The organism is Streptomyces sp. NPDC016562 (assembly GCF_043076955.1).
Lineage (GTDB): Bacteria > Actinomycetota > Actinomycetes > Streptomycetales > Streptomycetaceae > Streptomyces.
Window position 1 is genome coordinate 1,225,758 of record NZ_JBIBRZ010000002.1, and the last position, 56,506, is coordinate 1,282,263.

Sequence of the window (56,506 nt, forward strand, 5' to 3'; positions counted from 1 at the left end):
ACCGGGAGCCTCGCCTCGGAACTCGACAAGCGGGCCGACGGCCTCGACGCGGCGGTGGCCAAGGTGATGCAGCACCTCATCGACTGGGCCGCAGAACAGTTCCGGGCCATGGGCCGCGAGGACGCGGGCGAGCTCGCGGTCGCCCTGGTCGCGGCGTACCAAGGGATCTCCCTGCTCACGAACACGTTCCGCGACCCCGACCTGATGGCGGCCGAAGGGCGCCGCCTGGAACGGTGGATCGACTCGCTCACCTGACGCGGCGCCGCCGGACCGGCCGGAGGGCGCGGGTCAGCGGCCCTGGGCACCTGCGCGCGCGGGCATCGCCGTAGGCGTGGCCGTGGCCGTGGCCGGCGGCGCGAACGGCCGAACCGGCGCCCGGCGCGTTGTGGATCGGACCCCGGGCGAAGACGAAGGCGATAGCGCTGGTCGGGGGAGGGGCGGTGGCGATGGCGGAGGGCCGGCGAGCGGGCACCCGGACGCTCTCCGTCCTCACCGCGGCCCGGCAGACGCCAGCCAGCCTCCTGGCGATCAAGAGCCTAAGACCGACTCCGACTGGCCCTAGCGTTCACGCAGCCGGCGCCGACCCCAGGTAAGGGGCGAAGTGCTCGGCCACCTCGGCCGCCACCTCCGTCGCGCTGAGCGTGCCGTCGACTTCGATGACGCGGATGCCAAGACGGCGGGCGTTCTGTGCCGCATCCTCGGCGATCAGCCGGTCGCGCGCGATGCGGTTGGCTTGGGCGCGGGCTGGGTGCGTGACAAGGGCGTTGAGGGCTCCCGCGCGCGGAAGGGTACGGAGCTGGTGGCGGCGGAAGGCTTCGGTGGGGACGAGGACGATCATGCGCCGGAGCGAGTCGAGCAGGGGCGCCACAAGCTCTGGTCTCAGCCCCCACCCCTCTGCGATCGTCGGCCGAGCGGTGAACCATGCGCGCAGGTCGTCCAACACCCACTCGAAGCGGATCGGGAAGCCGGCCAGCGCTTCGGAGGCCATCTCCTCCGGGCTCTGTTCCACCCAGACATGGTCGGGGCTGGGATCTCCCAGGGGCTCGCCCAGGGCGACCCTGCGCGCGATCCGGCGATCCTGGTGACCGCGGGCGTCGTGATAGTCGTAGTGATACACCGTCAGGCCATGCCGCATGGCGACGATCTCTGCCACGGTGGTCTTGCCGGACCACTGCGCGCCGCCGATCCACAACGTGCGCCGCAGGCTGCCGTGCGGGTCCCAGATCTCTGCCATGAGCGTCCTCCCGTTGGAGACGGCGCAGACCTCCGCCCGGTAATGAGTGTCCGGGGTGGAGAGCAAAAAGTGCAGTCTTGTCTTCACCGGGTGGTTGGCAGAGAGTGGTAGGGAGGGCGGGGGGCGATCTCGTGGATGCCGAGTGGGACCTCTCGGTCGACTCCGCGTCCGCGCGCGCACCACCACCACGCCGCCGACGCCTGGTAAGTTCCGCCGCCCGCGCTCATAACCAAGATCCACCTGATCGCGGACGGCCGTGCCGGGGGCTCGCCGGCATTACACCCGGGGGCTGCACCCCCAAGTGCGGCTACATCCATCTCGGCCCGTCGACCGCAGCCATACGCCTCATGCGGCTCCGTCCGCGATCGCCAGGACACTGGATCAAGTGTGTGGTGATCTCTTCGCGTGGCTCGGGGAGAGCTGACGGATGTCCAGTGGGCGGCGCTTGCTGGTAGGCATCAAGACCGGTCGGCCGCCGGTTCACACGAAGCGGTAGCGGAGCCCCGGTACGGGCCGCCCGCGTACCCGCCCGGTCAGGCCTGCGGCTCCGCGGCCCATCGTGCATACCTGCCCCGACGCGGCATCCGCTTGCACGATCCCGGAGAAGGCTCGACCAGATCGCGAACCGCAGGAAGCGAGGCTCGTACGGTGGCCGGGCATCTAAGCTCGACGAGGAGGATTGCAAGGTCACGCCACGCCGTGCAGGGCGGCACCCATCGCCTCAGGCAGCACCGTACCGTCGTCACGCGCCACGACAAGCTCGCCGTCCGCTACGAGGCCACCGTAGTGGTGGCGGCATGGACGAATGGCTCTGACCTGGGCCTCTCGCGGAGACTAGAGAAGGGTGATGGTGTCCCCGGTCTGCACCAGCCCTGGAACCGTGACGACCGCCAAGGCGTCCAGGCGTGTCTCGTGGGCGTTGGCGATGGCTCGCAACACCAGCGACGAATGAGGCAGGTCCTGCTGGGCCTCATTGATCATCACGCATCGCTCGCTGGATCGCACGAACTCGACGCACAGGCCGTCACCGATCCGCGCCTTGCTCCCGAACCACTCGTCCTCGACGAAGGGAGGGGTGCCGGGCGGAGTTCGAACCAGGAGATTCGGCCGGAAGCGTCGTTCGTCGACAGGTACCCCGGGAACGACCGAGCGCACCCAATCGAGCGTGGCCGTGGTCAACACACTCAGCGGGAGTTGGTCGAAGTGGGAGACGGTGCCTTCGCGTGCTACTTCGACGTCATCACGGCCCAGATAGCCCCGAAGGTACATAGTGGGGTCGGGGACAACGACGCCTTGCGAGTCCAACAGTTCGACGTTGTCGATGTCGATGTGGACGTCGTCGGCGTATCGGGAACGCAGGTGCAGCAGGCCGGGCATCCTGCGGAAGCGACGCGTGTTCTTCCCCGAGCCGAACTTGCCCGCGCTGTCTCGCACCGCGAAGAGACGATCCCCGAGCAGCCCCCTCGCATCGGCGCCCACACGCTGGAGCAACTCACCGCCAGTCGACTTGATCGGATATCGCCAGACTCGTTCAACTACGCCGAGGACGCCCGTCATCCGGCAGAGGCTACACCAGCCCAGTAGCACCCACTCGTCCAGCTTGGGTGGGCGTCCGGTGGCGGCCCGTCGCCCCAGCGCCGAAGCACCACCCTGTTCCACACTCGCCTCAACGCCGCATGTCTCGGCACGTCCCCCACCGCGCGACCTGGGGTCCGCTCAGATGGCCATCTGCTCAAGGACGGACGCGTTCGGTAGGTGGTAGTTCGCCTGCTCGGTACGCACTTCGGCCAGCTGCTCGCGGTCAGCTGTTTTTTGAGTTCGTCCAGCTCCGCACGGCTCTGGTCCAGCAGTTTCATGCGCCGGCCGGCAGCGGACTGTGCCCGCTACCCCAGTGCACGGGCCAGAGCGCCGCCGAGGACTGACACGGATCTCGGTTTCGGAGACAATCCCGATCTCTGCGCCCATGAGTGGCGTAACCACCGCGCGAGCCGGTCAGACAACGCGGGGCCGGTGACAGCCAAGCGGATGGGCTGGATCGACCGTCGGTCGCTCGGGCAGCAGCGTCGAGAGTCGGTTGCACAACGGACCGGTCAGTCACGAGCGAGTACGGGCACAGGGCCCCCACTGATCACAGCATGCCGCAACCGTGATCATGAATACCTGTGCCGGGTTCGCTGCCGGGGCACTCCACGCCGCCTATCCGCGCAGGCGCTGCGGCGTGTTATCGAAAGTGCGTGTGGCAAGGGGTGTGGAGTAGTACTCCTAGAGCCTCAGGACGTGTCTCTTCACTTGGAGTTGTTGATGGCCATTCGCCGCGTCGTACCCAATGTCCAGTCGGAGGTTGTGCAGGAGAGCCGGGAGTTCTACGGCCTGCTCGGGTTCGAGGAGGTCATGAATCACGGCTGGATCATGACGCTCGGCTCCCCGTCCAGCCCGGCGGCGCAGGTCAGTTTCATGGCCAGCGACAAGACCGCCCCAGTCACGCCCGACATGAGTATCGAGGTGGACGATGTGGACGCGGCCTACGAGGTCATGCAGGCGAGCGGCGCGGAGATCGTGCACCCCTTGCAGGACGAAGAGTGGGGAGTGCGCCGGTTCTTCGTCCGTGACCCCAACGGCCGGGTGGTCAACGTGCTGGGCCACCGCTGACACTCCGTCCTGGCGAACGGCCGCCGGGGGAGCCGTGTTTCTTGTGGAAGGCGTACGTCTTGTCGGCGCGCATCCGGTCGGGCCGGGTGTGTGGCCTGGCAGGGCCGATGTGACGCATCCGGATCTTCTTCAGCACGGGCTCGAACTGAGGGGAGCCACCATCCTGTCCGCCCCGGTTTCGGCTGTGATCATGATGGAGATGGGCTTCGGGCCTTGCCTGACGGCCAGGGTGCGGCTTGGCGGTCAGGCCGCCGTGCGAGCCGACCGAGTCCGTGGTCGTCCGGCTCGACAGCGACCCCACCGGGGGGTCTCTTGCCGCCCCTTCGATACTCAGGCCCGCCGGGGCGTCGCCCCAAGGGCTCGGTCATCGACAGTTCTCATGGCGGGCTCACCCCAGGCACTTACGGCGCGGTCCGCGATGGATGCTGGCGCGGCTCCGTCTCGGGGCGGTGGCAGCTGATCTGCTGTTGCTGCGACGGTTGTTGACCAGCCCGGATTGTTGTTGCGGGCGGTGTTCGGTCGGGATATTCGCTGGTCGTCGCTCGTTGATGGTGGTCATACTGCCGCGATGGAGCCAGCGACTCTTGAGACCGATCGCCTGGTGCTGCGGGCTTTCACACCTGCCGACGTGGATGCGGTGTACGAAGCGTGTCAGGACGAGGACATCCAGTTCTATACACCGGTGCCGGTGCCGTACCGGCATGAGGACGCGGAGAAGCTCGTCGGAGAGGAACTGCCCGCTCAGTGGGCCGAGGACAAGGACTACACCCTCGGCGCGTTCCGCAAGGACACCGGCGCCCTGGTCGGCTCGTACTGCCTGACCCTCATCAGCCGCGGCGTCTGGGAGCTCGGTTACTGGGCGGTCAAGGAGCAGCGCGGACGCGGGTATTCGCTGGAGGCCGCTCGGGCCCTGTGCGACTGGGGCTGGGCCACGCTCGACGTGCACCGCATCGAGTGGTGGGCCATGGTGGGGAACACCGGCTCGCGTGCCGTCGCCGAGAAACTCGGCTTCACAGTCGAAGGGATGCTGCACCATCGCAGCATCGCCAACGACGGCAAGCCGCACGACTGGTGGGTGGGCGGACTACTGAGGCCCTGATGCTCCGGCAGCGGGGACGAGAAGTGGCCCGTGCGACCTTGATCCATCCTGCCTTCTACGGCGTCTCTCGTGCACGTCTCGGCGAGTTACCGGGGCCTGGTCAACCCCGTTCCCTCGGTGAGCGGTACACCTGGCGGGAGATGCGCCGACGGCAGTCCGCGGAGCGGATCGGCGTCGAGCGCGCCAACGCCGAATTGCAGCAGTGCCGCCCGCATGCCCAGGCCTCAGTCGCGGACCCAGTCGTGACCGGCTGGACGCCCGAGTTGGCGTAGTCGCGAGGCAGGGACGGCGAGCAGGGAGGCTGAAAACGGGGCGTGAGGCGTGCGACTCAGGACCGGCGATCCGTCCTCGGCGCGACCGGGGCGTCGTCAGCATTGAGTGCTGAACGGGTCCATTGGGCGTCGGGGGCCGCCGCCCTTCGTCGGGTACCTGTCCGGCTCCTGCCCGTGAAGTCACCGGCTGGTGCGGTGTCGATCAGCACCATGCGCTGCCGTCGTGGCTGGCTGTCAGTTCGATGGTGTACTCGCTCGGTTTCGCCTGGGGTTCGCCCGGGATGTTGTAGGCGTCGGGAAAGGACATCGAAAGGTGGATGGTGAGGTCGCCCTTCTGGCGAGTGAAGCAGTGCGCACCGCCCATGGATTCGCTCGGATCGGGCTGCCAGCCGTGCTGGGCTGCTGTGACCCGGTAGTGGGCGATGAGGTCATCGCGACTTCCGGGGTGGTCAAAGGTCCGACCGGCGTACGCGAAGCCGTCGTCTTCGTCGCACCCGCTGTAGGGATCAGAGACCTGGGTGGACCCGGGCCACGCGGCAGTCAGAATCGGGTCCTCTTGCAGTTCGCCGGCAAGGTGCGCATCGCGCTGCGAGCAGCCGATCAGGGCAGACGCCGCTACCCACGCCCCCGCGCAGCAAGCTGAGGGCACGGCGAGTGCCAGGAGGACTACGGCAGCACGCTTGTGTATTTGCATAGCCGAGGAGCCTAACCAGCCAGACCATGGCTGCAACACTCTTTCGACCTCCGAGTGTGGCCGGGCCTGCGTACATCGCGCGACGGACTTTGCATCGCCGCTGTACAGACAGCCCTCGGGCCAGCTTCGACGGCGATCAATCCGGCTTTGCTGTTACAGGTCACCTAGTAAGTGGCCACCTCCGTACCGATGCGGCGCAGCGCCGACAAACGTGCAGAGCCGACTCGCCGAAGGCGACGCCGACGTGCAGCGGCTGAAGGCGAAAACGACAACTGCAGCTGGCCTGCTGCCCGTCCGGGACGTGATCGACCGCGCACCCGGGCGCGGAGACCTCGACTCCGGGCCCGCGCGGGAGGTGAGCGGTCTGCCCAGGTCCGGGTGAGCGAGCCATTCGACCGGGAGGAACCTGGCGCCTCGGCCCTTCTCGGCCTCACCGCCGCCATCTGCTGCTACAAGCGACTCGTCCGCCGGACCACATAGGACCCGGTCTTTCCCCAGACCGAAGGGCTCATCCATTAGGAGAAACGCCCGGGGACTGCCTGTAGGTGCCAATTGTTTCGGGCGGCCGAGGGCGTCAAGGAACGCGTGGCACCAAGTCGGTGGTTGGAACTGCCCATCAGGTGGCGAGGGAGAACGCTGCAAAACCTCGTCACCTGCTGTGGCAAATAACACCAGAAGGTGAACGGTCACCGAACGAGTCAGTCTGGAATGCGAATCTCACTGATGAGCCGCTGATGTATCGAGTTCATCAACTTCTCATTCTGTGCATCGCTAAGAGTCTGAGCCATGATGAAGTGGGAGTCGTCGGCGATGTACCGGGAGGCGCTGATCGCGCTGTCAGGGTCGCCCTCCTTGGTGGAAAGACGGAGGTCTAGGGTTGGGTGACCCTTAAATTTTGTCTCTTGCATGCTGGACTTGACGACCGCGCTGCCAGATTCTTTACGGAAACCACTGATTGCCCCCTCGGCCGCGACGCGAAGGTCACTCATCTTTGGGGCCTGGGCATCGCAGACGGTAAAGAGAACAGTCACAGGCTCCGTCGTTACGGCCGAGTAATCCCGGCAGGGCGATTCGCCGAATTCAACGGCCTCTACCTCGCCGGGAAGTCGGGCGGTGATGCCACTCGGGGTGTCGGTGACCTGCGCCCAATCCACGGCGGGAAGGTTGATTGCGACTGGCATCACGGGCGCTGCGGCGCGGCGCGGCGTCACTGCGGTCGCTGATGCGTCGGTGGGTATCAGTACGCCTCCTGCAGCCAGGGCTACCGAGGAGCCGTACATCAGCAGGTGCTGCGACATGGCGCGAATTTGCCAGCGGATGGATACCACAAATCCAGGATTCACCCGAGCGGCTTCACTGGCAAGCTGAAGATGCGTGGCCTCGCGGCAGGCAAAGGAGTTCATGGTCCCCTCGAGTCGGGCTGTCGGGCGCGGTTTACGTGTGTCACCGTCCGACCGATCACGGCCGCATTGCGCAGAGCCTCCCGACCTGCGAACAAGCCGGTGGTCATGCCCATTGATCAGCGGTCGGTCGATGCCCCGGAGCCAGTGACACCACCTCCGCTGCCAACTGGTGGACCGCAGGAGACTAGGCCTTCGCGTGGTGGCTTCACCAGCAAGATCTACGTGAGGCCGACGGTCGCTTCCGCCCGTCGTTCCTACTCGGCACGGCCGGCGCCGCGGACCGGCCCTCAGCAAGCCGGCCGTGCCAGGAGAACCCGCGGCGCCGGGGCAGCCGGCACACGATCCCGGAGAAGTCCGCCAGCCGGGCCACCCGCCTGCGAAAGGGCGCTCGCGGCGCCTGTCACCGGGTGTCGACGAGAACCACAAACAAGAAGCGCAGCACACGGGCAGTCAACCGGCTGAAGGAGAGTCGTGCCGTCGCCACTCCCTACGACGAGCGCTGGTACGGATTCGTCGGAACCGCGACAGCACCTTTCTGATCATCTGGCTCGAACTTGATCAGCAGGAACAGGGCCCGGCCGCCTCGTACGGCCCCCTCCGAGCTGCGGCTCGTACCGAGACCACCGGATGCTGGGCGGGGCCTTGATGCGCCCGTGGGTGACCGAGGAGGCACATTGACATCTCTGGCCCGGATCCCGCTGGAGGGCGGGGGATCCGTACTGGTGGAAACGGCAGCCGGCATCGAGGGGCCGGTGAAAGCCGGTCGCATCGGGGACGCCATTCGCGAGGTACCGCAGACCTTGCAGGAAGCCTTGGAGTCGGTCACCCAGGTCGCGCAGGCAGCCCTCGAACAGCTGCGCAAGGCTCGGCCCGACCAGATCACCGTCGAGTTCGGCGTGGAACTGGCCGTCGAGGCGGGCGCGGTGATCACCAAGAGCAAGGCGAACTGCCATCTGCAGGTCTCCGTGTCCTGGCAGGGCGACGATGGCTAGCACCGGGAACGGGGCGGAGGGCGGTACGCCGTCGGATCTGCCCACAGCGGTGGCGCAGATCCTCGGGCCGGACGGAGAGGTGGCGGGTGCGGGCTTCCTGGTGACCCAGGATGTCCTGGTCACGTGTGCGCACGTGGTCCGGACGGCCGGAGCCGGGCCGGGCCAGCTGCTGCGGGTGACCTTCACTCATGTGGCCGGTGCGGACGGGCTGGAGGGGCGCGTAGAGGAGTGGCGTGCACCCGAGGCCGAGGACGTCGCCTTCATCCGGATGCGCAAAACACCACCGGGTACGCGGGTGCTGTCACTGGGTTCTGCCGAGGGATGTGGCGGCCACCGTGTCCGGTCGTTCGGCTTTCCGGCCCAGGCACAGCGGGACGGCCACCTCGGTTTCGGCAAGGTGGGTGATCTGCTGCCCGCCTCCCAGAATACGAAATCGCTCCTTCAGCTGACCGAAGCCAACGATCTCACGACCGGTTTCAGCGGCGGGCCCGTCTTGGACGAGATGACCGGCCTGGTCGTCGGCATGGTCACCGAGATCACGGTTCCCGACGGTTTCGCGCGGGGGCAGAACATCGCGTACGTCACCCCGACCGAGGTCTTGCGTGAGGTACGCCCGGGGCTGGCGGCACAGGAAGTCTGCCCCTACCGGGGTCTGGAGCCCTTCACGGCGGAGCATGCCCAGTGGTTCCGGGGGCGTGGCGAGGCGGTACGGCAAGTGCTGGCGGAGCTGGCCTCGGGCCGGCGGCTGACGTTGCTGCTGGGGCCGTCCGGTTCAGGCAAGTCGTCGTTGGTCCAGGCCGGCGTGCTGCAGGCGTTGAGTGAGGGGGAGGTGCCGGGGGGCGACCGGTGGCTGCCGGTGCTGGCGCGGCCCCGGCAGGACCTGCCGGCGGAGATCGAGCGAGCCGGACTGCCGGGGGCAGCGAGTGACGGGATCTGCGCTGCGGTTGCCGACAGGCTGGCGAATGAGCCCGATCACCAGCGCGTCCTGGTGGTCATCGACCAGTTCGAAGAGCTCCTCGTTCAGGGCGCCGGCGGCCGGCCCCGGGACTTCCTGGCCGTGATCGACGACCTCACGGCGGCGGTCGGCGAGCACGGCCCGCTCAGCGTGCTTCTGGTCATGCGCGACGACTTCTACCACCAGCTGGCCGCTCTCGCTCCGCAGCTGCTGGCAGCAGCGACACCCGGTCTCCTCAATGTGCCCGGCGAGCTGGGCGCGGACGACCTCCACGAGATCATCGTGGAGCCCGCGCGGGCCGTAGGACTTCACTTCCAGCCCGGTCTGCCGGAGCAGATCATCAGCGACATCCTGGCGAGCAGCCCCGAAGGGACGCCGTTCCGCCGGGCTCCGGTCACCGTGCTGCCGCTGCTGGAGTTGACGCTCGACCAGCTGTGGCGCAGGCGGAAGGACGGTTTCCTCACCCACGAGGGATACCGACGCATCGGTGGGGTCACAGGAAGCCTGACCACGTGGTGCGACAGCGCACTTGGGCAGCTGTCTTCCGGTCAACAGGACATCGCGAGGCACATCCTCACCTCCCTGGTGCGCCCGGCAGACCGCAGTCGTCGTATTCCCCCCGTCCGCGCTCAGGTGCCCCTCGACGAGCTGCGCAACCTGGCGGTCGGCCCGGACAGGTCACCGGACGGTGACGTCGATGCCGTCATCGCCACTCTCGCCCGCCATCGCATCATCACCACGCAGAGGCCTCGCGATCCCCAACGCCCCGACGCGCCTCCGGGCGAGCCGGTGGCGGAGCTGATCCACGACGCGCTCATCCGGGACTGGGGTGTACTGAGGGAGTGGGTGCGCGAGGATCACGAGTTCCATGAGTGGCTCGACCGAACCCGCGCACGACAGGTGCGCTGGGCCGAGATGCGCGATCCGGGCGACCTCCTGGCGGGGACGGCGCTGGCGGAAGGCATGGACTGGTCCCGGTCCCAGCAGTGGCGCCTGCCGGACGACATCGCGTCGTTCCTTTCCGCCAGCCGGCAGCGCCAAGAGGCGACTGCTCAGCGGCGCAAACGCCTCATCACCGTGCTGGCCACGTTGCTGGTGCTCGCGCTGCTGGCCGGCGCTGGAGCGTTGTGGCAGTGGCAGACGGCTGCCGCGCAAAGACAGGCCGCGTTGTCCCGTCAGCTGGCCGCCCAGTCGGACACGATCAGCAAGACGAACCCCGAACTCGCATCACTTCTGGCTGTCCAGGCGTACCGGACGAGCTCCACTGCCGAAGCCCTCCACAGCCTTCGAACTGCCTCCTCCCTCCCCCTGCAGCGCCGATTGACCGGGCATGCCCAAGCGGTGGATGCCGTTGCCTTCAGTCCCGACGGCAAAACCCTCGCCACCGGGAGTCTCGACAACACCGCACGGCTGTGGGACGTGCACACCGGCAAGACCCGCCACACCCTGAAGGGACACACCGATCAGCTGTTTGCCGTGGCCTTCAGTCCCGACGGCAGTCTTCTCGCGACCGCCGGCCGGGAGGCAGAGGTGCGGCTGTGGAAGGTGGCCACCGGCGAGCATCTCGCCAGCCTGACAGGCCACCAAAGCGGGGTGACCTCGGTGGCGTTCAGCCCCGACGGGAAGACCCTTGCCGCCGCCAGCTACGACACCGTGCAGCTGTGGGACCTGAAGGACCAAAAGGCGGGTGCCGTCCTCAGGGGACACACGCGCCTCGTGACGTCGGTGGCGTTCAGCCCGAACGGGAAGACCCTCGCCACCGGAAGCGGCGACAACACTGTTCGGCTGTGGGACATGGACACCGGCAAGACCCCCCGCATCCTGAAGCAACACACCGCACCGGTGAACGCGGTGGCGTTCAGCCCGGACGGCAAGGCCCTCGCCAGCGCCTTCAACGACGCCGTCGTTCTGGTATGGGACGTGGACTCCGGCAGGCCTGGCCCCGAAATCGGCACCGTCACCGAATCGGTGGCGTTCAGCCCCGACGGCCGAACTCTGGTCACCGGCGGCAGCGGCTACCAAGGGGACTACTCCGTAACCCTGTGGAATCCGAAGACCGCCGCGCCGATCTCCTCCCTGACCGGGCACAGCGACCAGGTGCTTCGGACAGCGTTCAGCCCGGACGGCAAAACCCTCGCCAGTGTCGGCCGCGACCACACCGTGCGTCTGTGGGACGTGAACCCCAAGCTGACGGGCACTGCACTGACAGGGCACACGGATCTGGTGTCGTCAGTGGCGTTCAGCCCGGACGGCAAAACCGTGGCCACCGGCAGCGCCGACAACACCGCACGGCTATGGACCGTGGCCACCGGTACGTCCCGCCCGCCGTTGGTGGGACACTCCAACCAGATCAGCTCGGTAGCGTTCAGCCCCGACGGCGCAACCCTGGCCACGGCCAGCTTCGACACCACGGCGCGGCTTTGGGACGTGAAGACGGGCAAGATCCGCCACATCCTGGCGGGACACGAGAACACTGTGAACGCGGTGGCGTTCAGCCCCGACGGCAAGACCGTGGCCACCGCCGCCTCCGACCGGACGGTTCGGCTGTGGGACACGGAAAGCGGCAAGATCCGCCACATCCTGAAGGGACACACCGATTACGTGCTCGCGGTCGCCTACAGCCCGGACGGCAAGACCCTCGCCACCGGCGGCTATGACTACACGGCCCGAATCTGGGACGTGGACACACGCCGCACCCTCCACATTCTGCGGGGACACAACGGCCGCGTCAGGTCGGTGGCATTCAGTCCGGACGGGAAAACCCTCGCGACCGGCAGCGGCGACCAGACAGCCCGGCTGTGGGACACGGACCGGGGCAAGACCCGCACCACCTTGCTCGGACACACTCAGGAGGTCTATTCCGTGGCCTTCCACCCCCACGACAGGGTCCTCGCCACAGCCAGCAGCGACCACACGGCACGGCTGTGGGACAGCCGCTCCGGCAAAGCCACCTTCACACTTACCGGACACAGCTTTCCCGTGGCCGGTGCGGCCTTCAGCCCGGACGGCCACGTGCTCGCCACGGCCAGCCTGGACTACACCGCGCGCCTGTGGGCCGTTGATCTCCCCCACCCCGCCGCAGCGATCCAGAAGATCTGCCGTGCCGTCAACCGCGACTTGACCTCGCAAGAACGGGCCGCCTATCTGCCAGGGCAATCGGCAGGCTCCGTCTGCCCACTCCGTCACTGATCTTCGCTGCGCTCCCGACCGTGATCGAGTCATCAGAGCGGCTCGGCCGCCGTCGGTGGGTGATCGAGCGGACCACGTCATGGCTGACCGGCTACCGTCGGCTCAACCACCGCTACGAGCGTCATCCCCGCAACTACCTGGCCTTTCTCGGCCTTGCCACCGCCGTCTGCTGCTACAAGCGACTCGTCCGCCGGACACATAGGACACGATGTCTTAGTGTCGTGGTGACCCGCCGAGCTTCCCGCCTGTCGTCCCGCTTGGGAGCAAAGGGCCTGGGCAGGCGCTGCACGAATCGGGAGGCACGTCCCCGGGCTGCGTGCCTGCGGCCGTGGGGTGAGCGAGATGGATCGGTCAGGCCATGCGGCCGAGCTGGTCGAACCGGCCGGCCGGTCCCGGGGGTCAGCGGGGAGGAGCTGGTTGCGCAGCGCGCTGTAGGGGGAGTCCTGTGGGGCGAGGCTTCGCACGGCACCGCTGAGTCCTGCCGGTGGCGCGCGGTGCTGACCCGCAGGCTGGTCGAGGAGAAGGGCCACCGTCCCAATGACAGCCTGTACCCCACCGCCGGGTCGGGTTTTGCGACCTCGATGTCTACTCCCTAAGGGCGCGTACCTCCTGCCTGCCCCGGCAGCCTGGGGCCGCCTCCACCGGGTCTTGTCCATCGCCGCGGCGACTGGCGCCGCGAAGCGCTCGACCACCCGGCGATCAGGGTGGTGTACTGGCCCGGGCAAGCGCGGTGGCATCACCGAGGCCCGATACCGGGCGGGCCGCGCATTCGGACTCGACCACTTCGTCGAATTCGTCCTCCGTCAACAGGCCGACGCCTTGCCCGTCCCGGAAACGCTGCGACGCCTCGTCCGAACCGTCCTCAGGCACCACGACGGTCGGCTCGGCGACGACGCGCTCCCTGATCCCTGATGCGGTGCCCCCGGCGGCGATATTTGCCGGTTGTCCGTCTATCGGACGGGCATTGCGTCGTGTCCTTGGGGCGCCCAGACTGGGCGGATCGCCACCCGACAGAACAGCAGGTACCGGCATGGATCAACACATACACGTCCGCGTGAAGGACGGCATGAACGTGTCTGCTGTCGGGGAACTGGTCGAGACCTACCGCTGCAAGTGCGGCAGTACCTGGACGAAGACTTACCAGGTCGAGGGCCGCGAGCCGGACGCGCTGCCGGGCGCCTGAGGGTTCCTGACCGCGGATTCCTCCGCGATCCGCCAGGCCCTCTGCGCCCGGTTTTCTCGCGCGGCGGTTTCCTTACGCCATGTCCCCCGTAAGACCCAGACCCGTCGAACCCTGTTCTCCTTCAGTGGTGCGGGTTCCCGACGGGCGGCCGGGCTCCTGGAATCCCTGGGTGCCCCGCATGCTCTGAGGGGTCTCGGTCGCCGTGTGCATGCCTTGAGCGCTCTCGCTTCCCTGGGCCTGCCGGCTTCCCTGGGCTCCCTGGCTCTCCTGGGATGCCTGCATTCCCTGCGTTCCCTCGATGCTCTTGGAGCCCTTGCTCTTGAGCTCGATCTTGTGCCGCCTGCCTTCGGACGCCTTCGGAACACGAACCGTGAGCAGTCCCTCGGTGAGGTCAGCGTCGCACTCGTCGGCGTTGACCGTGCCCGGCAGGCTGGTGCGGTAGGAGAACTTGCCGGTCCTGCGGGAGAGGACCTTGCCCCGGTGCTCCTCGGAGACCTCGCCGCTGATACTCAGTTCGTTGTCGTCTACTTCGATGTTCACGTTCTCGCCGGGTACGCCGGGCAGCTCCATCCGCACGACGTACGCGTCGTCCGTCTCTTCTTCCTCGGCCATCGGCAGCCACTGGCCGCCGCCGACGGTGGCTGCCGGGGCAGCCGCCTGTTCCAGCAGCCGGCCCATCTCACCCCACATGTTCTCGAAATCCCGGAACGGGTCCCACGACGGCCGCAGCCGCTCGGAAAGACCGCCTCCGCGCCGGATGGGCAGCGCCATTGTCGACACCTCCATGTCATGCGACCGGGAGGTCGAACGAGAAGCCGCCACCAGGACCGCTTCCTGCTCCCGGTATTCGGCCCCTGTCCGCACTGTCGTCGGCTAAACCGGGGCCACCGGAGCAATCGGTTGCCGGTTCCGACGGCCGCTGGAACCCTTGGGTGGTGGCAGCGCGTACGGGGCCTGGAGGGAGCCGGAGCAGGACAGCCCGGGTAGGTGCGCTGCTCCGGCAAGGTGACAACGCCGTCTGCCCGTCCGGGGTCACGGCCGTGGCCGGAAGAGCCCCGGCGAAAGGAGTCCCCCCATGGCACGGATAGTGGTGCGGGGCGCCGAGATCGTCGTGTGCCTGTCGTGGTGGGAGAAGGTCCTCACGCGCTCCCGCGAGGTGCGGGTCCCCCTCTCCGCGCTGCGCCGTGTGTACGTTCAGCCCGACTGGTGGCGTGCGCTGCGGGGCACCTGCGGCAGGGGAACCTGGATACCGGCGCGGCGATGTACCGGCGTGCGGCACGTCGGACAGCTGAAGGACTTCGTGGTCGTCCGTCCCGGCGGGCCGGTCCTGTGCGTCGAGCTCGGCGCTTCGGCTCCCTTCAGCCGCCTGGCCGTCTCGGACCCCGATCCCCACGAGGCGCTGAGCGCCCTGGAACCCCACCTCCCGGACAGTCTCCTTTCGGGCTGATGCGGCTACCGCAGGGGCAGTGGGGGCAGTGGGGGCAGCGGGGGCAGCGGGGGAGTCTTCGCGCGGTCGGCCGCCGTCCGCTGGTGCTCGGTCCGTTGCTGGATCATGCGGCGGAAACCGACGAGGGCGCTGTGCCGGACGGCGTACGGTCCGTCGCCGTCTGCGGGGAGACCGGCGACGCGGCTCATGAGGCGTTGCGGCTGTGGCTGCCACCCCACCACCAGGACGCGCAGGCCGCCGAGCTCCAGGCGCCGGTGCAGGTCGAGGAGGAGCAACAGGCCGGCCGAGTCCATGAACGGCACCCCGTGCACGTCGATCAAGGCGACGGTCGTCCCCGTCGGCACGGCGTGGGGCACACGGCGGAGGGACGGTTCGGCGGCCGCGTCCAGGTCCCCGATGGCGGCGACCATGACCGTGTGTGCGGTGTGCTGGATCGCCGTCTCGAAGGCGGTCTTCATGGTGGTGTCCTCCGGCTGCCAGTTGCCCTGCGCCGGGCCGTGCGTCTGGCGGGGTCATCCTGCCGGTGCGGGAGGCGGCCTCAAGACGAGGCGCGCCACGGAGGAGACGGACCTGTCGCCTGGAGGGCAGCAGCTCAGGGCGCCATTCGGGTGCCGGAGGGGCGAGCTGCCCGGCAAACCTGCCGAAGGTCGATTTCCCTCTGTTGGCCTACGTCCGTTGGCCTCATTGGAGCAGGGGCGCTCTCATGGTCAGGGACGGCCGGTTGATCCGGCCGCCACGGCAGAAAGGGAACGGCCCATGTACGAAATGCGCGCCGAGTTCACCCCCGAACGATCGGAAACGCTGTGGCACGTCCTCGCCAAGCGGCAGACCACGACCACGCTCTGCGGCTACGTGCTGCCGCAGGCGTCGACGGTCACCGCGCTCATCTCGGAAGGAACAGCGGAACGCTACTGCGCCCGCTGCATGGCCGCCTTCCGCAGCACGGTTGGGCAGGGCGCCGATCCTGCGGCTGAGGCCGGAAGGGAGTCGGCGGCGGCGGTCTGACCGCGGCTCATCGTGCGGATCCCCAGGGCGGCGAGCACGTCCCACCCCCTCCAGATCACCAGCCGGTGAGCCTGGGCCCGGTACCCCGGGACGCGGAGGCGGCTCGGTCGGCCCGGTGACCGCGCTCAGGCCTCGAATGTGATCAGGTGTTCTGCGCCCGTCTGGTGCAGGCCCTGCGGACCTGCTTGCCGGCCCCGCGGACGTGCACGACGTCCGACGAGGACGTCATCGGCAGGGGCCTGACGAGCGCGAACGCGCACACCGCGGCGCCCCTCGACGGCGACGATGCGGACGTGCTGCCTCTCGGACCGGCCTTGCTCATGAGCGGCCATGGCGATCTCCAGCCACGGGATCAGGACTGCGTGCCGGGCGCGGCCGGGAAGAAGGTGATCAAGGTGGCCGTGTCCTCCTGGTCCAGGACCTGGACGGCCGCCTCGGGGACGCCGACCGTCGCGACGTCGATCGCCTTGGGCCGCCGCACCATGTGCCGCAGCGACACGGGGTAGCGCGAGGACTGCCCGCCCACGGCGACGATCACCACGTCGTCCTTCGGGTCATAGCTGAGATACGAGAAGGGCAGCCGCTCCGCCTCGTACTGGTGCCCCATCTCCGGGTCCAGCACTTCGATGGTGACGAGCTCCCCGGCATGGGATTCGGTTACCTCATCGAGCGCTGTCGTCCAGCGGCTTCGATCGAGCAAGGACGTGGCGGCCATGGCGACGGGCCTCCTTCCGCGCTGCCCGCATGTGATCCGGAAGTCCCTCGGAACCCGGCTCCCTCCCTCCTCTTCATCATCTCCCGCCACAGAAGTTGTATGCCTGCGGCCGCCTCGGGGAGAGTCATGGCGCCGGGGCGATGGCGCGGGTCGCTGTCGCCAGTGCCGCCTCGGCTTCCCGCAGCGTCCGGCGGACGACCTCGCCTGCGGGCAGGATGTCGTGCACGAGGGCGGTCGACTGGCCGGTGAAGGGGAGGTACTCCTCGCCGCCGCCGGCAAGGATCGCGGCCATGACGCGGGGGACGGTCTGCGCGGGGTCGACCTGTTCGGGGTGCTCGCGCAGGGCGTCGACCAGGGGGGTACGAAGGCAGCGCGGCACGCCGGCGCTGCCGGGGAGGTTGAACGGCGGCAGGATCCGCTCGCTGCCCACGGCCTTGACCGCGTCCGAGGCGGCGGACTCCACGATGCGGCTCTTCCACGCCTGCGACACGCTCATCTCCTCCGACGCGAGGAAGCGGGTCCCCATCAGTACGCCCTGCGCGCCCAGGGCCAGCGCCGCGGCCAGGCCACGGCCGTCGGCGATCCCGCCGGCCGCGAGGACGGGTACCTCGCCGGCCATGTCGACGACGTCGGGGACCATCACCATCGTGGAGACCTCCCCGCCCTGTCCGCCGGCTTCGCCGCCCTGGGCGACGATCACGTCGGCTCCGGCGCGCAGGGCCTCTTCGGCCTGACCGCGGCTGGAGACCTGCTGGATCCAGAGGATGCCGGCGTCGTGGGCGCGGGCGATCAGGCCGGGCGGCACCGCCAGGTGGAAGGAGATCGCTGCCGGCCGCTCCTCGATCGTGGCCTGGAAGGCCTCCTCGTCGAGGGGGCGGCTGGTGTGGTTGATCGCGAACGGCCGGTCCGTCAGGCGCCGCAGCCGGGCCCACTGCTCCCGCAGTTCCGGAAGGGGCCGTACCGCGGTGCCGAGGCTGCCGAGCCCACCGGCCCGGCACACCGCGGCCGCGAGGTCGACCTCGTCCCAGGGGCCGAAGGCCGCGCAGACGATCGGGGCGTCGACACCGAGCAGGCGGCATACGGGGGTGGTCAGCATCAGTACCTCCAGCGGGCTCGCGATCGTCCTGCGGCGCGCGCGGTTATGGCACATGCTCCTCGGTTCCATCATTCCCTACGCCGCCGCCCCGGGCCTCGTGAAGGAGCCCGGACCCGGTTCTGGGAGGGCGGCGGCCAAGGCCGCTGTGAGGTCTCCCATGACCTGACGGCAGAGGGGGCAAGCCCGAAGTCTGCTGCTCAGCCCAGGTCTTCGCCGGCCAGCCGCAGCGCCAGTTCCTGGAGGATCCCCTCGGTCTGCGGCTCGGCGCCCGTCTCGTCGTAGGCGTCCGCGACCGCCTCGAAGGCGGTGATGAACCCGCTGACCAGGGCGCTCAGCGGCTCGGACAGCTGACTCAGCACGGCGAAGCCGACCTCCTCGGGGCCCGCTCCGGCCGGAACCGTGAACTGGTCCGGGATGACCTCGCCCAGCAGATCCGAGACGAGGCCCTCGTCGACGTCGGCGCGCAGAGCCGTCAGGGCGGCAATGGCCTTGAGCTTGATCTCGTTCTCGGTCATGTTCCGAGGATGCCTTGGAGGTGGCGCAGGAGAGTGGAAATGGGTGCCCGGGTTCCGGAGATTGTGCGGTCCAGGGGCGAAGACTCACGGAGGCCGGAATCTGTCCTAGATGGTCTCTACTGTCCTCACGTCACGTCATCACGACATCACGCAGACCACCGGAAGGATGAGACCGATGAGTCACACCGCGCCCGAGGGCTACACCAGCGTTGCGCCGTGGGTGGTCACCGACGATACGGGGGCACTGCTGGACTTCCTCACCGCCGCGTTCGGCGGTGAGGAGATCGCACGGGTGGCGGTCGAGGACGGCACCATCGGCCACGGCGAGCTCCGCATCGGCGACACGGTCGTGCTGGCTTTCGACCGACGGCCCGACTGGCCGGTCATGCCCTCGCTTCTGCGGGTCTACGTCCCGGACGCGGACGCCGCCATGACGGCTGCTGTCGCCCATGGGGCACGGGTGATCACTGAGATCGCCGACAGCGCTTGGGGGGACCGTGGCGGCCGAGTGCAGGACCCGTTCGGCAACATCTGGTGGGTCATGAGTCGCGTGGAGAACGTCCCACCGGACCTCGCCTGGAAGCGCATGTCCGAGCCGAAGTACGCCGACGCGATGCGCACCGCGCAGGAAACCCTGGACGCCACGCTCAGCGGCCGGGGAACGGGTGTGGCCAGCGCCCCGCAGCGCCCGACCGGCTGAGCGAGCTCGCGGCGACCCCCAGCAGGCGAAGGCCGTAGGGCCCCGTAGCGACGTACGGGGCCCTACGGTCAGTGAACTGAGTGGTCATCGTGTGGAGAGGGGCCGCCGTGGCGCCGCGGCCGAACGGAGTCGGCTCAGAGGCTGCACACGACCATGCCGGCGGTTGCTCCCCCCAGCATGCCGAGGACGCCGCCGGGGATGGCGCCGACGCCTGTCAGGCCGCCCCCCAAGGCTCCGACGATCGCTGTGCCCAACGCCATCTTGCCCACGCAGGCGTCCCACTCGGCGGCCTTCTTCAGCTTCTCCTCGTACGCCTTCTTCTCGGCGTCGGAGCACCGGTGACCCTCGGCCCGGGCACAGGCGTCACCGACGTCATCCATGGCGTCCATGGCATCCATGGCCTGCGTGAGCCGCAGGGTCTTCTGGGCGGTGCGCGCCCCGGCCTTGAGCGACTGGTCGGGGACGGACCCCGGGCCTACGGTGACCGAGGAGGGGTACTCGGTCCCCTCCACGGTCTCACCGGGGGCGCCTTCGATGGTCTGCGTCAGGGTGTCCCCCTGGATGGTCAGCTTGTAGGCGCGCGTGACGCCCTTGGTGTCGGTCACGGTGCCGGGCCGCATCCGCATGATGGAGTTGCCCTGACCGTCGGACAGGTCGGCGCCGTCCGCGGTGGACGTCAGACGCGTGCCGGCGGGCAGGTCGAGCTTCGTGCGGGTGGTGGTCGCGAACGTCTGGGTGGGGAGCGCCTGCGCCGGGCTGGTGTCGCCGACGGGGGCCGTCAGGCCGGTGTGGGCGACGTACATCGTGGAGCCCGCCGTCGAGTTCACGACGGGCACGGTCACCGTCGCCTCGGTGGTCCAGGGCTGGTTGTCGGTGTTGAAGGTCCAGGTGCCGGTGACCTTCTTGGCGACGGCGGCGAAGTCGACCCACCCGTAGTTCTTGGCGGGGACGGTGACGATGACGCCGTTCACGGTGGTGGAGTCGGAGGTGTAGGTGACGCCTGCGGTCAGCTGGGCGGACACCATGGCCTGCACGGGAACGGAGACGCCGAAGGAGGTGCCGACGGAGGAGGAGAAGGACTGCGTCCAGCCGGAGTGGTAGATGGTCGTGAAGACCTGGCTGACCTTGTCGGAGGTGTCGTTGAACCAGACCGACGAGGCCTTCACGCGGGGCAGGGCCTCAGGAGGCCCCTCGGACCGCTGGGTCCACGAGCAGGTGGAGGTCCGCCTCGCGCAGAGGTCCGCGTAGTAGTCGAGGGCGAGGCTCCTGGCTTCGGCCGCCTTGGACGCGGGAATCGTCCACTGCTGGCTCGCGCTGCCGTTGCAGACGTTGGGCTGGGCCAGGATGCCCCACAGGTGCAGGCCGCCCCGGTTGTCCATGCAGTACTCGGTGCCGGTGCTGTCGTCGCGGCGGGTGATCCCGAAGGTGTTCGGCTTGCCGTCGACGGGGCGGAAATGCCACTGCTGGCCGTCTTGGCCGCAGGACTTCTGGGTGGCGGGTTGTGTGGCGTAGATGCACTTTCCCGAGGCGGTGCTGGCGATGTTGAACTGGCCCGGCGCGCTGAGTTTGATCAGGCGCCATTCCTTGTAATTGGTGCCGTCGGGGGTGACGGATATCTGATTACCGTCGCTGTTTCCCGTGGCGTTGAGCGTGCCGTCCGTATTGGTGAACGTGTACGGGTCGGACGTGGCGGCTTCGGCCGTCGCGGCGCCGGCCGTGGCCGCACCGGCCGGCGCGGCGGCGAGGACGGGCGATAAGAGGCCCAGTGCCAGGGCTGGTGCGATGAGGAACCTCGCGGTCGTCCTCAGGGGTCGATACATGATCGCTTCCTCGCTGTGTCGGTGTCGTTCAGCGGGCCCTGGACGCGGTGAGCCGTCCGGGCGGACACCTGGAAGTTAGGGCGCCCCGGGATTCCCGGACCAGGCCAGGCGACCGGCCATCCCTGGCCGGTCACCCCAAGAACCCCCGGTCAGGGGCCGCGAGCGTCTCGGGGCGGGTCTCCAAGGCGGGGGGTCCTGCTTGGGGTTCGTCGAGCGGCGGGTAACGTCCGTGGCGGTTGGCCTTGAGCCGGGGGTGCCCGGTGGGCCAGGGGCAACGGCTTTGATCGTCGAGTCTGCTGTTGTGGAACCGAAGGGTTGTGGCGGATGAGGGTTCTGTTCTTTCCCGATGAAGGCTTGGACGTCTCGGGCAGTGCGGCGGAACTCGTCGCCCTGGCCCTTGCCCTCGCCGCGGGGAAGGGCAGCGTGGCAACCACCGCCTCGGCTGAACCGAGCTTCGGCGGTACGGAACTGGCTTCGGTCGAGGTGGTGAGCACCAGTGGACCGGGTGTCCACATCGGAGTGGAGCTGGAGCGCGGCGCTCTGCGCATCGAGGGTGACCGGCCGGGTTTGACGGCTCTCGCCGAGGAACTTCAGTCGATCGCGGAGATGGACGACGGCGGACACCAGCACATCGAGTACTTCCCGGATCACTATTACCTTGCCGCTGGGTCACTGGCCATGGTCGTAAAAAGTCCTCACGGCGGCATGCCGACTCGATGAACGACTCGATCTCTTAGTCGCCTACCGTCGGTGCAAGGGCGCGGCGTGCTGTCCGGCTTCGGTAAGGTGCTGCCCCCTCACGGAGGTACGACCATGACCGAAGAACCCCTCGAACGCTGGGCCGCCCGCCGCCAGGGGCGGCTGCGCAAGCCGGGCGAGCTGAAGGCCGTCACCCTGGGCACGGGCCCGCAGCGCGCCGCCCACGTCGACCCCGACGCCCCGCGCCTGATCTTGGAGTGGGACGGTTTCGCCTGGCAGCCGGTCATGCCCGTGGACGACTACGCGGCGGCCCGCCGGGTGCTCAACCCGCCGCCGGGAAACGAGGCCGCCGGCCAGGACGAGGTGACCGGCCGCGTCAGGGGACCCAACCCCCTGGCCCCCGGTACGGGACGCCACCGCAAGCCCGGGCCCTGAGGCAGGACCTCAACGCTGCCGCTGCCGGACCCGCCCGAAACCCCGGCAGGGGTCGGCGCGCGGGTGGGCCGGATCGTGGCTAGGCTTCGGGCCGGGGGGTATAGATCATGAACGCGTCACCGTCGCTCGTGAAGCGGCTCCGGGACCATGTACGGCTCGCCGCGGCCTGTGCGTTCAGCGCCGTCGCGGTGATGTACGCCGTCCTGTGCCTGAAGTTGAGCTTCGTGGACATGTCGCCCAACGTCGTGTGCGGTTCCGGCGGTTGCCCGCGCGGGCTGGGATGGCTGGTGCTGTGGACGATGGTCGCCGGGCTCGCCGCGGGCGGCCTGTGGTGGTCGGCCGTGCAGGGGCGCGGGTACCGCTCCGCCGTCGGCTGGGTCGCGGCGGTCGCCGTCGCGCTCGTCGCGCTGTGGCCGGGCTGGCTCGGTTTCTCGTGGCTGAGGGGCCCGCACATGGACCTCTTCTCGTACCAGGTACCGGACGGCCCGGGCGCGGACAGGCCGATCGGCTCCTGGCAGGGGACCCCGGCGACGGGATTCGTGATCCGGGGCCGCGCGGACGCCGTGACCGGTTACAACGGCGAGGGCCGCCGCGGCTGGAGGTTCCCCGCCCCGCCCGGCGGCGCGGTGTGCGCGATGAGCAGCGGCGCCCCCTCCGGCACCGGCCTGCTCACCGTGACCACCGCGGAGAGCACCTGCGGCAACCGGCTGATGGCGGTGGACGTCACGTCCGGCGAGCAGCGCTGGACCAAGGACATCCCGAAACTCGTGGGCCGGCCGTCCGCGAGCGGCTCCCTGGCCGTGACGGCGACCGCGGACGCCGTGCTCGCCCACGACCTGGTCACCGGTGCCGAGTCGTGGCGCTCCCCGCTGCCCGCGGGCGCCGTCGCGTCGGAGGTCGTCGCCGGCCCCGACCGGGTCCTGCTCCTGGCCCGGACCGACCAGGGCGTCGAGCTGTTCGCGCTCGACGCCCGCAGTGGCGCCCTCGCCTGGCGGTTCCCGATGCCGGTCGGGCCCGAGCCCCCGCGCATCGTGTCGGCCTCCCCGGCCGCCGCCGTCGGCGACGGGCGCCTGCTGGTCTTCGACGGGTCCGGCCGCCAGAGCGCGCGGTCGGAGGGGGCGTACCTCCCGACCAAGGACGTCACCGAGTGGCTGGTCGTCGGCGAGGTGCTGTACGCGCCGGTCTGGGAGAGGGAGAAGCGGGAGGTCCTGGCGGCCTTCTCCCTGAAGGACGGCCGCCGCCTGTGGACCCGTGCCTTCGACCACGACTGGCGGGTCCGCACTCTGGCCGCCGACCGGAGCGGCCGGATCGCCGTGGTCACGGAGGGCGCGTACGTCCACCTCTGGCACCTCGACCCGGGCACCGGGCAGCCGCGTGGCGAGTCGACGGTCCTACGGGGCCTGCGGCTGGGCACGTCGTTCGCCCTCTACGGCAGGACCTTCGTCAACCTCGACGACGACGGCCGCCTCCCGCCGATCCTCGACGTGGCGCCGACGGTCGGCTGGTGAGCCAGGCCGGGCTGAAGCGGGCCGGGCTGAAGCGGGCCCGGCTGAAGCGGGCCCGGCCGAAGGGGCCCCGGCCGGTCACCTGGGGCCGGGCCCCCTTCGCCCCGTGGGTCAGGCCTTCCTGCGCGCCGTCTTGTAGAGCTCGGCGGCCAGCGCGGCGACCTCCTCCTGCGAGGCGCCCTTTCCGCCGGTCATCGACTGCGTCAACTCGAAGACGTTGACACCCGCGAGAGTGGAGTGGTCGGACCAGGCGCAGACCGGGAACTGGAACTCCGCAGCACCGTCCTTCGGCGCGCCGGCCTCCTTGTCACGGGTGACCTTCACGTCCTGGCACTTCATGAGCGCGCCCTCGAAACCGGCGGGCTTGACGGCCAGGGGGCTTCCGATGCGCTCCATCGTGAGCCCCCGCGCCTTCCCGTCGCCCTTGAAGCCCTTCTTGGTGACGTGGGCGAAGTAGTGGTCGAGCGCCGTGGCGGGGTCGGCGATGTCGCCGTAGAGGCCGTCGAAGCTCAGCCGCCTGCCGCCCATCTGCGCGGGGTCGGTGCCCGGCGCGTTGTACCGGCCGGACACCGCACGGGCGTTGTTCACGCCGGCGTCCGCGGCCTCCTTCTTCTGCTCGGCGTTCAACTCGGCCGGCGCGCTGCCCGTACCCGTCTTCTTGTACGCGTCGACCGACTCCGGCGCGACGAGCTGGTAGCCCTTGCTGTCCGCGCTGACCTCGCTGTCGTCCGCCCCGTCGCTGCCGCCCGCGCGCAGGAGGTACGCGCCGCCCGCGATCACCGCGAGGCCGGCGAACACCGCGGCGACGATCAGGCCGGTCTTCCTCCTCGGGGCCGGCCGCGGGGGCGGGAAGTCGCCCGGGAAGTCACCGGGGAGGCGACCCGGTGCGCCGCCGTACGGGCCCTGGCCGAACGGGTGGGGCTGCTGGGGCGGGCCCCAGCCCTGCCGGCCGTACGGCGGGCCGGAGGGCTCGGGCGGCGGCCCGAAGACTCCGGGCGCGTGGTGGGGCGGCTGCTGGCCGTACGGGCCGGGCTCGTGCCGGGGCGGCTGCTGGTCGTACGGTTCGGGCTGGTCGTGGCTCATGTGCGCTCAGCCCGCCGCGGCGAAGGCGGCTTCGAGGCGCGGGACGTAGTCCGCGAACGCCGGGGCCCAGCAGCCGTAGTGGTGGCCGCCGTCACAGGTCGGGGCCAGCGACGTGCCGTCGCCGTAGTCGACGAGCCGGCTGGGAACGCCCAGCTCGTCCAGGCGGGCCTTGACGGTGTGGGAGGCCTTGGCGGTCTGGGCATCGACGATGTCGTTGTCGCCCGTGTACAGCGTGACGCCGGTTCCGGAGAGCTTGGCGAGGTTGACCGGCGCGGCCGGATCGACCGCCTTCCACACCCGGTCGGCGTCGAAGAACGGGTACGGGGAGCCGAAGATGGCGTCGCTGTCGACGTAGGGGCCGTGGCCCGCGCAGTTACCGGAGCCGGAGCCGGAGCCGGAGCCGGATCCGGACGAGCTGCGCACCGCGCACCACGCGCCCGCGAGGTTCAGCTCGGTGGCCAGGACGGCGCCGCGGACCTCCCACATGCCGAAGTCGACGCCCCCCGACAGGGCGGCCACGTGGCCGAACAGATCGGGCCGGGCCTGGGCGTAGTGCAGGGAGCCGTAGCCGCCCATGGACAGGCCGACGACGGCGCGGTGGGCGCGGTCGGCGCGCGTACGGAGATGGGCGTCGATGAACGGGACGACCTGGGTGAGGTGGAAGGTCTCCCAGTTCGCCTTCCCCTCGGCGGTGTTCTGCATCAGCCAGTCGGCGTACCAGCCCTTCATCCCGCCGTCGGGCACCACGGTGATCATCGAGTCCGAGTGCAGCGCCGGAGCCGCCCCGACGTCGTTCACGTTGCCGCCACCGCCGTGCAGGAAGTACGTGACCGGCCAGCGGCGTTCGGGCTCGGAGTCGTAGGCGGCGGGCAGGAGGATGCGGATCGGGTGCTTCCCCGAGAGCTGCGGGGTGGTGACGGTGAGGGTGAAGTCGGCGGGGCCGTTCACCTGCGTGTCCTCGCGGACCAGGGACAGACCGAAGCCGTCGCTGAAGTCGGGGAGAGCGGCGGAGGCCGAGGGGCCGGTGATCACCGGCGTGGAGGCGGATGCGGCCGGGGTTGTGGCTGTTGCTGCGGCCGGGGCTGCGGCCGGCGTCGCGGCGTGCGCGGCGCCGACGCCCGTCAGGGCGGTGAGCGCGAGTGCCGCGCCCAGTGAGGTGAGGCGCAGGAACGTCATGGGGAAAGTCCTTCGTCGAGGAGGCTCCGGCGCGGTGAGCTGGCGCGAGCCGGACGTCCCGATGGTGATGTCCCGGCCCGCCCGGCCGACAGGCCACGCCACCGGCCATTGGTGACCGGCGGTCGCAGGACCCGCGCCCGCGCCCTTAACCGCGGCGCCCGACGCTCCGTTCCCGCGGTCAGGGCGTGCTGTCCGAAGGGGGCGCGAACGACGCCGGTTCGAAGTCCCGGTGCCGGCTGCGGAACGCGCGTCCGAGGTGGTGCTGGAGCCGGACGTGGCGGAACTGGTACACCGCCCCGGTCTGGCGCAGCACCCCCCGGTCGTAGGCGTCGTCCAGGAACGCGGCGGGGTTCCAGGGAAGCCGCCCGGCCAAGGGCAGCCAGCCGCGCGCCAGTACGATCCAGCGCCCCCACGCCGTGAAGACGAGCACGTAGGAGGCCGCGCCGCCCAGGCCGCTGACCGCGCCGATGAACAGGCTGTCCTGGATACCCCAGTTGAGCGGGCCCAGGAACGATTCCTGGAGCAGCTGGACGATCAGGTACCCGCAGACGGCGATGGCCAGGGTGAAGGCCAGGGCCAGGATGAGGAACTGCCGGCCGGCCGTCGCACGGTTCGAGGACAGCAGACTGATCGGGGTGGCCGCCGCGGTGACGTCCACGCGCACTTCGAGCGTGGCCATGAGCCCGAAGACGAGACCGGCGGCCACGCCGAAGACCAGCCCGAAGACCAGCATGTTGATCAGGGTGCCTTCGACGACGCGCCCGTCGGTGACGGAGGTCCCCGCGGCCAGCGCGCGTCCGAGGGTCAGGGCGAGCCCGCATCCGACGCCCATCACCGTGCCGCCGACGAGGCCTTGCGCGAAGGGGGCGGTGACCGTGCGCAGGGGCCGGCGGCCCAGACCCTCGTGCGGGGCGCGCAGCGTCAGCCGGATGCGGGCCGGTTCCAGAGCCGCTCCGCCGCCGGACCTGTCCGCCATCGCGTAGACGGCCCCGAAGGCGAGGCCGGCGGCGGGGCCCATGAGGCTGCCCTGCAAGAGGAGTTCGCCGAGGGAGAGCGGGGCGAGGAGCAGGCCGACCAGCCAGTCGGCCAAGGTGACGCACACGACGGTGGCCAGCACGAACGCCGTGGTGCGCGCCGGAAGCGACAGCGAATCGCCGAGCTGCCACCACGCGAGGTCCTGGCGCTCGCGGTCGAGGCGCACCAGATGGTGGGCGAGGTGGCCGAGCCACCGCTCGGCCCGGGCGGGGTCCGCGTACGGGGTCCTGGGCCGTCGGCCGGCCGCGTCCCGTTCCGGTGCGCGGCGCCGGTAGACCGCGGGCACGAAACCGGCCAGCAGGTGTTCGTCCAGGCTCTTCACCGTGGGGAAGCGGGTGGTGTCGAGGAGCTCGGCGGGATCCCGGTCGGGGGTCTCGCTGTACAGGGTGCGGGCGAGGATGACCATGAGAGGGGTGGTGAGCACCGCGGCGAGGTGCGCGTGTGCGGGGCTCCGGCCCGTGCGGAGTTCCGTGAGGACCGCGTCCCACGGCGAGCCGGTGCCGGGCGGGGTGTCCGCGTCGGCCGGGACGGTGCGCGTGGTGCGGGGGAGGTAGTCGGCGAGGTCGTCGAGGGTGAGGTCGGTGAGCTCGATGCCCCCCGCCCAGACGAGCGGCGCGTGCGCTGCCCGGACCGCTTCGGCGTACTCGTCGCGCCGGCTGGTGAGGACGAGGGGGGAGGAGGTGGCGTTGAGCGCCTCCAAGGCCTCGCGCCGCAGCCCTTCGGCGATCTCGTCGAACCCGTCCAGGACCGGCAGGATGAGGTCGGCGTCGACTAGTACGGAGGCCAGCGTCGCCCCGCCGGAGCTGCGGCGGGCCAGGTGCGGGTGGTCGCGCAGCAGCCGGCCGATCAGCCAGTCCCGCAGGGCCGTGGTGGTCGGGTCCCAGGAGCCGATGCTGAAGATGACCGGTACGCGGCGGTGGGGGGCGGGGGTGTCCATGAGGTCCAGGACGAGCCTGATGGTGAGGATGGACTTGCCCGAGCCGGCCCGGCCGAGGATCACCAGTCGCCCGGAAGGGATCTTGAGGTAGACCTCGGCCAAGCTCCGCAGGTCCCCGCACAGATCCACCTCACGCGCGGTCTCACCCGGTCCGAGGCGCCGGATGTTCTCCGCCCGGTCGGTCAGCGCGGCGGGCGCCGGCTTCCACCGTACGGGCAGGGGGAACGGGTCGTGGACGCGGCGCTGCGCCTCCTCGCGGCGCCAGCGGCGCCGGACCTCCGTCGCCAGCTCCTGCGCGGCGTCGGCGAGGGCGGGGTGGACGGGCGGCCGGGCGGTGGGCGTGGGTTCGGGTGCGGGCTTCGGTATGGACACACCGTCGCGGTCGCCGGGACCGGGGTCGGCCCCGGCCTCCTCGGGTCCCGTGGGCGAGCTGGTGAGCGCGGCCGCCAGCAGCGGACGGTCCCGGTCCTCCAGGCCGAGCGCGTCCGCGAGCAGGTTCACCGTCCCCATCCGGTGGTTGGTGGAGCCGCCGCTCTCCAGCCGGCGAATGGTGCGCACGCTGACCCCGGACCGCTCGGCCACCTGCTCCTGCGTCAGGTTCGCCTGGTCGCGCAGCTTGCGCAGTAACGTGCCGAGGTCCTCGGTCATCGATCACCCCCCTTGATCGCCCAGTGTGAACGGCGGCGAGCCTACCCGTGGCCGCCGGTCACCAATGGCCGGGTGGTTGACCTGTACAAGAACCTTGGCCGAGAACATCGTGGGGCCCGTGCCCTGATGGACGTCACCGCGAGGAGGCGATGTGGCCAACCGCTTCTGGTGCGGAGAGTGCACCTACAAGACGCCCTGGGTCGATCGTTCCGAGGGGCTGCGCCGGCAGGTGGAGCACTACGCCCGCAAGCACCCCGGAGTGTGTCCGGCCGGTCAGATCGAGACCCGGCGGCGCGGCCCGGGCGCGCACAAGGGGTGTCTGCTCCTCACGGCGGGCGCCCTCGTCCTGCTCACCTTGGTGGCCACGTGGCGCCCTTGAGGGCCTGCGGCCCCGTCATCTTCAGGAGGTCGGTTCATGTCACACCACCCCGTTCCCGCGCGCCGTGGCGCTCGTTCCGGTCCCCGTGCGCGGCGTCGCCCCGCCACCGCCACGGCGGCGGGGAGTCTCGGCATCGCGTGCGGGCTGGTAGTGGGGTGCGCCGGAGTGGCCGGAATGCTGTGGGGCCTGAGCTCCTTCGGTGAGGTGGGGTGGCTGGTCTTCCTCTGTGCCTTCGTCATCCCGTTCGGCGTCGCCCTGGTGCGCAACGGAGCAAGACTGCTGTCGGGTGAGCCGGAGGCGGGCCCCCGACTGAGCCAGCTGCTGGTGGTGCCGGGCAGCCTGTCCTGCATCGCGATCGGTTCCATGGTGGTTCAAGCGGACCTGGCCACCAGCCAGGCGCAGAACCAACTGACCGGCTTCGTCGTAGCCTTCGTCCTCTCGGGCGCGGGGCTCATCCTGACGGAGGCACGCGCCACGAAGGCGTACCTCGGCTCGTTCTGACGCCCCCTGGATACCGCCGCTCGCCGAGGGGGTCACCGAGGCCAGGGGTACGGTCTCAGCGCGCCGGGGTGAAGCCGCCCCACACCGAGAGCGCGCCGCGGCCGCCGTTGGCGTCGACGCGGTAGCGGTCGTGGCCGGCCTCCCGCTCGCCGGCGGCGTGGTTGTACTGCCCGGCGAAGACGTGCTGTCCGGCCGGGACGGTGCGGCCCGGCTTGAGGACCCAGCGGTAGACCACGGCCGCGGCCTCCTGCTGCACGGTGACGGTGAAGTCCTCGGCGGGCAGCGTCCGCCAGCTGCCGGTGCTCTGCACCCCGCCGGTCTGCGCGACGCGCAGTTCCACGGTGAGCGCGGTGAGCGGCTGGGTGGTCTTGAGGGTGATGTCGCTCTGCGCCCAGTACGCGTTTCCGCCCGGGTTCAGTGAGCCGGCCGACGACAGGGGTCCGTCCTGGAGGCGCGCGCCGTCGGGCCGGGCCGAGCCCGCGCCGCCCGACGCCGAGGGGCCCGGGCTCGTAGGGGAGGAGCGGTCCGGCGCGGTCGGGCCGCCGGTCGCGGGCGCCGACGGCGTGGAGCGGGGACTCCCGGACGCGGACGCGGGCGGGCCGGAGGGCGTGGCCGGCGCGGCGGGGGTGGCCGGGACGTCCGGCCGGGCCGGCGGGGACTGGACGATGGCGGCGACGGCGAAACCACCGACCGCCAGGACGCTGACCGCGGCGAGGGAGGCGAGCGCCACCCTGGGCCAGGGCCTCGCGCCGGACGACTCGCGATGGCGGTCGGGGGCGCCGGACATACCGCGTTCCACGCGGGCCAGGATGCGCGCGCGGTCGGGCTGGTGGGCCTCGGCGGCTGCGCGCAGCCGCCCGGTGAGCTCGTCGTTCACCGGCTCCTCCTTCCCGCCAACAGTTCCCCGGCCGCGCCCGTGCTGCCCAGCATCCGTTCCAGTTCGGCCATCCCCTTCGAGGTCTGGCTCTTCACCGTACCGACCGATATTCCCAGGGCCAGCGCGGTGTCCTTCTCCGACAGGTCGAAGGCGTGCCGCAGGACCACGCACGTCCGCTTGCGGAACGGCAACCGGGCCAGAGCCGTACGCACGTCCACCGCGGCGGCCACGTCGGGTCCCTCCGACGGCTCCTGACCGCGGGACCAGAACAGGGCGATCCGGCGGCGCTCGCGCACCGCGCTGCGGATCCGTGACCGTACCAGGTTGGCCACCACGCCGCGGGCGTACGCGAGCGGGTGCTCGGCCTGGCGCATCCGGTCCCAGCGCTGCCACAGCGCGATCAGGGCGTCCGCCGCCAGGTCGTCGGCGCCGTCCGCCTCGCCCGTCAGGAGATGGGCGAAGCGGGCGAGTTCGGCGTAGTGGCGTTCGAAGAAGTCGTGGAACTCCGCGGACGCGTCATCGAGGACCATGTCCGTCGATCGCCCCCTCCGGCAAAATGTGTGCGCTAACATCCGGGCGGCAGCGTACCAGCGCCCGGCCGCGGCGCGGTGTGCGTGCCTGCCAGTACGGTGTCAGTGCGGTCTCAGTGCGGCGCGAACTGGACGCGGGTCGGTTGGATGACGTCCGGCAGCAACGCCATACCCTCGACCGCCAGTTGCTCCCCGTAGATGTCGGTGATCCTCATCGCGCCGCCGCACCCGCTGCCGTCGGCGGCGAGGAAGTAGTTGTACGCGGTGCGGGGCAGAGCGCGCCAGCCCTTGGCGGTGCGTACCTCCAGCCGCGCGACCGGGTTGCGGTGGCCGATCACCTGGATGGCGCACCAGTGGGGGCTGGAGCCGGACTTGTACCGGACGGAGAGCGGGGCGGACGTGGGGGAGCTCAGCAGGCTCCAGGTGATCGGGATGCGGCCGAGCCGGGGATCGGCCAGCTTCGCGAAGGCCTGCTGGCTGAGGTCCAGTTGGCCCGGTGCGCAGGGCAGCGGGCATTCGTTGGTGATCCGGACCGTGATCGAGGCGCCGTTCGCGGCGCGGACGCGTACGTAGGCGCCGCACGCCCTGGACGACTCGTAGTCGGTGGTGTTCATCGCCGCGACCATGAGGTCGTCGCTCGGGCCGAACAGGCAGGCGCCGTTGCCGTCGCCGGCGGCGTACGCGGTGGCGACGCCCTTGTAGGTGGTCCCGGGCCGGATGCGTCCCGGCGAAGGCGCCGTGCCGGAGGCCGCCTGCGGGCTCGCCTCCGCCGAAGGCCGCGGTGCCTCGGTGGCCGTACCGGCGGCCGCGGTCGGGGTCGCGGTCGGGGTCGCCGCGGCAGGCGGGCTGTCCGTCGGCGGCGCGGGGGCCGACGGGGCCGAGGGCGTGGCGTCCGGCTGGACGAGGACGGTCGCGGCCGTGCCGGCCCCGGTCCTGGTCCCGGCCTGTCGGCCGGGGAGCATGGCCGTCACGAGGCAGACGAGGACGCCCGCGGCGGTCACCACCACCGCCGTACCCGTGATCAGCCTGTGTCTGCGCCTGCGCTGCCGCGCGGCCTGCCGTGCAGTGTGCATGTCGGTCCGTTCGAAGGTCGAGTCGAGTGCACTGCCTGGTCGCCGCAGGACGCGAAAAGGTTGCCGAGCGATTGCCGCCGGGGCGCAGACCCACGCGACGGCTCCGCCCGGGCGCCGGGAGAGGTGCCGGTGGGCGGAGCACCCGTAGGCGGGCCTCGTGCGGTAGGGGGTGAGGTCAGCCTCCGGCCTTGCGCTTGTTGTAGACGTCGAAGCCGACGGCCGCCAGCAGCACCAGGCCCTTGATCACCTGCTGGTAGTCGGTGCCCACGCCGACCAGCGACATGCCGTTGTTCAGTACGCCGAGCACCAGACCGCCGATGAGGGCGCCGAGTACCGTTCCCACACCGCCGCTCGCCGAGGCGCCCCCGATGAAGGCGGCGGCGATCGCCTCCAGCTCGAAGTTGATGCCGGCCTGCGGCGTACCGGCGTTGAGGCGCGCCGCGAAGACCAGCCCGGCGAGGGCCGCGAGGACGCCCATGTTCACGAAGGCCAGGAAGACGACCCGCTTGCTCTTCACCCCGGACAGCCGCGCCGCGGCTTCGTTGCCGCCGATGGCGTAGGTGTGCCGGCCGAGGATGGAGTTGCGCATCACGTAGCCGAAGCCGACCAGCAGGACGCCGAGGATCAGCAGCACGACCGGTACGCCGTGGTAGCTGGCCAGCAGCAGCGTGAAGGCCACCACGGCCGCCGTGATCGCGCCGAGCTTCATCAGGAACAGTCCGGCCGGGAGCGGCTCCAGCCCGTACGAGGCGGCCCGGCGCCGTCCGCGCACCTCCTGCAGGATCGCGACGGCCCACACCACGAGGCCCAGCAGCAGGGTGAGGTTGTGGTAGTCGGTGTGCGGGCCGACCTCGGGGAGGAAGCCGCTGCTGATGTTCTGGAAGGACTTGGGGAACGGCGCCACCGACTGGCCCTGGAGGAGGATCTGGGTCCCGCCGCGGAACAGCAGCATGCCGGCCAGCGTGACGATGAACGAGGGGATCCCGAGGTAGGCGATCCAGAACCCCTGCCAGGCTCCGGCCAGAGCACCGATCAGCAGCGCGGCCACCAGCGCCACGGGCCACGGCACGTGGTGCTTGACCATCATCACCGCCGCGGCCGCCCCGACGAACGCGGCGAGCGACCCCACCGACAGGTCGATGTGCCCGGCGATGATGACGATCATCATGCCGATGGCCAGGATGAGGATGTAGCCGTTCTGCTGGATCAGGTTGGTGATGTTGAGCGGCTGGAGCAGGATGCCGTCCGTCCAGAACTGGAACAGCAGCACGATCAGCGCCAGCGCGACCAGCATCCCGTACTGGCGCAGATTGCCGCGCAGCGCTCCGGCGAGTACGGCACCGGCCGACGAGCGTGGTCCGGTGGGCCGTGTGCCGGGCTTGATGTCGGGGGTGGTCTGGGTCTGGGCCATGCCTCACACCTGCTTGTCGGGGTATGCGGGGCTCATGGTCATGAGCCGCATGAGGGATTCCTGGGTGGCGTCGGCACGGGGCACCTCACCGGTGATCCGGCCTTCGGCCATGGTGTAGATCCGGTCGCACAGGCCCAGGAGTTCGGGGAGTTCCGAGGAGATGACCAGGACCGTCTTGCCCTGGGCGGCGAGGTCCGCGATGACGGCGTAGATCTCCGCCTTGGCGCCGATGTCGATGCCCCGGGTGGGTTCGTCGAGGATCAGCACCTCCGGGTCGGCGAAGATCCACTTGCTGAGGACGACCTTCTGCTGGTTGCCGCCGCTGAGCTTGCCCGTCTGCGCGAACACCGAGGGGGCCTTGATGTTCATGGTCCGCCGGAACGATTCGGCGACCCGCGCCTCCTCGTGCCGGTTGACCCAGCCCCGCCGGGCGACCTTGCCGAGGGAGCTCAGCGAGATGTTCCGGCTGATGTCGTCGTTGAGGTCGAGGCCGAGCTGCTTGCGGTCCTCGGTCACGTACGCGATGCCGTGCCCGATCGCCTCCGGTACCGTCCGGGTGCGGATCTCCCGGCCGTGCAGCCGCACCTGCCCGCCGGTCCACCGTCCGTAGGAACGGCCGAAGACGCTCATGGCCAATTCGGTGCGGCCGGCGCCCATGAGGCCGGCGATGCCGACGATCTCGCCGCGGCGCGCGTGCAGCGAAGCGCCGTCGACCACCTTGCGCCGATGGTCGATCGGGTGCCGGACGCTCCAGTCCTCGATCTCGAAGGCGACTGCGCCGATCTTCGGGGTGCGCTCGGGGTAGCGGTGTTCCAGGTCGCGGCCGACCATGCCGCGGATGATCCGCTCCTCGGAGATGCCCCCGGAGCCGATCGCGAGGGTCTCGATGGTCCGCCCGTCGCGCAGGATGGTGACGGAGTCGGCGACGCGCGCGATCTCGTTCAGCTTGTGCGAGATCAGGATGCAGGAGATCCCCTGCGCCTTGAGTTCGACGATCAGGTCGAGCAGGTTGCGGCTGTCCTCGTCGTTCAGGGCGGCCGTCGGCTCGTCCAGGATCAGCAGCTTGACCTTCTTGGCGAGTGCCTTGGCGATCTCGACCAACTGCTGTTTGCCGACGCCGAGATCGGCGATCCGCGTGTGCGGGCTCTCGTCGAGTCCGACCTGCCGCATCAGTGCGGCCGCGTGGGTCAGCGTACGGTGCCAGCTGATGACGCCGCGGGTGGCGTGCTCGTTGCCGAGGAAGATGTTCTCGGCGATGGACAGGTAGGGCACCAGCGCCAGTTCCTGGTGGATGATCACGATGCCGCGCTGCTCGCTGGCGCGGATGTCCCGGAACCGGCAGGGCTCACCCTCGAAGTAGATGTCGCCCTCGTAGCTGCCGTGGGGGTGCACCCCGCTGAGCACCTTCATCAGGGTGGACTTGCCGGCGCCGTTCTCACCGCAGACGGCGTGCACCTCACCTGCGGCGACGGTCAGGTTGACCTCGGAGAGGGCCTTGACGCCGGGAAACGTCTTGCTGATCGACCGCATCTCGAGAACGGGTCGGGCCATGGTTGTGCATCCGTATCGTCGGGGCGGTGCGGTGCCGGGCGCTCTCCCGGGCATCGCACCGCCGGTTCGGCCGGGCATCGCGCCGCCGGTGCGGCGTCGCCGGACCCCTCGGTGGGCCGGCCGCACGGGCTACTTGAGCTGGTCCGCGGTGTACTGGCCGCTGTCCACCAGGACCTTCTGGTAGTTCTCCTTGTCGACGCTGACCGGCTGGAGCAGCTGCGCCGGGACGGTCTTGACACCGTTGTCGTACTGGCTGGTGTCGTTGACCTCGGGCTTGCCGCCGGTCAGCAGCGCGTCGCCCATCTGGACGGCGGCCTTGGCCAGTTGGCGGGTGTCCTTGTAGACGGTCTGGGTCTGCTCACCCGCGATGATCGACTTCACCGAGGCCAGCTCGGCGTCCTGGCCGGTGACGACGGGCAGGGGCTGGCCGGCGCCGTAGCCGACGCCCTTGAGCGAGGAGATGATGCCGATGGAGATGCCGTCGTACGGGGAGAGCACGGCGTCGACGCGGGCGGCGGTGTACGACTTGCTCAGCAGGTTGTCCATCCGGGACTGGGCGAGACCTCCGTCCCAGCGCAGTGTGGCGCTCTGGTTGAAGGAGGTCTGGCCGCTCTGCACGACCAGCTTCTTGTCGTCGACGTACGGCTTGAGGACGCTCATCGCACCGTTGAAGAAGAAGGTGGCGTTGTTGTCGTCCGGTGAGCCGGCGAACAGCTCGATGTTGAACGGGCCCTTGCCGTCCTTGAGGCCGAGCTTGTCGACGATGTAACTGCCCTGGAGGACACCGACCTTGTAGTTGTCGAAGGTCGCGTAGTAGTCGACGTTACCCGTGCCGCGGATCAGCCGGTCGTAGGAGATGACGGGGATGTGGGCGTCGGCGGCCTTCTGGAGCACGTTGGTGAGGGAGGAGCCGTCGATGGCGGCGATCACCAGGAGCTTGGCCCCCTTGGTGATCATGTTCTCCACCTGGGAGACCTGGTTCTCCACGACGTTGTTGCCGTACTGGAGGTCGGTCTTGTACCCCTTGGCCTGGAACTCCTTGACCATGTTGTTGCCGTCGTTGATCCAGCGCTCCGACGACTTGGTCGGCATCGCGATGCCGACGAGGCCGCCCTTGGCGTCCCCGCCGCCCCCGCCGTCGCCCGCTCCGTTGGCGCTCTGGCCGCAGGCTGTCAGCGACAGCGTGAGACCCACGGTGACAAGACCCGCTGCAAGCTTCCGCACAGTTCCTCCAGTGATGTTCCGCGACCGGCACGGTGCGACCCGGTGGATGACCGGAAGCGGTCGAGCGGGGCCGGCCGGGAGTCGTTTCCTCGCGCGGGGCGAAGTCGCGGGGGAGCGGCTCCGGCCTGGCGATACCTGAGTGTTAACGCTCACAAGAGTGTCGTCAAGGGTCTGTTCGGATCGCCGTCGACCAAGACCGGGACGGGCCCTCAATACGCTCGGCGGCGGCCTGTCTTCAGATCGGCCCCGGGCGGCCCTGTGTGACCCCGCCCCTACGCCTGAAGGTGGCGAGGGGGCGGTGTGCCGTGCGGGGACTCCCGGTGGCGTACAAGAATCCGGTGCCGAGGCGGCGACCAGGCACTTGATCGCTCCCGCCGCCTCGCCGCGCGCTGCCGGGCGGGCTCCGTCGGCCGCTCTCAGGCCGACGTCTTCGGGCCCGTCGCCGACCGTCACGTCGGCCCGGGCGGCGCGCCGCGCTGGTCGCCCTCCTGCGAGGCTCGGCAGGCTCCTTGTCGGAAGGATTGTGAGCGCTAACATCAGGCCGGGTCTCCGCCTGGGCGGTCGGCCTCGAACTGCGGGTGCTGCGGGTGGTGCGGGTGCACGCCTTCGCCGACGGCGCCGAACTGCCCTACCCCGCCTGACGGAGGACTGAGCCGGGCCGTGGGACCGTCACGGCCCGGCTCACGTGCCCACCGGCTCACGTGCCCATCCGCTCAGCGGGCGCCGAGGAGGTGCTCCAGGGCGAGCTGGTCCAGCTGTTCGAAGGCCATGCCGCGCTGGGCGGCGGCCTCGACGTCGAACGTGTCGAACGCGGACCGGTCGGCCAGGAGCCCGGCCAGGCCGTCCTCGGCGGTGGGCAGGGCGAGCTCGGGCAGCCGGGAGGCGGCGAGCGCGGCCTGCACCTCCGGATCGGCCCGGAACGCCCGCGAACGCTCCGCCAGGAGCAGGTAGTTGCGCATGCAGGCGGCCGCCGAGGCCCACACCCCGGCGGAGTCCTCCGTGCGCGGCGGCTTGAAGTCGAAGTGGCGGGGGCCGTCGTAGCCCGCCGACTCCAGCAGGTCGACCAGCCAGAAGGCCTGGCGCAGGTCGCCCGCGCCGAAGCGCAGGTCCTGGTCGTACTTGATGCCGGTCTGGCCGTTGAGGTCGATGTGGAACAGCTTGCCGTGCCACAGGGCCTGCGCGATGCCGTGCGGGAAGTTCAGCCCGGCCATCTGCTCGTGGCCGACCTCCGGGTTCAGGCCGACCCGCTCGGGCCGCTCCAGCTCGTTGATGAACGCCAGGGCGTGGCCGATGGTGGGCAGCAGGATGTCACCGCGCGGCTCGTTGGGCTTGGGCTCGATCGCGAAGCGCAGGTCGTAGCCCTGGTTCTCGACGTACTCGCCCAGGAGGTCGAAGGCCTCCTTCAGCCGGTCCAGGGCGGCGCGCACGTCCTTGGCCGCGCCCGACTCCGCACCCTCGCGGCCGCCCCAGGCGACGTAGACCGAGGCGCCGAGTTCCACGGCCAGGTCGATGTTGCGGATGGTCTTGCGCAGCGCGTACCGGCGCACGTCCCGGTCGTTGGCGGTGAAGGCGCCGTCCTTGAACACCGGGTGGGTGAAGAGGTTGGTGGTGGCCATCGGCACCTTCAGCCCGGCCGTGTCGAGGGCGCTGCGAAAGCGCTTGACCGCCTGCTCGCGGGCGGCGTCGCCGGCGCCGAAGGGGATCAGGTCGTCGTCGTGGAACGTGACGCCGTAGGCGCCGAGCCCGGCCAGCCGCTCCACCGTCTCGACCGGGTCGAGGGCGGGGCGGGTGGCGTCGCCGAAGGGGTCGCGCCCCTGCCAGCCGACGGTCCACAGGCCGAAGGTGAACCTGTGCGCGGGGGTGGGGACGAGCGGGTCGCTGGTCATGAGGCGCTCCGGATCAGGCCGAGGTCTATTTGTAATGACGAAAAACAAATTAGTATGCCGAGACGCCAGACGGAACCCCGCCGGAGGAACGCATGTCTGCTCAGCGTGTCGTGATCGGTGTCGACAGCTCGACCCAGTCCACCAAGGCCCTCGCCGTGGACGCGGACACCGGCGCCGTCCTGGGCGAGGGCCGCGCCGCGCACGCCGTCAGCGCGGGCGCCGGACGCGAGAGCGACCCCGAACAGTGGTGGACGGCGCTCGGCGAGGCCATGGCGGCCACCGGCTGGGCCGATCGAGCCGCCGCCTGCTCGATCGCCGGCCAGCAGCACGGCCTGGTCACCCTCGACACGGCCGGGCGGCCGGTGCGCCCGGCCCTGCTGTGGAACGACGTGCGCTCCGCCCCCCAGGCCGCCGAACTGACGGCCGCCTTCGGCCCGGCCGAGCTCGCCCGCCGCACCGGCAGCGTCCCGACGGCCGCCTTCACCTCCGCCAAGTGGGCCTGGCTCCAGGCGAACGAGCCGGCCGCCGCCGAGCGCGTCGCGGCCGTCCGCCTTCCCCACGACTTCCTGACGGAGCGGCTGACCGGCGAGGCGGTGACGGACCGCGGGGACGCGTCGGGAACCGGCTGGTGGGGCCCCGACGGCTACGACCGCGAGGTCCTCGACCGGATCGGACTCGACCCGGCGCTGTTGCCCGAGGTTCTCCCGCCGGGCGCCCGGGCGGGCCTCGTGCGCGCCGGGACGCCCCTGCGCGAAGGCACGCTGGTGGCCACCGGGACCGGGGACAACATGGCCGCCGCCCTCGGGCTGGGCCTGACCCCCGGGCGCCCGGTGCTGAGCCTCGGCACCTCCGGCACGGTCTACGCCGTCGGCCGGACCCGGCCCGCCGATCCCGGCGGAACCGTCGCCGGTTTCGCCGACGCCCTCGGCGGCTGGCTGCCGCTCGCCTGCACCCTCAACTGCACCCTCGCCGTCGACCGCCTCGCCGCCCTCGTCGGACGCGACCGCGAGGACGTCGAGGCGGGCGGTACGGTGGTGGTGCTTCCCTACCTGGACGGCGAACGCACTCCGGACCTCCCCGGTGCCTCCGGCCTGGTCCACGGCCTGCGCCACGACACCACACCGGGCCAGCTGCTCCAGGCCGCCTACGACGGCGCCGCCCACGCCCTGCTCGTGGCCCTGGACGAGGTGCTGCGCGCCGGGGGCGAGAGCCCCGCCCCCGACGCACCCCTGCTCCTGATCGGCGGTGGCGCCCGCGGCAGGGCCTGGCAGCGGACCGTCCTGCGGCTGTCCGGCCGAGCGGTCCAGGTGCCCGAGGCCCGGGAGCTCGTCGCACTCGGCGCCGCCGCCCAGGCCGCCGCGCTGCTCACCGGCGAGCCCGCCGACGCCGTCGCCGGCCGCTGGGGGACCGCCGAGGGCCGGGTGCTGGACCCCCTGCCCCGCGACGACGACACGCTCGAACGGATCACCAGTACGCTGCGGCGGGCGCGGGCCTTGCAGGAGGCCGCGCCGGAACAGGGATAGGGGGACCGGCTCCATGACCGGGATGGGCAGGGCGAGCGGGGGCGGGGGCGCGGAGGCCGCGCCCGCCTCGCAGCAGGGGATGCGGCGACAGAACCTCGCCGTGGTGACCGGCGCGGTCGCCGCGCACGGCCCGCTCTCCCGGGCGGACGTCGCCGGGCACACGGGCCTGACCCGGCCCGCCGTCTCCTCCCTGGTCGACGAGCTCATCGGGCGCGGAGCGCTCACCGAGACGGAGACCGCTCCCAGCGGACGGGTCGGGCGCCCCGGACGGGCCCTGGCCCTCAACGACCGCGGTCCCGCGGGCCTCGGCCTGGAGATCGGCGTCACCCACCTCGCCGCCTGCGTCGTGGACCTGCGCGGTGAACCCCGCGTGTGGCGCCGGGTCGAGCGGGCCAACGCGGGCCGGCCGGCCGGGCAGGTGCTGGCGGAGGCCGCCGCGCTGGGCGCCGAGGCGCAGGCGCAGGCCGCCGCCCTCGGCCTGCGCGTCGCGGGCCGCGTCCTGGCCGTGCCGGGCGTGGTGCCGAACGAGCCGGGCGGGCTGATCGGGCACGCCCCCAACCTGGGCTGGCAGGCCGTCCGCCCCGCCGACCACTGGCCCGATCCGGACACCGTGCCCGAGCCGGAGAACGAGGCCAACCTCGGGGCCCTGGCCGAACAGTGGCACCAGGGACACCCCGCCGAGACCTTCGTCCACGTCTCCGCCGAAGCCGGCATCGGCGCCGCGCTGGTCGTCGGCGGGCAGCTGTTCCGCGGCGCCCGCGGCTTCGCGGGCGAACTCGGCCACCTGCCCGTGCATCCGCAGGGCGCGCGCTGCGCCTGCGGGGCGCGCGGCTGCCTGGAGCAGTACGCGGGCGAAGCGGCCGTGCTGCGCGAGGCCGGGCTGGAACCCGTAGGCGACCCGGTGGCCCTGCTGGCCGAGCGGGCGGGCGCCGGGGACCCGGCGACCCTGCGCGCCCTGGACCGTGCGGGACGGGCTCTGGGCCTCGCCCTCACCTCGGCGGTGAACCTGATCGACCCGGACGCCCTCGTGCTGGGCGGCGCCTACGCCGAACTCGCCGACTGGCTCCTCCCGTCCGTACGCGCCGAACTCGCCGCCCGGATCACCGTACGGCCCTGGAGCCCGGAGGCGGTGCGCCCCTCCGCCCTGGGCCGGCGCGGCCCGGTGCTGGGCGCCGCCTGGTCGACGGTCCGCCGCATCATCGCCGACCCCAGCCGCCTGCCCGAGCGCTCCTAGTGCTGTGACCGGAAAGGTTCACCGCGTCGCGGCGCCCGGCACGGCACCTCGCCGCGTTGTCGGACCGCGCAGGTACGTCCAGTACGAGCCGCGGCCCTCCGCCTTGCGATGCACCGCACCGGACGCCGCGACCCGGTAAACCTTTCCGGCCACAGCACTAGGCCGTCTAGGCGCTGCCGAAAGCAGGGCTCTGTAGCCGTGCGGTAGGCCCGACCCGGCTCACCGGGTGGCGTCCGACGGCTCGTAGTACAGGCTCGTCATGGGGGAGCGCACGGTCCAGCCCAGCGAGGAGTAGAGCGCCCGGCCCTCGGGTGTGCCGACCAGGAGACCGGTCCGCGCACCGGCCTCGTACGCGGTGCTCTGCAGCGTGCGCATCACGAGGCCGCCCAGGCCCCTGCGCCGGTGCTCGGCGGCGCACTCGACCTGGTCGGCCACGGCGCCGTCGCCGACATGGGCGATCTGTCCACGGGCGGCGAAGTGCCCGTCGCGCGTGCGGACCAGCACCCGGCTGAGGCCGCCCCGGGTCCAACGGGTGAGCGTGTAGCCGTCCGGCGCCTCGGTGCGCTCGGGTTCAAGGCGACAGGTCATCAGGAAGCCGGGAGCGTCGAGCCGCCAGCCCGGCCCGACCCAGGGCAGGACCGCCTGCTCCTCGGCGAACAGCTTCAGCCACGTCCCGGGCGCGCTCGTCGCGGCGACGATCTTGCGCACGTCACCCTCGGAGGGCTCGGGCAGCACGTGCCGGGCGACGTGCCCGGGCTGTCCGACGTCGATCGTCCACCCCCACGGCTCGTCGATCGGGTCCGAGCTGCCCCGGGAGACGACCCACCCGTCGACCCAACCCCGCACGAGCTCACTGATCCTGGTGTCCGGCATCGCCGCCCCGCCCCCCTGATTGGTAATGGCTGATCGTGCGAAGTAGACCTTACTTGAAGGGGGTGGAATGTGGGGCGCGGCGTTCGCACTGAACGGACATCGGCTGGAGAAGTGCACCTGGCGCTGCTCGGCCCGTGGCGTCCCGACGGTGTGGGACGGCTTTGCCGCACCGGCGTCGAGAGCATTGACACGCGAGATTGTTAGCGTTAACACTCATGCGGAGGTGGGCGCCGCACGCCAGGACCCCCGGGCCCGCCGACCAGGCCCGCGCACACCGGCCCGTTCCCGACTTCCTCCCCCACGGACCACGGAGTTCGCCATGCCGGCTCACCCCTTCAGCCGCCGCGCCCTGATCAAGGCGACCGGCGTCGCCGCCGTGGCCGCGGCCACCGGCCCCGCCCTCGGCCTCGCCTCCGCCACCGCCTCCTCCGCCTCCGCCGTGGCGCAGGCCTCCCCGGTCAGGCCCGACGTCGGAGTGTCGACGTTCCCGTTCGACCTGGGCCAAGTCCGGCTCACCACCAGCCGCTGGCTCGACAACCAGAACCGCACCCTCGCCTACCTCCGCTTCGTCGACGTCGACCGCCTGCTGTACAACTTCCGTGCCAACCACCGCCTTTCCACCAACGCCGCCACTCCGCCCGGCGGCTGGGACGACCCGGCGTTCCCGTTCCGCACCCACGTGCAGGGCCACTTCCTCACGGCGTGGGCCCAGGCCTACGCCGCCCTCGGGGACACCACCTGCCGCGACAAGGCCGACCGCATGGTGGCCGAACTCGCCAGGTGCCAGGCCAACAACGCCACCGCGGGCTTCTCCGCCGGCTACCTCTCGGGCTTCCCCGAGAGCGACTTCACCAGCCTCGAAGCGGGCAGGCTGAGCAACGGCAACGTTCCGTACTACTGCATCCACAAGACCATGGCCGGTCTGCTCGACGTGTGGCGCCTCATCGGCAACACCCAGGCCCGCGACGTGCTCCTCGCGCTCGCCGGCTGGGTCGACCGGCGCACCGCCCCCCTCAGCCGCAGCACGATGCAGTCGTTGCTGGGCGTCGAGTTCGGCGGCATGAACGAGGTACTGGCCGACCTCTACCACCAGACCGGCGACGCACGCTGGCTGACCTGCGCCCAGCGCTTCGACCACGCCGCGGTCTTCGACCCCCTCGCCGCGAACCAGGACCAGCTGAGCGGCCTGCACGCCAATACGCAGGTGCCCAAGTGGATCGGAGCCGTCCGCGAGTACAAGGCCACCGGGACGACCCGCTACCGCGACATCGCCACCCACGCATGGACGATCTGCACCACCGCGCACACCTACGCCATCGGCGGCAACAGCCAGGCGGAACACTTCCGGGCCCCGAACGCCATCGCGGGCTTCCTCGTCCGCGACACCTGCGAGCTCTGCAACTCCTACAACATGCTCAAACTGACCCGGGAACTGTGGCAGCTGGACCCCGACCGGGCGGCGTACTTCGACTTCTACGAGAAGGCGCTGCTCAACCATGTCATCGGTGCCCAGAACCCGGCCGACCCGCACGGACACGTCACCTACTTCACCCCCCTCAACCCGGGCGGCCGCCGCGGCGTGGGCCCGGCCTGGGGCGGCGGCACCTGGAGCACCGACTACGGCACCTTCTGGTGCTGCCAGGGCACGGGCGTGGAGTCCCACACCAAGCTGATGGACTCGATCTACTTCCACGACGGCACCACCCTCACGGTGAACCTGTTCCTCCCCTCCGTCCTGAACTGGACCCAGCGGGGCATCACGGTCACCCAGACCACCACCTACCCGGCCGGCGACACCACGACGCTCAAGGTCACCGGCAGCGCCGGCGGGACCTGGTCGCTGCGCGTGCGCATCCCCGGCTGGACCGCGGGCGCCACCCTCAGCGTCAACGGCGTCGCCCAGGGCGTCGCGGCCGACCCGGGCACCTACGCCACCCTCACCCGGTCCTGGACCACGGGCGACACCGTCACCGTCAAGCTCCCGATGCGCGTGGCCCTCCACGCCGCCAACGACGACCCCGCCGTCGCGGCGATCACCTACGGCCCCGTCGTCCTCGCGGGCAACTACGGCAGCACCGCACTGTCCGCCCTCCCCGCCCTGGACCCCGCCTCGATCACCCGGACCAGCGCCGCCGCCCTCGCCTTCACGGCCACCGCCAACGGAACGAAGGTCGACCTCGCGCCGTTCCACGACGCCCAGGGCTTCAACTACACCGTCTACTGGCGGACCGACCGCCCCGGCTTCCGTCTCGTCAACGCGGCCAGCGGACTCGTCCTCGGCATCCGGGACATGTCCACGGCCGACGGGGCCCTCGCCCTGCAGTGGACCGACTCCGGCACCACCGACCACATCTGGATCCCCGTCGTCGACGGCGCCGCACTGCGGCTGCGCAACCTCCACAGCGGCAAGGTCCTCGGTGTGAAGGACATGTCCACCGCCGACAACGCCCCGGTCCTCCAATGGGGTGACACGGGCACCGCCGACCACCGGTGGACCGTCGTGGACGCCGGCAACGGCTACCACAAGCTCCGGAACGTCCACACGGGCAAGCTGCTCGGCATCGAGGGCGGCTCCACCGCCAACGGCGCCGCGGCCGTACAGGTGCCCGACACCGGCGCCCTCTCCGGCCAGTGGCAGTTCGTCCCCGACGGTGCCAGGCGCATCCAGAACGTCGCCAGCGGGCGGGTCCTCGGCGTCTCCGGCGCCTCCACGGCCCAGGGAGCCCAGACCGTCCTGTGGGACGACAACGGCACCGCCGACCACCTGTGGCGATTCATCTGACCCACGCCGCTGACATCGTCGAGCGGCCCCGCCACCCCGGCGCGCGCGGGTGGCGGGGCCGCTGCGGTCACCGCGGTGTCACAGGCCGCGGGCCAGCCGGTAGTACGCCTGGTTCCAGCGCAGATCGCGCCGGAACTGCTTCGCCGTGGTGGTCTCGTCGATGAGGAGGAGCTCCACGCTGAGCATGTCCGCCAGGTCGTCGAGGTGGTCGGAGGTGAGCGCCGTACTGAGGACGGTGTGGTGCGGTGCTCCGGCCGTCAGCCAGGATTCGGTGGAGGTCCGCAGATCGGGACGGGGTCGCCAGACCGCGCGGGCGACGGGCAGGGCGGGCAGCGGGTGCGGGGGCGCCACCACGTCGATGTCATTGGCGATCAGACGGAAGCGGTCACCGAGGTCGGCCAGGCCGACCACCACGGCCGGGCCGGGCGCGGCGTCGAACACCAGGCGGACCGGGTCCTCCCGCCCGCCGATGCCGAGGGGGTGGATCTCGCAACGGGGCCTGGCGGTCGCGAGGGTGGGGCAGACCTCCAGCATGTGCGCGCCGAGGATGAGCTCGTTGCCGGGGGTCATGTCGTAGGTGTAGTCCTCCATGAAGGAGGTGCCGCCCGGGAGACCGGACGCGGCCACCTTCAGGGCGCGCAGCAGGACGGCGGTCTTCCAGTCGCCCTCGCCGCCGAAGCCGTACCCCTGGGCCATCAGCCGCTGGACCGCGAGGCCTGGCAGCTGGCGCAGTCCGCCCAGGTCCTCGAAGTTCGTGGTGAAGGCTCCGAAGCCGCCCGCTTCGAGGAAGGTGCGCAGCCCGGCCTCGATGCGGGCCGCGTAGCGCAGCGAGTCGTGCCGCTCGCCTCCCGGCCGCAGCTGCGGTGTCAGCTCGTACAGGTCCTCGTACTCCTTGACGAGGGCCGTCACCTCCGTCTCGTCCGCGCTGTCGACGACCTCCACCAGGTCGTTGACGCCGTAGGTGTTGACGGAGACGCCCAAGCGCAGCTGCGCCTCGACCTTGTCGCCCTCGGTCACGGCGACGTCGCGCATGTTGTCGCCGAACCGGGCGACCTTCAGGGTGGCCAGTTCCGTACGCGCGGCGGCGGCCCGCGCCCAGGTCGCGACGCGTGCGACCGTCACCGGATCGGTCACGTGCCCGGCCACCGTCTTGCGGGGTACGCCCACGCGGGCCTGGATGTGCCCGAACTCGCGGTCGCCGTGAGCGGCTTGGTTGAGGTTCATGAAGTCCATGTCGATGGTGTCCCAGGGCAGGGCCACGTTCGACTGGGTGTGGAGGTGCAGCAACGGCTTGCGCAGGGCGTCCAGTCCGGCGATCCACATCTTGGCCGGGGAGAAGGTGTGCATCCAGGCGATGAGCCCGATGCACCGGTCGTCGGCGTTCGCGTCGAGGCACACCCGGCGGATGGCCCCGGCGTCCGTCAGCACCGGCTTCCACACCACGCGTGCGGGAATGCCGGGGTCGTCGGCCAGCGCGGTGGCGATCTGCCGCGACTGGTGGGCGACCTGCTGGAGCGTTTCCTCCCCGTACAGGCCCTGGCTGCCGGTGAGGAACCAGATTTCCTGGGCGGGGGACGTGGGACTGGGCACATGGACTCCTGAAGGTGACGTCCCGCAACGCCGGTGAGGGCACGGCGGGCGGGTGGGGAAGTGAGGGGGGAGGGGGAACGGCGGGCCGGTCAGCCCGCGGTGCGGGCCGTGTCGCGGATCCTTCTCAGGCGGTGCAGCAGGCCGCCGTCGGCGAAGTGGTCGTGCAGGAGCCGGTACTCGGCGAAGAGGGCGTCGTAGGCGTCGGCCCGGGAGGTGTCGGGTACGTACACGGCGGGCCGTCGGCGGCCCATCGCGGCGGTGGCCGTGCGCACGTCGGGGTGCGCGCCGGCGGCTACGGCGGCGTGGATGGCCGAGCCGAGGGCGGGGCCCTGGTCGGAGGCGGCGAGGGAGACGGGGCGGCGCAGCACGTCGGCGTAGATCTGCATCAGCAGCTCGTTCTTGGCCAGTCCGCCGGCGACGATGAACTCGTACACCGGTACGCCGCCCGCCTCCAGGGCCTCCACGATGACGCGGGTGCCGAACGCGGTGGCTTCGAGCAGCGCGCGGTAGACGTCCTCGGGGCGGGTCGCCAGGGTGAGGCCCACGACGACCCCGGACAGGTGGTGGTCGACGAGGACCGAACGGTTGCCGTTCAGCCAGTCGAGGGCGACGAGCCCGTGGCCGCCCACCGGCTGGTCCGCGGCTTTGCGGGTCAGCAGGGCGTGCAGGTCCTCGCCGCGGTCGGCGGCCTCGGCGAGGTAGTCCGAGGGGACTCCCTGGTCCAGGACCCAGGCGAAGATGTCACCGACCGCGCTCTGGCCGGCCTCGTAGCCGTAGGTCCCCTCGACGATCCCACCGTGGACGACACCGCAGATGCCGGGGACGTCGGCGAGGACGGGGGCGTTCACGACGTGGCAGGTGGAGGTGCCCATGATGGCGAGCAGTTGACCGTCCTCGACGGCCCGGGCCGCCGCCGCGGTGACGTGGGCGTCGACGTTGCCCGCGGCCACGGCGATGCCGGGGCGCAGCCCCGTCCAGGCGGCCGCCTCGGTACTGAGCGAGCCCACGCGGGAGCCCAGCGCGGAGAGGGGGAAGGCGAGGCGGGTGCGTGCGAAGTCGGCGAACCGGGGGTTCAGCGCGGCCAGGTACTCCTCGCTCGGGTAGGCGCCGTCCTGGTGGATGCCCTTGTACCCGGCCGTGCAGGCGTTGCGTGACTCGGTTCCGGTGAGCTGCCACACGATCCAGTCGGCGGCCTCGATCCACCGCGCGCAGGTGTCGTAGACGAGCGGATCCTCCTCCAGGACCTGGAGGGCCTTCGCGAACTGCCACTCGGCGGAGATCCGGCCGCCGTAGCGGGCGATCCACTTCTCGCCGCGGGCGTGGGCGAGTTCGTTGATGCGGTCGGCGTGAGACTGAGCCGCGTGGTGCTTCCAGAGCTTGGGCCACGCGTGCGGCCGTCCGGCGAGCTCCGTCTCGGCGAGGGGAGTGCCGTCGGCCAGCGTGGGCAGGACGGTGCAGGCGGTGAAGTCGGTGGCGATGCCGATCACCGCGGCGGGGTCGATCCCGGCCGCGGCCACGGCCTGCGGGACGGCGCTGCGCAGGACCTCCCTCCAGTCCTGGGGGTGTTGCAGGGCCCAGTCCGGGGGCAGCGCGGCACCGCCGTCCGGCAGCCGGCGGTCGATGACGCCGTGCCGGTACGGATGGACCGCCGCGGCCAGCTCCTGACCGTCGCGCACCCGCACCACGACGGCGCGGCCCGACAGCGTGCCGAAGTCGACGCCGACCGTGTACTGCTCCGATTCCTCGGAGTGCGGGGCGGGGGCGAGGGGGTGGGGTGACGTCAACGGAGTGCCTTTCGAAGGAGCCGTGGGGCCGGCGGACCGGGCGGCCGGGCGGCCGGGCAGGCGCAGTGCCGCCCCGCGGACCTGGCGGTCGGACGGTGGTTCCCCCGAAGTGTGAGCGCTAACAATGTCGATAGGCAAGAGGTGGGCGTGGGTCGCCTGTGAGCTCCGACCTCGCGGTGGTCGCCCGGACGGGTCGGGCGCCCGAGTCGATCGCGCGTCCAGGTGGGGTGGGTACGCGCTTCCCGCGGGTGGTCGGCCGGGTCGACCGTGTCGCGGAGGATGCGCTCCGCCTTGGTGTCGCACCCGATGCGGTAACGGACAGGTAACGCACGCAAGGGGGTTGAGAACGTGGCTTGTTAGCGCTCACAATGCGACAGCGCCGTCGCCCTCAGGAAATCCCCCTCCTGCCGGTTCCGACTTCGATTCCGACTCCGACTCCGATTCCGGTTGCCCGTGCCGGCGTTGACGTCGACGCCGGCCCCCGGCCCCCGCCGGGCGGCGCCTCTTCCGTAACCGTGAAAGGACACACGACATGGCTCGCAGAGCAGCTATCGTCCTCACCGCCGCCCTCCTCGCCTCCTCGGCGTTGACCGCCTGCTCGACCGAGAAGCCCGCCTCCGACTCCTCCCCGGGAGCCAAGACGGGCTCCAGCGGCACGATCACCCTCGGCTTCGCCCAGGTGGGCGCCGAGAGCGGGTGGCGTACCGCCAACACCAAGTCCGTCCAGGAGGCGGCGAAGAAGGCCGGCATCACCCTCAAGTTCTCCGACGCGCAGCAGAAGCAGGAGAACCAGATCAAGGCGATCCGCACCTTCATCCAGCAGAAGGTCGACGTCATCGCCTTCTCGCCGGTCGTGGAGTCCGGCTGGGACACGGTCCTGAAGGAGGCCAAGGACGCGGGCATCCCGGTCATCCTCACCGACCGGGCCGTGGACACCAAGGACACCTCCCTCTACAAGACCTTCCTGGGCTCGGACTTCGTCAAGGAGGGCAAGTCCGCGGGCGAGTGGTTGACCGCCGCCTACGCGAACGAGCAGGGCCCGGTCAACATCGTCGAGCTCCAGGGCACCACGGGATCCGCACCCGCCAACGACCGCAAGTCCGGCTTCGCCGACGTCATCCGCGGCGACGACAAGTTCAAGATCGTGGCTTCGCAGTCGGGTGACTTCACCCGCGCCAAGGGCAAGGAGGTCATGCAGGCGTTCCTGAAGTCCCAGAAGGACATCGACGTCCTCTACGCCCACAACGACGACATGGCCCTCGGCGCCATCCAGGCCATCGAGGAGTCCGGCAAGAAGCCCGGGACGGACATCAAGGTGATCTCGGTGGACGGCATCAAGGACGCGTTCGTCGCGATGACCGAGGGCAAGATCAACGTCGTGGTGGAGTGCAACCCGCTGCTCGGTGACCAGCTGATGGAGCTGACCAAGAAGGTCGCGGCGGGGCAGGAGGTCCCGACGCGCGTCGAGACCGAGGAGGGCGTCTTCCCGCAGGACAAGGCCGCGGCAGCGCTGCCGACCCGGAACTACTGACGGGGCGCGTTCCGGGGCCGAAGGAGGCCCGGCGTGGGCCTTGAGCAGGCCTGGAACAGGCCCGGCGGAGGCCGGGAGCCGGCTCGGCGCAGGCCCGTCGCAGGCCCGGAGTAGGCCCGCCGCTGGCCGAGAGCAGGCCAAGAGCCGGCCCGGCGCTGGCCGATGACAGGCCGAGGGCCCGCCCGCCGCAGGCCGAGAGCTGGGCCGCCGCAGGCCCCAGAACCAGGCTCGAAGCAGGGCCGGATCGGACCTCCCCTCCCGCTCCCTCCCTCCTGGCCACAGCCGGCAGGCGCCCCCGCACGGGCGGCCGGGCGGATCCTCCGCCCGCAGCGCCTCGTGCCTCCTTCACCGCCCGGAGCACAGCACCACCACCCCACCCACGAGAGGAGGGCGGATGGCATCCCCGTCCACCCCGCGGCCCACGGACGCCGCAGGCCCGCGGCCGGTCCTGGAAGCCCAGGGCATCCGCAAGCAGTTCCCGGGCGTGCTCGCCCTCGACGGAGTCGCCCTGCGGCTCTTCCCCGGCGAGGTACACGCCCTGATGGGCGAGAACGGCGCCGGGAAGTCCACCTTGATCAAGGTGCTCACCGGCGTCCACCCCGCCGACGGCGGCGCCATCCTCGTCGACGGCCGGCCCCACGCGTTCGCGGACCCCCTCCAGGCCCAACGGGCCGGAATCAGCACGGTCTACCAAGAGGTCAACCTCTGCCCGAACATCTCGGTCGCCGAGAACATCCTCATCGGGCGCGAACCGCGCCGGTTCGGTCTCGTCCACTGGTCCGCGATGCGGCAGCGGGCGGCAGAGCTGCTGACGGAACTCGACCTCGGCCTGGACGTCACGAGTCTCCTCGGATCGCACTCCCTGGCGGTGCAACAGCTGGTCGCCATCGTCCGGGCGGTGGACGTCTCGGCGAAGGTGCTCGTGCTGGACGAACCCACCTCCAGCCTGGACCGCGAGGAAGTCGCCCAGCTCTTCTCCCTGGTGCGGCGCCTGCGCGACCGTGGCGTGGCCATCCTCTTCGTCACGCACTTCCTGGACCAGGTGTTCGACCTCTGCGACCGCGTCACCATCCTGCGCAACGGCCGTCTGGAAGGGGAGTACCCCATCGGGGAGCTCACCCCGATGACCCTCGTCCAGCGCATGATCGGCGGAGAACTGGCCACCCTGGACCAGCTGTCCGGCCGTGCCCGCGAGGAAGCGGCCGGGCGGGCGACCAGCGAGCCGTTCCTACGGGCCCGGCAACTGACCCGCACGGGCTCGATCGAGCCGTACGACCTCGACGTCCATGCCGGTGAGGTCATCGGACTGGCGGGCCTCCTGGGCTCGGGCCGCACCGAGGCGGCCCGCCTCCTGTTCGGCGCGGACAGCGCGGACGGCGGAGAGGTGAGCATCGAGGGCGAGAAGGTACTCCTGCGCACCCCCCGTCACGCCATCGCCCGCGGCATCGCGTTCTGCTCCGAGAACCGCAAGTCGGAGGGACTGGTGGGCGAGCTCACGGTCCGCGAGAACATCGTCCTGGCCCTGCAGGCCGCCCGCGGCTGGACCAGGCCGCTGGCCCGGGCCAAGCAGGACGAACTGGCACGGCACTGGATCGAAGCCCTGGACATCCGCCCCGCCGACCCCGAAGCGCAGGTGCGCCATCTCAGCGGGGGCAACCAGCAGAAGGTCCTCCTCGCACGGTGGCTGCTGACCACACCCCGGCTCCTGATCCTCGACGAACCCACCCGGGGCATCGACATCGGGGCCAAGGCGGAGATCCAGAAGCTCGTGGCCCGCCTGGCGGGCGAAGGCACCGCCGTGCTGTTCATCTCGGCGGAACTGGAAGAGGTCCTGCGCCTGAGCCACCACATCGCCGTGCTCCGCGACCACCGCGTGGTGGCCACCCTCACCAACGACGACAGCGTCACACCCGAACGCATCCTCACGGCCATCGCCACCGGAGCGGATTCATGACTCCCCAACCCGACACGTCCACGCCCACGCCCACGTCCACGCCCCCCTCCGGGCCCAGCACCCCCTCCAAGCACCGCGCGACGTCCAGGTCCGGGGCGCCCGGCGGGATCCGGAGACGACTGGCCGGCCACCGCCTCCTGTGGCCCACGCTCATCCTGCTGGCCCTGCTCCTCGGCAACCTCGCCTTCCAGCACGACTTCTTCTCCGTCCGCGTCCGAGACGGCCACCTCTACGGCAGCCTCATCGACATCCTCCAGTTCGGCGCGCCCCTCACCCTGGTGGCGCTCGGCATGACCCTCGTCATCGCCACCCGCGGCATCGACCTCTCGGTCGGTTCCACCGTCGCCATCGCCGGAGCCCTCGCCTGCGGGCACCTCTCCACCGCCGCGGACCCCGGCAGCGTCGCCACCATGCTCACGGCCGTCGCCCTCGCGCTCGGCGTCGCCCTGGTCCTGGGTCTCGCCAACGGCGTGCTGGTGTCCGGGCTGGGAGTGCAGCCCATCGTGGCCACCCTGATCCTGATGGTCGCGGGCCGCGGCGTCGCCCAGCTCATCACCGACGGCCAGATCATCACCGTGACCAGCGCCCCCTACAAGATGATCGGCGGCGGCTACTGGCTGACCTTCCCGTTCGCCGTCCTCCTGGCGACCGCCCTCGTCGCACTCACCGCCTTCGTCACCCGCCGCAGCGCCCTGGGCATGCTCATCGAGTCCGTGGGCGGCAACCCCGCCGCCAGCCGCCTGGTCGGCATCCGCGCCGGCGGTCTGCTCGTCCTGGTCTACGTCGTCAGCGCGCTGTTCGCCGCCGTCGCCGGGCTGATGATCAGCTCCAACGTCTCCAGTGCCGACGGCAACAACGCCGGCCTGTGGATCGAGCTCGACGCGATCCTCGCCGTCGTCGTCGGCGGCACCGCCCTGACCGGAGGACGCTTCTCCTTCGGTGGCACCGTCCTGGGCGCCCTGATCATCCAGACCCTGTCCACCACCGTCTACACCCTCGGCGTCCCACCCGAGACCACCCTCGTCTTCAAGGCCGTCGTCGTCATCGTCGTCTGCCTCGTGCAGTCCCCGGTCTTCCGGGCCAAGGTGCTGCGCCGCCGCGCGGCGAGCACCGACCGAACCCCCACCACGGCGGGCGCCGCCCCGCAGCAGGAGGTACCCGCATGAGTACCGGCATCGCGGGCGCCGCCGCGGCCCTCACCCGCCCCTTCGCGACCGTGTCCCCGCGCACCCGTACCCGTATCCCGCTCATCGTCACGGCCGTCCTGCTGGCCGTCATGTTCAGCGTCGGATCGGTGCGCTACGACGGCTTCCTCTCCGCGCAGGTCGTGCTGAACCTGCTGATCGACAACGGATTCCTGCTGGTCGTGGCGGTCGGGGCGACCTTCGTCATCCTCACCGGCGGCATCGACCTGTCCGTCGGCTCCATGGTGGCCCTGTCGACCATGCTCACCGCCTGGCTGGTCGAGTCGCACGGCTGGCCCCTGGCCACCGTCGTTCCCCTGGTCCTGCTGGTCGGCGCCGCGAGCGGCACGCTCATGGGCTGGATCATCCACACCTTCGAGATCCAGCCCTTCATCGTCACCCTGGCCGGCATGTTCCTCGCCCGCGGGCTCTGCTACACCATCAGCACCGAATCCATCACGATCAGCGACCCCACCACGGCGGGCATCGCGCAGACCCGGCTGTACGGCCCCGGAGGACTGTTCGTCTCGGTCCCGGTGGTCATCGCCCTGGCCGTGCTGGTGATCGCCTTCGTCGTCCTGCACCACACGCGCTTCGGCCGCAACGTGTACGCGCTCGGCGGCAACGAGTCCTCCGCACGCCTGATGGGTCTGCCGGTCGGCTCGACCAAGATCGCCGTGTACGCCGTCAGCGGTCTGTGCTCCGCGCTCGGCGGCCTGCTGCTGACCTTCTACATGCTCTCCGGCTACGCCCTCCACGCCATGGGCATGGAACTCGACGCGATCGCCGCCACCGTGATCGGCGGCACGCTGCTGACGGGCGGCTCCGGCTTCGTCCTGGGCACCGCCCTCGGCGTGCTCGTCCTCGGCATGATCCAGACGGTCGTCAACTTCCAGGGCACCCTCAGCTCCTGGTGGACCCGCATCGTCATCGGCGTCCTGCTGCTCGTGTTCATCGTGCTGCAACGCCTCATGAGCGGACGCCGTCCCGCCGCCGACTGACTCCCGGCACCGCCACCCATCAGCCCGTACCCCCGCGTCCGCGCGCCCCGATCACCCCGTGCTTCCCGGCGCGCCCTGCGGCGGACCGACTTCCAGGGGAGCCCCGCCATGGAACACGCAAGGGAAGACGCAAGGGAAGACGCAAGGGAAGACGCATTGGACCGCGCAATGGACCCCGCAGGTGAAACCACCCACCAGGCCGCTGAGCCCGGCCAGAGCGCCCCCGGTCCCCGGGCGGACCGTCCCCTGCGCCTGGCCGACGAGGGAACGGGGGAGAGGTGGCGTTTCGGCTTCCCCGGGCGGGCCCGCGCGGAGGTCCACACGCGCGGCGCCCGCCTCCACTCCCTGCTCCTGCCGGACCGCTGGGGCCACACGGCCGATGTGGTGCTCGCCGCCCGCGACCCCGCGGCCGTCCAGGGCTCCGCACGCTACTTCGGCGCGACGGTGGGCCGTTACGCCAACCGCATCGCCGGCGGCCGGCTCGTCGTCGACGGCGTCACCCACCGGCTCGCCACCCAGGAGACCGGGCACACGCTGCACGGCGGTCCCGACGGGTTCGACCAGCGCGTGTGGCGGTGCGAACCCTTCCACTCCGCACACCGCACCGGTGTCCGCCTGTACCTGCACAGCCCGGACGGTGACCAGGGCTTCCCCGGCGCCCTGAACGTCCGCGTCACCTACACGCTGGACCGGGACGACAACCTGACCCTGTCCTACCAGGCGGTCGCCGACGCGCCGACGGTCGTCAACCTCACCCACCACACCTACTGGAACCTCGAAGGGGAGGGGCGCGGGGACGTCCTGTCCCACCACCTCCAGGTGGCGGCCCCCCTCTACACCCCCGTGGACGCCGAGCTGATCCCCGACGGCCCCCACCGCGCGGTCAGCGGCACGCCGTTCGACCTGCGCAGGCCGCGGCGGCTCGGCGAGGTCCTGACCCACGCGGACGCACAACTGGCCCTCGCGGGCGGCGGCTTCGACCACAACTGGGTCCTCGACGGCGCCCCGCGAGCCACTCCCCGCATGGCCGCCGTGCTGTACGCCCCCGCGTCCGGACGCCGTATGGAGGTGCGCACCACGGAGCCGGGCATCCAGGTCTACACCGCCCAGGGCCTGACCGGTGACATCACGGGCAAGGGGGGCAGGCCGTACCGTGCCTACGCGGGGGTGGCGCTGGAGACCCAGCACTTCCCGGACTCTCCGAACCGCCCCGGCTACCCGACGGTCGTCCTGCGCCCGGGCGAGCTGTACCGGTCCACCACGATCCACAGCTTCACCGCGGCCCCCGCCTGAGAGCGCCGCTGCCCGGCCGTACCCGCCCGCCCCCCGGAACCGCCGGGGTGGCGGGCGGCGGCTTTCGTGCCCGCCGCCCCCTCCCGTACGACGTGTCGTGGGTGCCGGGGCAGGCATACCGCCGGGGAGGCGGGCGTCAGGCCCCGGAGGGAGCGCTCCTACGGGCCGTACTGGCGCGCACGATGAGCTCGGGCGCCACCACCAGGTGCGTCGACTCCGCGGTGCGGCCCTCGATGTGGTCCAGGAGCAGCCCGATGCTGTCGCGGCCGATCGAGGCGAAGTCCTGACGGATCGTCGTCAGCGGCGGCGGGAAGAACTCCGCCTCGGGGATGTCGTCGAAGCCGGCGACCGCCACGTCCTCCGGCGTGCGCAGGCCCGCCTCCCGCAGGGCCCGCAGGACACCGAGGGCCATCTGGTCGTTGGCGACGAACACCGCGGTGAGGCCCGGTCCGCGCCCCCGCGACGCCCGGACCCGTCCCGCGAGCTGCTGCCCGGCCTGGTATCCCGACAGCGGGCTCCAATCGCCGCGCAGCGGGGGCGGCACCTCGGCGCCGGCCTCCCGGAGCGCGTCCTGCCACCCCTGCGTGCGCGCCTCGCTCTCCAGCCAGTCGGCTGGGCCCGCGACGTGCCACACGGTGGCGTGGCCCGACGCGAGGAGATGTTCGGTGATCATGCGGGCGCCGAGGTTCTGGTCCAGCGACACCCCCGGCAGGTCCAGCGTGTGGCCGCCTTCCACGGTGACCACCGGGCACGGGGCCTCCAAGGACGCCAGGGCCCGCACCGCGTCGCGCTGGGGGGTGACGGCGACGATCCCCTCCACGCCCCAGCCCGCGAGGTGCTGCATGGCCTCGGCGAGGGCCGTCTGCGTGGCGGTCCGCAGGGTGACGGCGGACGTCAGGTACCCGCGGTCCCGCGCCGCCTCCTGCACGCCCGCCACGGTGCTGGCGGGCCCGTGCAGGGTGGTGTTCACGGCGATGACGCCCAGCGTGTGGGTCCGGCGGGTGGCCAGGGCCCGGGCTGCCGAGTTGCGGCGGTACCCCAGCTGCTCGATGACCTGCGTCACCGCGGCCCGGGTCTTGGCGCTGACGTTCGGGTGGTCGCTGAGCACCCGCGAAACGGTCTGGTGGGACACGCCGGCGACACGTGCGACGTCCGTCATCGTGGGCGCTCGCGAGACGTCTGGGAGCTGGGTCAACTCTCTTCCTTTCCTCATCGAGCGGCCTTCCCTCAAGGTACCGAACCGGCCGGGGCCCGCACACGTGCCGGACCGATCGGGCGATGCTCGGCCGGCTGTCGATGTTGGCGTTCACATTATGCAGCGCTCACGGCATGTTGGGGGGAGGAATCTTCTCGTACCTCTTGAGATCGATGGTTGTTAGCGTTCACAATTCGATCGGAGGCCGCCCGGCAGCGCAGCCACGATGCCCGGCCCGGTACGGCCCCCGATCAGTCCAGCCCACTCATGCGCGACCGCGGGTCCTGCCGGACGCCGGCACCGGAGCAGCCGCCGCGCATGCCGGAGAGACGGTGAGAGCGTAGTGAGCAAGACCCCCCTCAAGGACCTCCGGCGCGAGGTCCTCGCGGCCAACCTGCGCATCCCGCAGGCCGGTCTGGCCACCCTCACCTGGGGGAACGTCAGCGCGGTGGACCGGGACGCCGGAGTCTTCGTCATCAAGCCGTCGGGGGTCTCCTACGCCGACCTCACCGAGGAGGACCTGGTGACGGTGGCACTGGAGGACGGGCGGGTCGTCGACGGGCACCTCAGGCCGTCCACCGACACCGAAACGCACCGGTGCCTCTACCGGGCCTTCCCCTCCATCGGCGGCGTGACCCACACGC

At 70.9% G+C, this 56,506-nt stretch carries 47 protein-coding genes and 2 pseudogenes (2 of these 49 only partly in view); 25 read left to right on the forward strand and 24 right to left on the reverse strand.

The annotated features are described in order from the left end of the window. Nucleotides 1-255, forward strand: partial view of a TetR/AcrR family transcriptional regulator gene (locus tag ACF059_RS13155; protein ID WP_392055496.1) — the end only. Its footprint begins 324 nt before the window's first position; only the last 255 of its 579 coding nucleotides appear in the window; the start codon falls outside the window, past its left edge; it ends in the stop codon at nucleotides 253-255. Nucleotides 256-565: 310 nt separating this feature from the next. Here ACF059_RS13155 and ACF059_RS13160 read toward each other — a convergent pair whose 3' ends face one another. Both ACF059_RS13160 and ACF059_RS13165 read right to left on the reverse strand, forming a co-directional pair. Beyond that, complete coding sequence (locus ACF059_RS13160) at nucleotides 566-1,234, reverse strand: hypothetical protein (protein ID WP_392055498.1); 669 nt, start codon at nucleotides 1,232-1,234, stop codon at nucleotides 566-568. Nucleotides 1,235-2,068: 834 nt separating this feature from the next. Continuing rightward, a complete protein-coding gene (locus ACF059_RS13165; protein WP_392055501.1) occupies nucleotides 2,069-2,791 on the reverse strand; it encodes an MOSC domain-containing protein in 723 nt (240 codons plus the stop codon). Between the two features lie 744 nt (nucleotides 2,792-3,535). On the opposite strand from ACF059_RS13165, the gene ACF059_RS13170 reads away from it, so the two are divergent. Beyond that, entirely contained in the window at nucleotides 3,536-3,883 is a 348-nt protein-coding gene (locus tag ACF059_RS13170) for a VOC family protein (protein ID WP_392055504.1), read from the forward strand. Nucleotides 3,884-4,451: 568 nt separating this feature from the next. After that, nucleotides 4,452-4,982: a GNAT family N-acetyltransferase gene (locus ACF059_RS13175; RefSeq protein WP_392055507.1), complete on the forward strand. Its 531-nt coding sequence runs from the start codon at nucleotides 4,452-4,454 to the stop codon at nucleotides 4,980-4,982. A 474-nt stretch (nucleotides 4,983-5,456) separates the two neighbouring features. On the opposite strand, the gene ACF059_RS13180 is transcribed toward ACF059_RS13175, so the two are convergent. Next, on the reverse strand, nucleotides 5,457-5,948 hold the full coding sequence (locus ACF059_RS13180; RefSeq protein WP_392055509.1) for a hypothetical protein: 492 nt from the start codon (nucleotides 5,946-5,948) through the stop codon (nucleotides 5,457-5,459). Nucleotides 5,949-6,646: 698 nt separating this feature from the next. Next, a complete protein-coding gene (locus ACF059_RS13185) occupies nucleotides 6,647-7,351 on the reverse strand; it encodes a hypothetical protein (RefSeq protein WP_392055512.1) in 705 nt (234 codons plus the stop codon). 674 nt (nucleotides 7,352-8,025) lie between these two features. On the opposite strand from ACF059_RS13185, the gene ACF059_RS13190 reads away from it, so the two are divergent. The 5 genes and pseudogenes from ACF059_RS13190 (at nucleotide 8,026) to ACF059_RS13210 (ending at nucleotide 13,670) form a co-directional block, all read left to right on the forward strand. Beyond that, nucleotides 8,026-8,343 carry a CU044_2847 family protein gene (locus ACF059_RS13190; RefSeq protein ID WP_392055515.1) on the forward strand — a complete coding sequence of 106 codons (318 nt, stop codon included), beginning with the start codon at nucleotides 8,026-8,028 and terminating at the stop codon, nucleotides 8,341-8,343. A 49-nt stretch (nucleotides 8,344-8,392) separates the two neighbouring features. Continuing rightward, the gene (locus ACF059_RS13195; RefSeq protein WP_392055517.1) at nucleotides 8,393-12,487 is read left to right on the forward strand and encodes a trypsin-like peptidase domain-containing protein; all 4,095 of its coding nucleotides are present in this window, start codon (nucleotides 8,393-8,395) and stop codon (nucleotides 12,485-12,487) included. Nucleotides 12,488-12,510: 23 nt separating this feature from the next. Continuing rightward, nucleotides 12,511-12,684: pseudogene (locus tag ACF059_RS13200) on the forward strand (transposase); the annotation flags it as partial. A gap of 535 nt (nucleotides 12,685-13,219) precedes the next feature. Next, a pseudogene (locus ACF059_RS13205) lies at nucleotides 13,220-13,384 on the forward strand (stage II sporulation protein E); the annotation flags it as partial. 133 nt (nucleotides 13,385-13,517) lie between these two features. After that, nucleotides 13,518-13,670, forward strand: coding sequence for a hypothetical protein (locus ACF059_RS13210; protein ID WP_392055520.1), 153 nt, complete (start codon nucleotides 13,518-13,520; stop codon nucleotides 13,668-13,670). 72 nt (nucleotides 13,671-13,742) lie between these two features. Here ACF059_RS13210 and ACF059_RS13215 read toward each other — a convergent pair whose 3' ends face one another. After that, nucleotides 13,743-14,441: an Hsp20/alpha crystallin family protein gene (locus ACF059_RS13215; RefSeq protein WP_392055523.1), complete on the reverse strand. Its 699-nt coding sequence runs from the start codon at nucleotides 14,439-14,441 to the stop codon at nucleotides 13,743-13,745. Nucleotides 14,442-14,745: 304 nt separating this feature from the next. On the opposite strand from ACF059_RS13215, the gene ACF059_RS13220 reads away from it, so the two are divergent. Then, nucleotides 14,746-15,117, forward strand: a complete 372-nt coding sequence (locus tag ACF059_RS13220; protein ID WP_392055527.1) for a hypothetical protein — start codon at nucleotides 14,746-14,748, stop codon at nucleotides 15,115-15,117. Between the two features lie 5 nt (nucleotides 15,118-15,122). On the opposite strand, the gene ACF059_RS13225 is transcribed toward ACF059_RS13220, so the two are convergent. Next, nucleotides 15,123-15,575, reverse strand: coding sequence for an STAS domain-containing protein (locus ACF059_RS13225; protein ID WP_392055530.1), 453 nt, complete (start codon nucleotides 15,573-15,575; stop codon nucleotides 15,123-15,125). A gap of 298 nt (nucleotides 15,576-15,873) precedes the next feature. On the opposite strand from ACF059_RS13225, the gene ACF059_RS13230 reads away from it, so the two are divergent. Beyond that, nucleotides 15,874-16,122 (forward strand): hypothetical protein, encoded by a 249-nt coding sequence (locus tag ACF059_RS13230; protein ID WP_392055532.1) that lies wholly within the window; start codon nucleotides 15,874-15,876, stop codon nucleotides 16,120-16,122. 352 nt (nucleotides 16,123-16,474) lie between these two features. On the opposite strand, the gene ACF059_RS13235 is transcribed toward ACF059_RS13230, so the two are convergent. The 3 genes from ACF059_RS13235 to ACF059_RS13245 form a co-directional block, all read right to left on the reverse strand. After that, entirely contained in the window at nucleotides 16,475-16,837 is a 363-nt protein-coding gene (locus tag ACF059_RS13235; protein ID WP_392055535.1) for a DUF5335 family protein, read from the reverse strand. 124 nt (nucleotides 16,838-16,961) lie between these two features. Continuing rightward, a complete protein-coding gene (locus ACF059_RS13240) occupies nucleotides 16,962-17,987 on the reverse strand; it encodes an NAD(P)H-dependent flavin oxidoreductase (RefSeq protein WP_392055538.1) in 1,026 nt (341 codons plus the stop codon). A gap of 143 nt (nucleotides 17,988-18,130) precedes the next feature. Beyond that, on the reverse strand, nucleotides 18,131-18,448 hold the full coding sequence (locus ACF059_RS13245) for a hypothetical protein (protein WP_392055541.1): 318 nt from the start codon (nucleotides 18,446-18,448) through the stop codon (nucleotides 18,131-18,133). Nucleotides 18,449-18,614: 166 nt separating this feature from the next. Here ACF059_RS13245 and ACF059_RS13250 point away from each other — a divergent pair, with 166 nt between their 5' ends. Further along, nucleotides 18,615-19,148: a VOC family protein gene (locus ACF059_RS13250; protein ID WP_392055543.1), complete on the forward strand. Its 534-nt coding sequence runs from the start codon at nucleotides 18,615-18,617 to the stop codon at nucleotides 19,146-19,148. A gap of 134 nt (nucleotides 19,149-19,282) precedes the next feature. Here ACF059_RS13250 and ACF059_RS13255 read toward each other — a convergent pair whose 3' ends face one another. Next, entirely contained in the window at nucleotides 19,283-20,968 is a 1,686-nt protein-coding gene (locus ACF059_RS13255; protein ID WP_392055546.1) for an RICIN domain-containing protein, read from the reverse strand. A gap of 324 nt (nucleotides 20,969-21,292) precedes the next feature. On the opposite strand from ACF059_RS13255, the gene ACF059_RS13260 reads away from it, so the two are divergent. The 3 genes from ACF059_RS13260 to ACF059_RS13270 all read left to right on the forward strand — a co-directional run bounded on the left by ACF059_RS13260 (nucleotide 21,293) and on the right by ACF059_RS13270 (nucleotide 23,610). After that, nucleotides 21,293-21,688, forward strand: a complete 396-nt coding sequence (locus tag ACF059_RS13260; RefSeq protein WP_392055549.1) for a hypothetical protein — start codon at nucleotides 21,293-21,295, stop codon at nucleotides 21,686-21,688. 93 nt (nucleotides 21,689-21,781) lie between these two features. Then, on the forward strand, nucleotides 21,782-22,102 hold the full coding sequence (locus tag ACF059_RS13265; RefSeq protein WP_392055552.1) for a DUF6087 family protein: 321 nt from the start codon (nucleotides 21,782-21,784) through the stop codon (nucleotides 22,100-22,102). Between the two features lie 107 nt (nucleotides 22,103-22,209). Continuing rightward, on the forward strand, nucleotides 22,210-23,610 hold the full coding sequence (locus tag ACF059_RS13270) for a PQQ-binding-like beta-propeller repeat protein (protein WP_392055555.1): 1,401 nt from the start codon (nucleotides 22,210-22,212) through the stop codon (nucleotides 23,608-23,610). Between the two features lie 108 nt (nucleotides 23,611-23,718). Here ACF059_RS13270 and ACF059_RS13275 read toward each other — a convergent pair whose 3' ends face one another. The 3 genes from ACF059_RS13275 to ACF059_RS13285 form a co-directional block, all read right to left on the reverse strand. After that, a complete protein-coding gene (locus ACF059_RS13275) occupies nucleotides 23,719-24,690 on the reverse strand; it encodes a hypothetical protein (protein ID WP_392055558.1) in 972 nt (323 codons plus the stop codon). A 6-nt stretch (nucleotides 24,691-24,696) separates the two neighbouring features. Continuing rightward, nucleotides 24,697-25,866 (reverse strand): alpha/beta hydrolase, encoded by a 1,170-nt coding sequence (locus ACF059_RS13280; protein WP_392055561.1) that lies wholly within the window; start codon nucleotides 25,864-25,866, stop codon nucleotides 24,697-24,699. Nucleotides 25,867-26,044: 178 nt separating this feature from the next. Beyond that, entirely contained in the window at nucleotides 26,045-28,486 is a 2,442-nt protein-coding gene (locus tag ACF059_RS13285) for a helix-turn-helix domain-containing protein (protein ID WP_392055564.1), read from the reverse strand. 151 nt (nucleotides 28,487-28,637) lie between these two features. On the opposite strand from ACF059_RS13285, the gene ACF059_RS13290 reads away from it, so the two are divergent. Then, nucleotides 28,638-28,865: a hypothetical protein gene (locus ACF059_RS13290; protein ID WP_392055566.1), complete on the forward strand. Its 228-nt coding sequence runs from the start codon at nucleotides 28,638-28,640 to the stop codon at nucleotides 28,863-28,865. 165 nt (nucleotides 28,866-29,030) lie between these two features. Continuing rightward, on the forward strand, nucleotides 29,031-29,366 hold the full coding sequence (locus ACF059_RS13295; protein WP_392055569.1) for a hypothetical protein: 336 nt from the start codon (nucleotides 29,031-29,033) through the stop codon (nucleotides 29,364-29,366). 55 nt (nucleotides 29,367-29,421) lie between these two features. Here the strand turns inward: ACF059_RS13295 and ACF059_RS13300 are convergent, their stop codons facing one another. The 7 genes from ACF059_RS13300 to xylA form a co-directional block, all read right to left on the reverse strand. Then, nucleotides 29,422-30,243, reverse strand: coding sequence for a hypothetical protein (locus ACF059_RS13300; protein WP_392055572.1), 822 nt, complete (start codon nucleotides 30,241-30,243; stop codon nucleotides 29,422-29,424). Then, nucleotides 30,240-30,773, reverse strand: a complete 534-nt coding sequence (locus tag ACF059_RS13305) for a SigE family RNA polymerase sigma factor (RefSeq protein ID WP_360896960.1) — start codon at nucleotides 30,771-30,773, stop codon at nucleotides 30,240-30,242. The genes ACF059_RS13300 and ACF059_RS13305 overlap by 4 nt, the downstream gene beginning before the upstream one ends. 113 nt (nucleotides 30,774-30,886) lie before the next feature. Then, nucleotides 30,887-31,846 (reverse strand): expansin EXLX1 family cellulose-binding protein, encoded by a 960-nt coding sequence (locus ACF059_RS13310; protein ID WP_392055575.1) that lies wholly within the window; start codon nucleotides 31,844-31,846, stop codon nucleotides 30,887-30,889. Nucleotides 31,847-32,021: 175 nt separating this feature from the next. Continuing rightward, the gene (mmsB, locus tag ACF059_RS13315; RefSeq protein ID WP_392055578.1) at nucleotides 32,022-33,257 is read right to left on the reverse strand and encodes a multiple monosaccharide ABC transporter permease; all 1,236 of its coding nucleotides are present in this window, start codon (nucleotides 33,255-33,257) and stop codon (nucleotides 32,022-32,024) included. A 3-nt stretch (nucleotides 33,258-33,260) separates the two neighbouring features. Further along, nucleotides 33,261-34,808, reverse strand: coding sequence for a multiple monosaccharide ABC transporter ATP-binding protein (mmsA, locus tag ACF059_RS13320; RefSeq protein WP_392055581.1), 1,548 nt, complete (start codon nucleotides 34,806-34,808; stop codon nucleotides 33,261-33,263). A gap of 129 nt (nucleotides 34,809-34,937) precedes the next feature. Further along, a complete protein-coding gene (gene chvE / locus ACF059_RS13325) occupies nucleotides 34,938-36,032 on the reverse strand; it encodes a multiple monosaccharide ABC transporter substrate-binding protein (protein ID WP_366864512.1) in 1,095 nt (364 codons plus the stop codon). A gap of 713 nt (nucleotides 36,033-36,745) precedes the next feature. After that, the gene (xylA, locus tag ACF059_RS13330) at nucleotides 36,746-37,918 is read right to left on the reverse strand and encodes a xylose isomerase (RefSeq protein ID WP_392055584.1); all 1,173 of its coding nucleotides are present in this window, start codon (nucleotides 37,916-37,918) and stop codon (nucleotides 36,746-36,748) included. Between the two features lie 92 nt (nucleotides 37,919-38,010). On the opposite strand from xylA, the gene xylB reads away from it, so the two are divergent. Both xylB and ACF059_RS13340 read left to right on the forward strand, forming a co-directional pair. Then, the gene (xylB, locus tag ACF059_RS13335) at nucleotides 38,011-39,441 is read left to right on the forward strand and encodes a xylulokinase (protein ID WP_392055587.1); all 1,431 of its coding nucleotides are present in this window, start codon (nucleotides 38,011-38,013) and stop codon (nucleotides 39,439-39,441) included. Between the two features lie 13 nt (nucleotides 39,442-39,454). After that, nucleotides 39,455-40,675, forward strand: a complete 1,221-nt coding sequence (locus ACF059_RS13340; RefSeq protein ID WP_392055590.1) for an ROK family protein — start codon at nucleotides 39,455-39,457, stop codon at nucleotides 40,673-40,675. Between the two features lie 219 nt (nucleotides 40,676-40,894). On the opposite strand, the gene ACF059_RS13345 is transcribed toward ACF059_RS13340, so the two are convergent. Then, complete coding sequence (locus tag ACF059_RS13345) at nucleotides 40,895-41,548, reverse strand: GNAT family N-acetyltransferase (RefSeq protein WP_392055593.1); 654 nt, start codon at nucleotides 41,546-41,548, stop codon at nucleotides 40,895-40,897. A 319-nt stretch (nucleotides 41,549-41,867) separates the two neighbouring features. Here ACF059_RS13345 and ACF059_RS13350 point away from each other — a divergent pair, with 319 nt between their 5' ends. Continuing rightward, the gene (locus ACF059_RS13350) at nucleotides 41,868-44,330 is read left to right on the forward strand and encodes a beta-L-arabinofuranosidase domain-containing protein (RefSeq protein WP_392055595.1); all 2,463 of its coding nucleotides are present in this window, start codon (nucleotides 41,868-41,870) and stop codon (nucleotides 44,328-44,330) included. A gap of 78 nt (nucleotides 44,331-44,408) precedes the next feature. Here the strand turns inward: ACF059_RS13350 and araA are convergent, their stop codons facing one another. Next, nucleotides 44,409-45,920, reverse strand: a complete 1,512-nt coding sequence (gene araA / locus ACF059_RS13355) for an L-arabinose isomerase (RefSeq protein ID WP_392055597.1) — start codon at nucleotides 45,918-45,920, stop codon at nucleotides 44,409-44,411. A gap of 89 nt (nucleotides 45,921-46,009) precedes the next feature. Then, nucleotides 46,010-47,704, reverse strand: coding sequence for a ribulokinase (locus tag ACF059_RS13360; protein WP_392055599.1), 1,695 nt, complete (start codon nucleotides 47,702-47,704; stop codon nucleotides 46,010-46,012). A 532-nt stretch (nucleotides 47,705-48,236) separates the two neighbouring features. On the opposite strand from ACF059_RS13360, the gene ACF059_RS13365 reads away from it, so the two are divergent. From ACF059_RS13365 to ACF059_RS13385, 5 genes are all read left to right on the forward strand, one after another. Further along, on the forward strand, nucleotides 48,237-49,235 hold the full coding sequence (locus ACF059_RS13365) for an ABC transporter substrate-binding protein (RefSeq protein ID WP_392055602.1): 999 nt from the start codon (nucleotides 48,237-48,239) through the stop codon (nucleotides 49,233-49,235). Between the two features lie 394 nt (nucleotides 49,236-49,629). Continuing rightward, nucleotides 49,630-51,189: a sugar ABC transporter ATP-binding protein gene (locus ACF059_RS13370; RefSeq protein WP_392055605.1), complete on the forward strand. Its 1,560-nt coding sequence runs from the start codon at nucleotides 49,630-49,632 to the stop codon at nucleotides 51,187-51,189. Continuing rightward, nucleotides 51,186-52,355, forward strand: a complete 1,170-nt coding sequence (locus ACF059_RS13375; protein WP_392055608.1) for an ABC transporter permease — start codon at nucleotides 51,186-51,188, stop codon at nucleotides 52,353-52,355. The genes ACF059_RS13370 and ACF059_RS13375 overlap by 4 nt, the downstream gene beginning before the upstream one ends. After that, the gene (gene yjfF / locus ACF059_RS13380; protein ID WP_392055611.1) at nucleotides 52,352-53,374 is read left to right on the forward strand and encodes a galactofuranose ABC transporter, permease protein YjfF; all 1,023 of its coding nucleotides are present in this window, start codon (nucleotides 52,352-52,354) and stop codon (nucleotides 53,372-53,374) included. The genes ACF059_RS13375 and yjfF overlap by 4 nt, the downstream gene beginning before the upstream one ends. 168 nt (nucleotides 53,375-53,542) lie before the next feature. Further along, nucleotides 53,543-54,667 carry an aldose epimerase family protein gene (locus tag ACF059_RS13385; RefSeq protein WP_392055614.1) on the forward strand — a complete coding sequence of 375 codons (1,125 nt, stop codon included), beginning with the start codon at nucleotides 53,543-53,545 and terminating at the stop codon, nucleotides 54,665-54,667. 136 nt (nucleotides 54,668-54,803) lie between these two features. Here ACF059_RS13385 and ACF059_RS13390 read toward each other — a convergent pair whose 3' ends face one another. Further along, the gene (locus ACF059_RS13390) at nucleotides 54,804-55,880 is read right to left on the reverse strand and encodes a LacI family DNA-binding transcriptional regulator (RefSeq protein ID WP_392055617.1); all 1,077 of its coding nucleotides are present in this window, start codon (nucleotides 55,878-55,880) and stop codon (nucleotides 54,804-54,806) included. A 325-nt stretch (nucleotides 55,881-56,205) separates the two neighbouring features. Between ACF059_RS13390 and araD the strand changes: the two genes are divergently transcribed. After that, nucleotides 56,206-56,506, forward strand: partial view of an L-ribulose-5-phosphate 4-epimerase AraD gene (araD, locus tag ACF059_RS13395; protein WP_392055620.1) — the beginning only. 437 nt of this gene lie beyond the right edge of the window; 301 of the gene's 738 nt are visible here — the first part of the coding sequence; it begins with the start codon at nucleotides 56,206-56,208; its stop codon lies beyond the right edge, outside the window.

Excerpts from the sequence above, each read along its gene's own strand:
- ACF059_RS13160 (WP_392055498.1), bottom strand. The coding sequence starts at position 1,234 with ATGGCAGAGATCTGGGACCCGCACGGCAGCCTGCGGCGCACGTTGTGG.
- ACF059_RS13165 (WP_392055501.1), bottom strand. The coding sequence starts at position 2,791 with ATGACGGGCGTCCTCGGCGTAGTTGAACGAGTCTGGCGATATCCGATC.
- ACF059_RS13170 (WP_392055504.1), top strand. The coding sequence starts at position 3,536 with ATGGCCATTCGCCGCGTCGTACCCAATGTCCAGTCGGAGGTTGTGCAG.
- ACF059_RS13175 (WP_392055507.1), top strand. The coding sequence starts at position 4,452 with ATGGAGCCAGCGACTCTTGAGACCGATCGCCTGGTGCTGCGGGCTTTC.
- ACF059_RS13180 (WP_392055509.1), bottom strand. The coding sequence starts at position 5,948 with ATGCAAATACACAAGCGTGCTGCCGTAGTCCTCCTGGCACTCGCCGTG.
- ACF059_RS13185 (WP_392055512.1), bottom strand. The coding sequence starts at position 7,351 with ATGAACTCCTTTGCCTGCCGCGAGGCCACGCATCTTCAGCTTGCCAGT.
- ACF059_RS13210 (WP_392055520.1), top strand. The coding sequence starts at position 13,518 with ATGGATCAACACATACACGTCCGCGTGAAGGACGGCATGAACGTGTCT.
- ACF059_RS13215 (WP_392055523.1), bottom strand. The coding sequence starts at position 14,441 with ATGGCGCTGCCCATCCGGCGCGGAGGCGGTCTTTCCGAGCGGCTGCGG.
- ACF059_RS13220 (WP_392055527.1), top strand. The coding sequence starts at position 14,746 with ATGGCACGGATAGTGGTGCGGGGCGCCGAGATCGTCGTGTGCCTGTCG.
- ACF059_RS13225 (WP_392055530.1), bottom strand. The coding sequence starts at position 15,575 with ATGAAGACCGCCTTCGAGACGGCGATCCAGCACACCGCACACACGGTC.
- ACF059_RS13230 (WP_392055532.1), top strand. The coding sequence starts at position 15,874 with ATGTACGAAATGCGCGCCGAGTTCACCCCCGAACGATCGGAAACGCTG.
- ACF059_RS13235 (WP_392055535.1), bottom strand. The coding sequence starts at position 16,837 with ATGGCCGCCACGTCCTTGCTCGATCGAAGCCGCTGGACGACAGCGCTC.
- ACF059_RS13240 (WP_392055538.1), bottom strand. The coding sequence starts at position 17,987 with ATGTGCCATAACCGCGCGCGCCGCAGGACGATCGCGAGCCCGCTGGAG.
- ACF059_RS13245 (WP_392055541.1), bottom strand. The coding sequence starts at position 18,448 with ATGACCGAGAACGAGATCAAGCTCAAGGCCATTGCCGCCCTGACGGCT.
- ACF059_RS13250 (WP_392055543.1), top strand. The coding sequence starts at position 18,615 with ATGAGACCGATGAGTCACACCGCGCCCGAGGGCTACACCAGCGTTGCG.
- ACF059_RS13255 (WP_392055546.1), bottom strand. The coding sequence starts at position 20,968 with ATGTATCGACCCCTGAGGACGACCGCGAGGTTCCTCATCGCACCAGCC.
- ACF059_RS13260 (WP_392055549.1), top strand. The coding sequence starts at position 21,293 with ATGAGGGTTCTGTTCTTTCCCGATGAAGGCTTGGACGTCTCGGGCAGT.
- ACF059_RS13265 (WP_392055552.1), top strand. The coding sequence starts at position 21,782 with ATGACCGAAGAACCCCTCGAACGCTGGGCCGCCCGCCGCCAGGGGCGG.
- ACF059_RS13270 (WP_392055555.1), top strand. The coding sequence starts at position 22,210 with ATGAACGCGTCACCGTCGCTCGTGAAGCGGCTCCGGGACCATGTACGG.
- ACF059_RS13275 (WP_392055558.1), bottom strand. The coding sequence starts at position 24,690 with ATGAGCCACGACCAGCCCGAACCGTACGACCAGCAGCCGCCCCGGCAC.
- ACF059_RS13280 (WP_392055561.1), bottom strand. The coding sequence starts at position 25,866 with ATGACGTTCCTGCGCCTCACCTCACTGGGCGCGGCACTCGCGCTCACC.
- ACF059_RS13285 (WP_392055564.1), bottom strand. The coding sequence starts at position 28,486 with ATGACCGAGGACCTCGGCACGTTACTGCGCAAGCTGCGCGACCAGGCG.
- ACF059_RS13305 (WP_360896960.1), bottom strand. The coding sequence starts at position 30,773 with ATGGTCCTCGATGACGCGTCCGCGGAGTTCCACGACTTCTTCGAACGC.
- ACF059_RS13310 (WP_392055575.1), bottom strand. The coding sequence starts at position 31,846 with ATGCACACTGCACGGCAGGCCGCGCGGCAGCGCAGGCGCAGACACAGG.
- mmsB (WP_392055578.1), bottom strand. The coding sequence starts at position 33,257 with ATGGCCCAGACCCAGACCACCCCCGACATCAAGCCCGGCACACGGCCC.
- mmsA (WP_392055581.1), bottom strand. The coding sequence starts at position 34,808 with ATGGCCCGACCCGTTCTCGAGATGCGGTCGATCAGCAAGACGTTTCCC.
- xylA (WP_392055584.1), bottom strand. The coding sequence starts at position 37,918 with ATGACCAGCGACCCGCTCGTCCCCACCCCCGCGCACAGGTTCACCTTC.
- xylB (WP_392055587.1), top strand. The coding sequence starts at position 38,011 with ATGTCTGCTCAGCGTGTCGTGATCGGTGTCGACAGCTCGACCCAGTCC.
- ACF059_RS13340 (WP_392055590.1), top strand. The coding sequence starts at position 39,455 with ATGACCGGGATGGGCAGGGCGAGCGGGGGCGGGGGCGCGGAGGCCGCG.
- ACF059_RS13345 (WP_392055593.1), bottom strand. The coding sequence starts at position 41,548 with ATGCCGGACACCAGGATCAGTGAGCTCGTGCGGGGTTGGGTCGACGGG.
- ACF059_RS13350 (WP_392055595.1), top strand. The coding sequence starts at position 41,868 with ATGCCGGCTCACCCCTTCAGCCGCCGCGCCCTGATCAAGGCGACCGGC.
- ACF059_RS13365 (WP_392055602.1), top strand. The coding sequence starts at position 48,237 with ATGGCTCGCAGAGCAGCTATCGTCCTCACCGCCGCCCTCCTCGCCTCC.
- ACF059_RS13370 (WP_392055605.1), top strand. The coding sequence starts at position 49,630 with ATGGCATCCCCGTCCACCCCGCGGCCCACGGACGCCGCAGGCCCGCGG.
- ACF059_RS13375 (WP_392055608.1), top strand. The coding sequence starts at position 51,186 with ATGACTCCCCAACCCGACACGTCCACGCCCACGCCCACGTCCACGCCC.
- yjfF (WP_392055611.1), top strand. The coding sequence starts at position 52,352 with ATGAGTACCGGCATCGCGGGCGCCGCCGCGGCCCTCACCCGCCCCTTC.
- ACF059_RS13385 (WP_392055614.1), top strand. The coding sequence starts at position 53,543 with ATGGACCCCGCAGGTGAAACCACCCACCAGGCCGCTGAGCCCGGCCAG.
- ACF059_RS13390 (WP_392055617.1), bottom strand. The coding sequence starts at position 55,880 with ATGAGGAAAGGAAGAGAGTTGACCCAGCTCCCAGACGTCTCGCGAGCG.